This window comes from Stenotrophomonas sp. YJH_SMC_120 (assembly GCF_059368675.1).
Genome location: NZ_JCAFRY010000009.1, coordinates 113,127 through 159,829, shown reverse-complemented (window position 1 = coordinate 159,829; position 46,703 = coordinate 113,127). Strand labels below are relative to the sequence as shown.

Genomic DNA, 46,703 nt, shown 5'->3' with positions numbered 1-46,703 from the left:
TCAACGCGGTTGCCGGCCAGCGGCCGGCACTACCGTTCGGCAGTTTCCCAGGAGAAGCGTGGCAGGGCGTCCACCGCCTGTTCCAGCCGCTGCAGATGCAGCAGGTCTTCCGCGCCGTGGCCGAAGCGCTGGGCTGATGCCCCGGTAGTGCCGGCCGCTGGCCGGCATCCCTGTGTGGCGGGATCAATGCGGTTGCCGGCCAGCGGCCGGCACTACCGTTCGGCAGTTTCCCAGGGGAAGCGTGGCAGGGCGTCCACCGCCTGCTCCAGGCGCCGTGACCAGTTCTGGTGGATGTCCGCATACAACGTTGAATCCGCGCCGAGCCGCAGCTGCTGCCCGATGCGCAGTTCACCATCACGCAGCAGCGCCAGGTCGATCGGCAGGCCTACCGACAGATTGGAGCGAATGGTCGAATCCAGCGACACGATTGCCGTGCGCGCCGCGTCCTCCAGGCGTGTGGCCGGGCTGAGGATGCGGTCCAGGATGGGCTTGCCGTACTTGGACTCACCGATCTGAAGATAGGGCGTCTCCGGCGAAGCGGCGATGGCGTTGCCGAGCGGGTAGATCATGTACAGCCCGGGCCGCTCGCCCGCGATCTGGCCACCGAAAATCAGCGTCGCCTGGGTGTTGACCCCGTCATGGCCGTGCTCGCTGTGGCTGCTGTGCACCTGGCTGTCCACCAGCAGCTGGCCGACGTACTCGGCAGCTTCGAACAGATGGGTCATGTCGCGCAGGTTGGGCGTGCGCCGTTCACCGGCGTCGCGCCCCAGGCGTGACACCAGCAGCTGGGTGGTGGCCAGGTTGCCAGCCGCCATCAGCACGTAGGCTGCCTGGCCGGGGTACTCGAACACGTGCAGCTTGCGGTGCACGCGCACATCGTCCAGCGAGGCATTGGTCCGGGTGTCGGCAGCGAAGACCAGGCCTTCGTCCACCTCGATTCCAACGCAATAGGTCATGTCGGTGCCCTATCATGTGCGTCCCGGATTGTAGGCAGGCCGCCGTGACGACGGCATGTCCACGCCCCCTCAAGTGCCGTCACCTGAACCGCATGACCACCGTGCTCCTGAGCCTGGGCAGCAACGTCCAGCCCCGCCGCTACCTCCACGCCGCGGTGACGGCCCTGCGCGAGCGCTTTGGCGCACTGCAGGTGTCACCCGCCTACCGTACTGCCGCGGTCGGCTTCGATGGCCCGGCCTTCCTCAACAATGCGGTGGCGATCGAGACCGATCTGCCGCTGCAGGAACTGGACGACTGGCTGCATGCGCTGGAAGACGCGCATGGCCGCGATCGCAGCGGGCCGCGCTTCTCCGACCGGACCCTGGACATCGACGTGGTGTTCTACGGCGACCTGGTGGTGGAAGGCCCCGGCCACCTGCGCATTCCGCGCCCGGAACTGAAGCATGCCTTCGTGCTGAAGCCGCTGGCGGACATCGCGCCGGGCTTCATCGACCCGGTCAGCGGGCAGGACCTGGCCACGCTGTGGCGGGCGCACGCGCAGTTTGGCGAAGCGTTCGAGGTGGTGGACCTGGAATGATGGCGGTTGCCGGCCAGCGGCCGGCACTACCTCAACTGACCGTGCGCCCACCATCCACGCGCAGGGTGTGGCCGGTGACGAAGCTGGCTTCGGCCACCAGCCAGTAGACCGCTTCGGCGATCTCCTCGACCGTGCCGATCCGTGCCAGCGGCGTGCGCGCCAGCAACGCCTCGCGGGCGAAATCGTCCTTGCCCTGCTCCGGCCACAGGATCGCACCCGGGGCCACCGCATTGACCCGCACCTTCGGTGCCAGCTCCAGCGCCAGCGCGCGGGTGGCCATCTCCAGCGCGGCCTTGGCCATGGTGTAGGCGATGTGGTCGCGCATCGGGTCGGTGCCATGCAGGTCGGTCAGGTTGACGATGCAGCCCTGCTGGCGGCGCAGGTAGGGCGCCGCCGCCTGTGACAGCAGCAGCGGCGCGCGTGCATTGACCGCATACAGCTCGTCCATTGCCTCGGCGGTGACCTGGCCGAGCGGGGTGGGGAAGAAGTTGGAGGCGTTGTTGACCAGCGCGTCCAGTCGGCCGAAGTGGGTGACCGCCTGTTCCACCAGGTCGGCCAGGGCGTCGGCGTCACGCAGGTCGGCCTGCAGGGCCAGCACGCTGCCCGGGCGCACGTTGTCGAAATCGAACGCGGCCTGCTGCAGCTCGGCGCTGGATGTATTGGCGTGCAGCACCACCGACCAGCCACAGGCGTGGAACTGGCGGGCGATGGCCGCACCGATCCGGCGCGCGCTGCCGGTGATCAGGACCACGGGGTGGGTATCGCTCATCGAGGGTCCTCCAAGGCTCGGCTATCCTGTGCACCATTGTCACCGCATTCGAAGACGCCATGCAGCCCACCTTCCCCCTGCCCGAAGCCGATGCCCTGGCCCATAGCGACCAGCTGGCGGCCGCCCTGCGCGCCGAGATCCTTGCGCAGGGCGGGGCGATGCCGTTCTCGCGCTTCATGGAGCTCTGCCTGTATACCCCCGGCTGGGGCTATTACAGCGCCGGCGCCAGCAAGTTCGGTGGCAGTGGCGACTTCACCACCGCGCCCGAGCTCGGCAGCCTGTTCGCCGGCAGCGTGGCCAATGCGCTGGCGCCGGTGTTTGCCCAGCTGGGTGCGCAGGCGCGGATGCTGGAACTGGGCGGCGGTACCGGCGCCTTTGCCGAGGCGGTGCTGCTGCGCCTGGCCGAGCTGGATGCGCTGCCGTCGCGCTACGCCATCCTGGAACCCAGTGCCGATCTGCGCGAGCGCCAGCAGCAGCGCTTGCAGCAGAACCTGCCGGCCGAGCTGGCCGCGCGCGTGGACTGGGTCGACCGCCCGTTCGAGGAGGACTGGGAAGGCGTGGTGTTCGCCAACGAGGTGATCGACGCGCTGCCGACCCCGCGCTTCCTGATCCGGGATGGCGAGGTCTACGAGGAAACCGTCGAGCTGGACGCCGAGGGCAACTTCATCCGTGGCGCGCAGCCGGCCGACATCCTGCTCAACGGTGCGGTGCGCCATATCGAGCGCTACCTGGAAAAGCCTTTCGCCGAGGGCTACCGTTCTGAAGTGCTGCCGCAGCTGCCGTACTGGCTGCAGGCGGTGGCCGGTGGCATGCAGCGTGGTGCGATGCTGTTCGTCGACTACGGCTACAGTCGCAGCGAGTTCTACCAGCACGACCGCGACGATGGCACCGTGCGTGCGTTCTACCGCCACCACGTGCACAACGACGTGCACCGCTGGCCGGGGTTGCAGGACATCACCGCGTCGGTGGATTTCACCGCGATGGCCGAGGCCGGCATGCACGGCGGATTCGAGCTGGCCGGCTACTGCAGCCAGGCCAGCTTCCTGCTCGGTAATGGCCTGGACCAGGTGCTGCTGCTGGCCGAGGAACGCACCGATGAGGTCGGCCGCATCCAGCTGCGCGACCAGGTGAAGAAGCTGACCCTGCCGACCGAGATGGGCGAGCGCTTCCAGGCCATCGGCCTGCAGCGTGGCGTCGACTTCGAACCGGCCTTCGAGCTGGGTGACCTGAGCTGGCGCCTGTGAGCGAGGTGTTGCCGGCGATCAAGCCGCTGCGGCGGCCGCGGTTGTGGGCCGGGCTGTGGGCGGCGGCAGTACTGCTGGTGATCGTGGTCTGCCTGATTCCACCGCCGCCGATTCCGTTGCCGGAAAACAGCGACAAGGGCGAGCACTTCCTCGCCTACTTCATCCTGGCCGGCAGCGCGGTGCAGCTGTTCCGTCGGGGCCGCCCGCTGCTGTGGGTGGGCGTGGGCCTGGTGTTGATGGGCATCGGCATCGAATTTGCCCAGGGTGCGCTGACCAGCAACCGCATGGCCGACCCGATGGATGCCATCGCCAACACGGTCGGTGTGCTCGCCGGCATGGCCACCGCACTGACCCCGCTGCGCGACCTGCTGCTGCGCTGGCGCGGGTAAAGGCGTGCCAACCCAGGTTGGCACCTACCCGTAGATCCGCGCCATGCGTGGATGCTCTGCCCGAGGTGCCGACCAAGGCCGGCACCCACCTGGACAGGCCTGCCGTCATTTCCCCAGGGTCACCTCATCCAGCACCCACATCGCCGGGCGCGTGTCGCCGGTGAAGTTGACGCACAGGTCACCGCTGCCCTGCGTCCCCTTCGGCAGCGCCGCACGCAGGGTCACGAAGCCATCGGCATCCGGCTTGGCCGGCAACGGCACTTCCGCGAGCACCTTGCCGCTGCAGTCGCCACGACGCACCTGCATCTCGCCGTGCGCGCGCTTGGCCTTCTCGAAGCGACGCTTGGATTCATCGTGGGCAAGCTGGAAGTAGTACGGAATACGCCCCGCGCGGACTTCCAGGCTGCCGATGCCGTCCAGCTGTGCCTGCGGCCAGCGCCAGCACGGCTGGAAGATGTCCACGTTGAACACCGCACGGTTGCCTTCGCGTGGGCCATCGTCTTCCAGGCGCAGCACCAGGCCCTTCTTGCCCACGCAGCTGAGCAGCTCATCGCTGCGGCGGCTGAGCAGCGACTGTGCGGTGAAGGTGGCAATGGTCGGTTTCGCCGCCAGCATCTGGCCCTGGTAGAACGCGGCAGCCTGCACGGTGGTTGGCAGTTTTCCGGTCAGCGGCTGCTGGTACAGCGGTGACTGCGCGCTCACCGGTTGCCCATCGGTGCTGTAGCGCACTTCATAGCCCAGCGGATTGGCCAGCGACACCGTCACCGTGTTGTCCGCACGATTGTCGGTGTAGGCCACGCCCACTTCGAACGGGGTCTGCGCATAGGCCAGGCCCCAGGCACGGTAGCGCTGCAACTGGGACGGCAGGCGCGCGAGGAAATCGCGGAAATCGCGATGTTCCGGCGTGCTCCAGCCGGTCTCGGCCACGGCGGCCAGGCGTGGGAACAGGTTGTGCTGCAGGCGTGCGTAGCTGCGTGTGTGCTCGGTGAACATGTTGGCCTGCAGGCCGAGGATGTGCCCGCGCTTGTCAGCGGCCAGCTCGGCCGGCACCGGCTCGAAGTTGTACAGCTTGCCGAGGTTGACCTGGGTCGGGCGGCCGGGCGGTTCGTTCGGCGACGCCGTCTGCAGGTAATCCAGATAGAGGTAGCCGACCGGCGACATGATCACGTCATGGCCGGCGCTGGCCGCAGCCAGTCCGCCTTCGGTGCCCTGCCAGGACATCACCGTGGCCTGCGGCGGCAGCCCGCCTTCGAGGATCTCATCCCAGCCGATCAGGCGCCGGTCGTGCTCCTCCAGGAAGGTCTCCAGGCGCTTGATGATGTGGCTCTGCATGGCCATTTCATCCTTGATGCCCAGCGCACGCATACGCTGCTGCACCTGCTTCGACGCTTCCCACTGGTCCTTCACTGCTTCGTCGCCACCGACGTGCACGTACTTGGCCGGGAACAGGTCGATCACTTCTTCCAGCACGTTTTCCAAGAAGGTGACGGTGCTGTCTTCAGTGTTGAACAGGTTGGGGAACACGCCCCATTCGCTGATCGGCTTCAACGGCGTATCGATGGTGCCCAGCTCCGGATACGCAGCAATCGCGGCAGTCGCGTGGCCTGGGACATCGATTTCCGGGATCACCTGGATATGCAGCTTCGCCGCATAGTCGATCACGTCGCGAATCTGGTCCTGCGTGTAGAAGCCGCAATACGGATGCTCCTTGCCAGTGACCGGATCGATGCCACCGTCGCCGGCCGGCAGGCGGCAGCTGCCCACGTCGGTCAGCTTCGGGTAGCGCTTGATCTCCATGCGCCAGCCCTGGTCGTCGGTGAGGTGCCAGTGGAAGGTGTTGAGCTTGTGCGCGGCCATCGCGTCGAGCACGCGCTTGATCTCGTCCAGGCTCTGGAAGTGACGTGCGGAATCGAGCATGAAACCGCGCCAGCTGAAGCGTGGCGCGTCCTGGATCTGCACCGCCGGCAGCACGCCATTGCTGCCGCCGGTGGCGAGCTGGGCGAGGGTGGTCGCGCCGTAGAACAGGCCGGTTTCGTTGCCGGCCTGGATCAGCACGCCCTGCGCGGTGCTCTCCAGCGTGTAGCTTTCGCCACTGTCGCGGAAGGTGGGCACGATCTGGAAGCGGATGCTGCCCGACGTGCCTGCCGCCTTGCCCCTGGCTCTTGCAAGGCGCGGACCACCGCTGCGGGCCAGCAGATCGGCGAACTGGCTGGCGACGCGCTGCGCGGCTTCGCCTTCGGCCTGCAGCACGGTGTCGGCGCGGACGGTGATGCCGCTGCCTTGGCCGCGCTGCACGGTGGCCGGGGCGGGAATCAGCATCAGGCTGCCGGCGCGCAGCAGGGGGCCGGGTGCTTCAGTGGCGGGCGTGGGGTCGGCGGCAAGTGCCGGCAGTGCCGGCAACAGGGCGAGCAGGCTGCCCAGCAGCGCTGCGCTGCGCATCCGGGCGCGGGAAGGCTTGACCATCGGTACGACTCCTTGGATCGGTGCGATGAACGCTATACATGAAAAACGCCGGGCCCGGAATGACCCAGGCCCGGCGTGCGTGCACGACTCGGCGATGTTGCCGCCGCTGGATCAGTACTTGAAGCGGAAGTTGAGGTAGTACTGGCGACCGTTGCTGTAGAACGAGGTCGGGATGGCCGCGGTCTGGTAGTACTTGTAGGTCGGGTTGTTGAGGTTGAGCGCATCGAAGCTGATGCTCAGCCAGTCGGTGGCCTTGTAGCTCAGCGACGCCGACAGGGTGCCGAAGTCATCCTGGTAGTACGGGTTGGCGCCGGACAGGCCGATCAGGAACGACGAACGGCGGGTGTAGCTGACGCGTGCACCGAAGGTATCGTTTTCGAAGTAGGCACCGACGTTGTAGGTGTTCTTCGAAGTACCCAGCAGGTTGTCGCTGCCATCGGCCCAGGTGTGGTCGGTGCTGCCATCGGCGTAGGTGTAGTTGGCATTGACACCGAAATACTCGCCGATCGGCTGCTCATAGGCCACTTCGATACCGCGCACCTTGCCGTCGGCATTGCGCGGGCGGGAGATGTTGTATTCCTCGAGACGGTTGGTCAGCTCGCTGAACAGCATTTCCTTCTCGGTGCTGAAGGCGACGTAGTCCTTCAGGCGCATCGAGTAGGCACCGATCGACAACATGCCGCGCGGCATGAAGTACCACTCCAGGTTGGCGTCGAAGTTGGTCGACACCACCGGCTTCAACTTCGGATTGCCGCCACCGCCGGTCCGGTTCAGGTCCGAACCGTACGACGAGGCACCCAGTGCCGAGAAGTCCGGCAGGGTCTGGGTCTGCGAGGCGGCCACGCGCAGCACCAGGTCGTCACGCAGGTCGTACTTGAAGTTGGCGCTCGGCAGCACCCGGTTGTGCTTGTTCTCGAAAGCTTCGCGGGTCCACGCGCCGAACAGGCTGCTAACGTCCGGCACGGTCGAGCCGGTGGCGGCGGCGTAGGTATCGATATCCTGCTTGATGTTGACGTAGCGCAGGCCGACATTGCCGCTCCAGCGGTCGCCGCTGAAGTTGCCCTGTACGTAGGCAGCGAAGTTCTTCTCGGACACCGTCCACTCGGCGCCGTAGTTGTGGCGGCCGGTCGGGCCGTCATTGCCGGACAGCCAGGTGGAGTTGTTGGTCACTGCTTCCTTCAGTGCGCCCGGGGTGAAGTACCACAGGTCACGCGGGAAGCTGCCACCGATGCCGTTGGCGAACCCACCGGGGAAGTTGGCGGTGGCGCCGTTCTTCAGCGCATTCCAGATCGCGCCCGGGGTTGCGCCTTCCGGCGACTTGGCCTCGCGCTTGTGGTCGCCGAAGCGGGCGCCGAAATCAATCGAGTTCAGTACGCCAGCGTCGGCGAAGTACTGGTTGAAATCGAGCGTGGCCCACTTTTCCTTGTCGATCGCGGTGACCTGCTGGTTGCCCCAGGTGCCGAAGTCGGTCACGCCGCTCGGGCCGATGTTGCCACCGACGTTCCAGTCGATCGGCGAGCCGTTGCCGTGGGTTGCCCAGGTGGCGCCACCACCACGGGCCAGGTTGACTTCGGCGATGTACTGGCGCGGCGTTTCGCCGGTGCCCTTGGTGCTGCCAGCCTGGAACTTCATGCCCAGGTTGTCGCTGATCTGCCAATCGGCATCGAAGGTGATGTAGTTGGTCTTGGCCTTCGACTCGCGGTAGATCATGTCGTACACCGCGTAGTCGCGGTCGGCCTGGCCGGCGAAGGTGGCGTTGGACAGTACGCCATCCTTGATGACGTAACCCGGATTCGGGGCCTGGCCCGGAATCAGGATCTTGTTGCCATTGGCATCTTCAACGGTGCGGTCGTTGAGGATGCGGCCACCCCACAGCATGAAGTTGCGGTTGTAGTTGTTCGCCTTCAGTTCCGAGCTGAAGCCTTCCAGGCCCAGGGTCAGGTTGTCCATCGGCTTGAACTGCAGCGACACCAGGCCGCCCTTGCGCTCGCGGGTCTGTTCGAACAGGGTCGAGCCGAGCAGGCCCGGCGCGTATACGCCGGCCAGGTCCGGGTTGGACTTGGCCACGGTGCCATTCGGATCGATCTGGAAGAAGCCGCCCGGGATTTCCTGCGCTTCGCGGCGCAGCTCGCGCTTCTGGCTGAAGGCCTGCACCATCACGCCGAAGTTGCCTTCGTCGTTCTTGTAGTTGAACAGTGCCGACAGCTGCGGGTCGTTGGACTTGGCCTGGTCCGAACGCACCATGCCGATGGAGCCTTCCGCAGTGAGCTGCTTGGAGAATTCCAGCGGCTTGCGGGTGAGGATGTTGACGGTACCGGTGGTGCCGCCGTCCTGCAGCTTGGCCTGCGAGGACTTGTTCACTTCCACCGAGCGCACCAGTTCCGACGGCAGCAACGAGTAGCTGACGCTGCGGCCGACGTTGTTGCCCTGGCTGAGCACGAACCAGTCGGCGGTGCCGACGGTGTGGCCGTTGATCAGCGTCTGGGTCAGGCTCGGGCTGGTACCACGCAGGCTGACACGGTCGGCTTCGTCGAAGCCGCCTTCGTCGGCGCTGGACGAGCTGATGTTCACGCCCGGCAGGCGCTGCAGGGTGTCGGCGACGTTGTGCGCGGGCAGCTTGCCCACGTCTTCGGCGGTGACCACTTCCACGCGCGCATTGGCTTCGCGCTTGGTGTCCAGCGATTTTTCCATCGACCCACGGATGCCGGTGACCTGCACGGTATCCAGGTCGGTGGCGGTCTGGGCGGCCTGCTGCGCATGTGCACTGAAGGCGATGCAGCTGACGATGGCGGCCGAAAGCAGGGTCTTGCGGGTGTTCATGATGTCTCTCCTCATCACTCGATTGGATGCCGGCGGCGGTGTTCGATTACGGTTGCGATGACATGCGCGGGGCGGCGGCGAAGTCCCGTGCGTTGGCGTGCCACGTACTGCGTGCTGCGATTGCGTTGAAGCCTGTTGCGGTGTCAGGCGGCCGACTGCTGCTGCAGGTACCAGCTGGCAGCGCCGACCACGCCCAGCTGGCCGTGCTCGACCACCTTCACCGGGATGCGTGCCAGCGCTTCGCCCATCGGCCCCTTCTGCAGGTAGCGTTCGACGAAGGTACTGGCGTGCAGGTACTCGCGGATCTGCGGCAGGATGCCGCCGGCCAGGTAGACGCCACCGTGGGCGCCGTAGAACAGCGCCATGTCGCCGATGGTGCTGCCGAGCAGGCCGCAGAACACATCCAGCGCCTGGCGCGCATGTGCATCGCTGTCGGCCATGGCCGCAGCGGTGACCGCGTCGGGGCTGGCCAGGGTCGGCACCTGGCCCTGCAGCGCGCATACCGCGCGGTACAGGTTCATCAGGCCCGGGCCGGAGATCGCATGTTCGATCGACACGTGCGCGCGGTCGCGCTGCATGTGGCGGACGATGGCCATTTCCAGTTCGGTGCTGGCGGCCAGGGTCGGCTGGCCGGCTTCGGTCGGGAGCACCACCGGGCCGTGCGCGGTGGGGATCCACAGTGCGGCGCCGAGGCCGGTACCGGGGCCGACCACCAGGGTCGGGCCGCGGGCGGCGGTTTCCGGTCCGCACAGGTGCAGCACGCCACTGGCGTCAACCTGCGCGGCGGCATAGGCCACGGCTTCGAAGTCGTTGACGATGAAGACCCGCTGCAGGCCGACGTCGGCTTCCACCTGGCGCGCCGACAGCGGCCACGGCAGGTTGGCGGTGATCACCGTGCCGTCCTCGCGGGCGTAGCCGGCACTGGCGACCACGCAGTGCGTGGGCCGCGGGCCTTCGCCGAGGAAGTCGGACAGGATCGCGCTGAGGCCTGCATGGTCGGCGTTGCGGTACTTGCGGTACTCCAGCACCTGCACCGGATGGGCGGCATCACCGCTGGCCTGGACCCGGGCCACGCGCACATGGGTGCCACCGACGTCGGCGGCCAGGAACGAGGGCGCGATTCGGGACAGGACATGGGCCGGGGCGGGGTGGCTGGCGGTCACGCGGGCTCCTGCTGCAGGTGGGGCCGTCCCCAAGGTTCGAGGGCGGCGATTGGGGCGGAGTCTGTAACCGCGCTGACAACGATGTCAACGAGTTCGTGACACTTTCGTTGCTGCGTCGCAACGAATGCGGCGTGCAGTAAACGTTTACATCGCGTGAGCATGGGTTTCACGTTGGAACCGTTGCTGCACGGGACTCAAGGGCTGCGGCGCATTCAGCACGATCCGCTGCCATCGGGTTGCGCAGTGCAGCATGAGGCTCACGCGGCCTCGCGGGGAAGTTGACAAACCGCGGTTGTCCATCGAAAGAATGTGACAACGTTGTTCCCAGCCACTCTCCGACGCCGCGTTCTGCGGCCGTCGCCGCAGGAGCCCTCCTGATGTCCGCCGTCCCCGCTGCAAGCGTGCGCCCGAACGTGGCCACCTCCATCGCCATCGTCGGCGTGCTGTTCTTCCTGATCGGCTTCTTCACCTGGCTCAACGGCCCGCTGATCACCTTCGTCAAGCTCGCCTTCGAACTCAGCGAGGTCGGCGCCTTCCTGGTGCTGATGGTGTTCTACCTGTCCTACTTCTTCCTGGCCCTGCCGTCATCGTGGATCCTGCGCCGCACCGGCATGAAGAAGGGCCTGAGCCTGAGCCTGCTGGTGATGGCCGGGGGCGCCGCGCTGTTCGGCGAATTCGCCACCCAGCGCTGGTATCCGGGCGCGCTCGGCGGCCTGTTCGTGATCGGCAGCGGCCTGGCCCTGCTGCAGACCGCGATCAACCCCTACATCTCCATCCTTGGGCCCATCGAGACGGCGGCACGCCGCATCGCGTTGATGGGCATCTGCAACAAGATCGCCGGCATGCTCGCGCCGGTGCTGATCGGTACCGTGGTGCTGCATGGCATCGGTGATCTGTCGGCCACGGTGGCCGCTGCCGATGAAGCGACCAAGGCGCAGCTGCTCAACGAATTCGCCGCCAAGATCCATGTGCCGTACCTGGCCATGGCCGGCCTGCTGGTGCTGCTGGCGGTGGCCGTGCTGTTCTCGCCGCTGCCGGAAATCAAGTCGTCCGAAGCCAATGCCACGCCGGTTGCGGCCGGTGCCGCCGAGCGTCGCAGCATCTTCCAGTTCCCGCATCTGTGGCTGGGCGTGCTGTGCCTGTTCGTCTACGTGGGCGTGGAGGTGATGGCCGGCGATGCCATCGGTACCTACGGCCACGGCTTCGACCTGCCGCTGGACCAGACCAAGATGTTCACCTCGCTTACCCTGGGCGCAATGCTGGTCGGTTACGTGGTCGGCCTGCTGCTGATCCCCAAGGTTGTCTCGCAGTCGCGCTACCTGACCATTTCGGCGGTGCTGGGCGTGGTGTTCTGCCTTGGCGCCTGGGCCACCCACGGCTATGTGTCGGTAGCCTTCGTGGCCCTGCTGGGCTTTGCCAACGCCATGATGTGGCCGGCCATCTTCCCGCTGGCGATCCGTGGCCTGGGCCGCTTCACCGAAACCGGCTCGGCCCTGCTGGTGATGGGCATCGCCGGTGGCGCGATCATTCCGCAGCTGTTCGCCGTGCTCAAGCAGCACATCGACTTCCAGCTGGTGTTCGTGCTGCTGATGGTGCCGTGCTACCTGTACATCCTGTTCTATTCGGTGATCGGGCATCGCGCCGGCCTGCCGCAGGACAAGGCCTGATCGGCGATGATGGACGGCAGCCAACCCCAGGGAAAACCCATGCGCAGAGCGACCATCAAGGACGTTGCGGAGAAAGCCAAGGTCTCGCTGAAGACGGTCTCGCGCGTGATCAACAACGAGCCCTCGGTGATGCAGGCCACCCGCGCGCGAGTGCTGCGTGCCATCGCCGAGCTCGACTACGAACCCGATCCGTCCGCGCGCAACCTGCGCAGCGGCACCACCTTCGTGATCGGGCTGGTCTACGACAACCCGAACCCATACCACATCATCGGCGTGCAGAACGGCGTGCTCGCCGCCTGCCGCGAGACCGGGTTCGGGCTGCAGATCCATCCCTGCGATTCCAGCTCGCCGCTGCTGGCCGATGAACTGGCCGACTGGGTGCAGCGTTCGCGCCTGGCCGGGCTGGTGCTGACCGCACCGATGTCCGAGCGCCGCGACCTGATCCAGGCGCTGACCGCGCGCGGCATCAAGCTGGTGCGCATCATCGCCGCCACCGAAGACCCGGCCGATGGCGCATGTGTGTTCGTGGACGACCGCGAGGCCGCCTACGAGATCACCGAGCACCTGATCCAGCTGGGCCACCAGCGCATCGGCTTCCTATGGGGCGGCAGCTCGCACCGCTCCTCTGGCGAACGCTATGCCGGTTACGAAGCCGCGCTGAAGGACTACGGCATGACCGTGGACAAGCATCTGGTGGTGCAGGGCGACTACACCTTCGATGACGGTTTCCGCGGTGCGCGCCGCCTGCTGGCGCTGCGCGAGCCACCCACCGCCATCTTCGGTTCCAACGATGAAATCGCCGCCGGGGTACTGGCAGCCGCAAAGTCGGCCGGCATGAACGTGCCGTACGACCTGTCCATCGCCGGTTTCGAGGACAGCCCGTTCTCGCGCCAGTCGTGGCCGCCGCTGACCACGGCCAAGCAGGCCACCGAAGACATCGCCCGCCACGCCGCGCGCCTGCTGATCGCGCAGCTGCGCAGCGATGCCTACGACGACGCGCCGGCGCCGCTGCACAACCAGGGCTTCGTGCCGCAGCTGGTGGTGCGTGGTTCGACCGCGCCGATGCGCCCCGCCGGCGCACGCCCCCTTCCTTCCGATCCTGCCTGAGCCTGCCATGTCGCTGTCAGACCCCACGTCCACCCTGATGTTCGCCGAGGCCGCTGAAGCGGCCGACGTGGTCGCGCGCCAGTTCTCGCGCAACCACGCCACCATGGAAGCCCTGGCCGCCAGCCTGCGTGCTGCACCGCCGCCGTTCGTGGTCACCTGTGCACGCGGCAGCTCCGACCACGCCGCCACCTATGGCAAGTATCTGCTGGAAACCCAGCTGGGCCTGGTGGTCGCGTCGGCCTCGCCATCGGTGGGGTCGGTCTACGCCGCACCATTGCAGCTGCGTGGCGCACTGTTCATCGTCATCTCGCAGTCGGGCAAGAGCCCGGACCTGCTGCGCAACGCCGAGGCCGCCAAGGCGGCCGGTGCGCGCGTGATCGCGCTGGTCAACGTCGAGGATTCACCGCTGGCGCAGCTGGCCGACACGGTCATTCCGCTGCACGCGGGTGCCGAAAAGAGCGTGGCGGCGACCAAGAGTTACCTGGCGTCGCTGGCCGCGCTGCTGCAGCTGGCCGCGTACTGGAAGCAGGACAGCAGCCTGCGCGCGGCGCTGGACCTGCTGCCCGACGCGCTGCGTGAGGCGTGGCAGTGCGACTGGAGCGCGGTGACCGAAGGCCTGGTCGAGGCCACCAACCTGTTCGTGCTCGGCCGTGGCCTGGGCCTGGGGGCGGGGCAGGAAGCGGCGCTGAAGTTCAAGGAAACCTGCAGCCTGCATGCCGAAGCCTACAGCTCGGCTGAAGTGAAGCATGGCCCGATGGCGCTGGTCGACCGCGGCTTCCCGGTGCTGGCCTTTGCCCAGCCGGATGAAACCGGCGCCGGCACCCGTGCCGTCGTCGAAGAATTCACCGCGCGTGGCGCACAGGTATGGATGGCCGGTGCTGGCGGCAACCTGCCGGTGGCTGCTGCGCCGCACCCGCTGTGCGCACCGCTGCTGACCGTGCAGAGCTTCTACCGCGCTATCAATGCGCTGGCGCTGCGTCGTGGCTTCAACCCGGACCTGCCGCCGCACCTGAACAAGGTGACGGAGACCGTGTAATGGCGACCGTCCTGCGCAATGCCCGCATCCTGGCGGGCGACGACTTCCGCGATGATCTGGCGCTGGTGATCGAGAACGGTCGCATCAGCGCGCTGTTGCCCGACGCCGCACCGCAGCTCGGCCATGCCGCCGAGCAGGTGGACCTGGGTGGCGGCTGGCTGCTGCCCGGCTTCATCGATGTGCAGGTCAATGGTGGCGGTGGTGCGCTGTTCAACAACACGCCGGACGTGGCGGCACTGCGCACCATCGCGCAGGCGCACCGCCGTTTCGGCACCACGGCGATGCTGCCGACACTGATCAGTGATGACGTGGCAGTGATGCGCGAAGCGATCGCTGCGATGCGCGAGGCGATCACGCAGGGTGTACCAGGCGTGATCGGCATCCACCTGGAAGGCCCGTACATCGCACCGGCGCGCAAGGGCACGCACGATGCCAGCAAGTTCCGCGTGCCGGACGAAGAAGAAATCGCGCTGGCGGCATCGCTGGACAACGGTGTGACCGTGCTGACGCTGGCGCCGGAGCGCGTGCCGCTGGAGACCATCCGTGCGCTGGTCGAGCGTGGCGTGATCGTTGCGGCCGGGCACACCGCAGGTACCTACGAAGCGATCCGTGCCGGCCTGGATGCCGGTGTGCGTGGCTTCACCCACCTGTACAACGCGATGTCGCCGCTGCAGGGCCGTGAGCCCGGTGCGGTGGGCGCCGCATTGGAGGACCGCGACAGCTGGATCGGCATCATCGTTGATGGCGTTCACGTGCACCCGGCCAGCCTGCGCGTGGCGCTGGCGGCCAAGCCGCGAGGCCGCCTGCTGCTGGTGACCGATGCGATGCCGCCGGTCGGTGCCGACGATCCCAGCTACGTGCTGTACGGCGAAACCATTACCGCTGTCGACGGCGTGGTGCGCAATGCTGCCGGTTCGCTGGCCGGCTCGGCGCTGGACATGGCCACCGCGGTGCGCAACACCGTGCAGCTGCTTGGCCAGCCGCTGGCCGAAGCGGCGCGCATGGCATCGACGTACCCAGCGCAGTTCCTCAATGTCGATGATCGCCTGGGCCACATCGCCGAGGGCTACCAGGCCGACCTGGTGCTGCTGGACGACGCCCTGCAGGTACGGGGTACCTGGATTGCCGGACAGTACGAGGCCGCCTGATGAACAGTTCGCCGCCACGCCGGCTGGGCTCGATCGATGCCCTGCGCGGCATCACCGTGGCGGCGATGCTGCTGGTCAACAATCCGGGCGACTGGAGTGCGGTGTTCGCGCCGCTGCGTCACTCGGAATGGCATGGCTGCACGCCCACCGACCTGGTGTTCCCGTTCTTCCTGTTCCTGGTGGGCGTGTCAATGGCCTTCAGCGTGGCACCGCGCGCGCAGGATGCGGCGGCGCGACCCGCGTTGGCGCGCGGCGTGCTGGAGCGCGCGCTGCGCATCCTGGTGGCCGGTGCGCTGCTGCATCTGCTGATCTGGTGGGCACTGGATACGCATCACTTCCGCATCTGGGGCGTGCTGCAACGCATCGCGGTGTGTGCGGCGTTGGTGGGCGTACTGGCGGTCTACGCGCGACCACGCGTGCAGGTGGGCGCTTTGATCGCGCTGCTGGTGGGGTACACCGTGTTGCTGCTGGGCATCGGCGACCTGGCGCCGTGGACCAACCCGGCCAGCCGCCTGGATACCGCGCTGTTCGCACCGTGGATCTACCAGTGGCATGCCGATACCGGACTGGGCCATGACCCGGAAGGATTGCTGAGCACGCTGGGGGCGCTGGCCAGTACCGTGCTCGGCCTGCTTGCCGGTGGCCTGCTGCGCAACGGGCGTTCGGCGGCATTGGCAGGGCTGGGCGTGGCGGCCGCTGTGCTGGGCCTGCTGCTGGCCGTGGTTCTGCCGTTGAACAAGCAGCTGTGGACGCCCAGCTACGTGCTGTGGACCGGCGGCCTGGCCGCGCTGGCGCTGTGGCTGGGCCACGTGCTGATCGACCAGAAGGGTTGGCCGGCACTCGGCCGGCGCTTCGGGGTCAATGCGATCACCGCGTACCTGGGGGCATCGGTGATGTCGGTGGTGCTGATGGCCACCGGGATCTGGGGGTGGATCTGGCAGCAGCTGGCCACCGCGATGCCGCAGGCGCTGGAGCTGGCGTCGATGCTGCAGGCGCTGGTGTTCGTCGCACTGTGGTGGGGCGTGGCGTGGTGGCTGGATAAGCGGAAGATCTACCTGAAGATCTGACCCCATCCGCCAACGGCATCCAGGCATGACGTAGATTTACCAGGTGCCATGAGCGAATCGATTGGCGATGCAGGATCAGTAGATCCACGCCATGCATGGATGCTTTGCGCGTGATTCCGGATGCCGGAAAAAAATGAACGATTTCAGCCACATCACATCGGCGTGAGGGCTGGGCGATTTCACATCTGAACTGTGATTTCCCGCACGCAAGTTCACCTATCGAAATGGTTCACCACACGGCAGACTGCAAGCGCCGTGCCGCACATACGCAGTTCCTGATTGCCCGCCCAGGAGTGCCCCATGTACCGTGCCGTTCCGCGTGCGTTCCGTCCGCGCCGCCTTGCTGTTTCCGTGTTGCAGGCCCTCGCCGTTCCCTCCCTGCTTCTGACGACCGCCAGCGTTGCCTGGGCCGGCTGCAACAGCCCGGCACCGACTGCCGGCCAGACGGTCACCTGTGATACCAACGCGCCGAATCCGCAGACCACTCCCGTTACCGCAAATGGTGCGGCCGGCATCACCGTCAATGTCGCCGCCGGTGCACAGCTGCAGCAGAGTGGTGGTGGATCGGCCATCGCGCTGGTCGGCGCCGGTGGTCACCTGCTGTCAAACCAGGGCGCGATCAGTTCGGTCGGCGGTGTAACCGTGCAGCTTGGGGGTGGCAGCCGCGTCGACAACACCGGCAGCATCAGCACCGGCAACAACACCGCCCTGCAGTTCGTCGGTGCGGGCGACAGCGTGCTGGTCAATCGAGGAGCGATCAGCGGGCGCACCGGCGTACAGTTCGATGCGGGCAATGATCGCCTCGAGATGCAGAGCGGCAGCATCACCGGCGGCGTCCTGCAGGGCGATGGCAATGATGTGCTGCTGCTCAGCGATGGCACGATCGACAGCGTCGACCAGGGCGGCGGCGATGACCAGATGACCGTCACCGGCGGCGCCGTCACCGGCGTGGTGGCGCAGGGCAGTGGCCGCGATGATTTCATCATGAGTGGCGGCACCATCGGCGCGCTGCAGCAGGGCGACAACATCGATACCTTCCGCATGAGCGGTGGCCGCATCATCGGCGCGTTCGAGGATGGCGACCAGGCCTGGATGACCGCTGGCCGCATCGGCCGCGTCAACATGAAGCTGGACAAGAACCTGTGGGACCAGTCTGGCGGTACGGTTGACGGCAACGTGGTGACCGGCTTCGACACCGATACCATCATCATCTCGGGCACGGCCTACATCGGCGGCAACATCAGTGTCAGTGGCGGCAACGACAGCGTGACCATCACCGACGGCACCGTGCGCGGGCAGGTGCTGCTCAGTACCGGCAGCGACACCTTCAACTGGAGTGGCGGTGGCATCGTCTACGGCGCGATCGACATGGGGCCGGACAACGATGTGGCCAACCTCAGCAGCCTCAACCAGGGCAACCTCGGTGCGGTGCCGCTGTTCGACGGCGGCAGTGGCATCGACCAGCTCAACTTCAACAACGTCAAGACCACGGGCGTGGGCCGCTTCCAGAACTGGGAGGCGATCAGCTTGGCCAACAGCACCGAGCTGACCTTTGATGGCGATCTGGTGCTGGGCGACAGCGGAACCGGCACCGGCACGCTCACGGTGGATGACACCAGCACCGTCTACGCGGGCAGTGGCAGCCATGCCGTCCGTCCGTTCAACAGTGGTGCACTGGTGGAGATGGTCAATGCCGGGCGCATCGACCTGACCGGTACTGGCGCCGGCGACGTGTTCACCGTGCGTGGCAACTACCGCGGTGACGGTGGTGGTCTGTACCTGCGCACCGTTCTGGGGGCGGATAATTCAACCAGCGACCGCCTGGTGATCGATGGTGGTGCCGTCACCGGCACGACCGGCATCGGCGTGCTCAATGCCGGCGGCAGCGGCGCTGCCACGTTGGCCGATGGCATCCTGGTGGTGCAGGCCTTGAATGGTGGCCGCACCGCGCCGGGCGCGTTTTCGCTGTTCGCACCGGTCGCGGCCGGTGCCTACGAGTACTTCCTGTTCAAGGGGGGTGTCAGTGCCGGTACCAGCGAGAACTGGTACCTGCGCTCGACCCTGGTGGCCGGCCCGGCACCAGCGCCAAACGGAAGCGGTATCAATGGCGTGCCGCCGCCGCCGACGCCGACGCCGCCCGTCGCACCACCGCCACCGATCACCCCGGCACCGCCGCCGCCGCCCGAAGGCGCCACCGATCCAGACCTGACTGCCGGCGAGACCGCACCACCGCCGCCGCCACCGGAACCGGCGCCTGTGGCGCCGCCCAGTGATCCCGCGGTGCCGGACGTGCCGGTGGCCGGCGGTGCGCTACCCGGAACCGGTACGCCGCCGACGCCGGGCGCACGCCCCGCCGAAGGCGCGGTGGTGCCGCTGTACCGCGTCGAGACTGCCACCTATGCCGTGGTGCCGCCGCTGCTGCGCGAGACCTCGCTGGCCAGCCTGGGTACCTTCCACGAGCGGCAGGGCGAGCAGCGCCTGCTGTACAACCAGGGTGCGTTCCGCACCGCCTGGGGCCGTCTGGTGGGGCAGAGCAGCGAGATCCACTGGAAGGGCGATGCGCAGCCGGGCTTCGATGGCGATGTGATGGGCCTGCAGGCCGGTCTGGATGTGTGGGCTGCTGCCTCTGACAACCACCGCAACCAGATCGGCGTGTTCGTCGGCCGCACCCGCGCGCAGGGCAAGACCACCGGCCTGGCACTGGGCTGGGAGAACGTGCAGGTAGGCCAGAACCGCCTGGACGACAAGCACGTGGGCCTGTACTGGACCTTCACCGGCAGCAGTGGCGGCTACATCGACGCCGTGGCGATGCAGAGCCGCTACGACGGCCGCGTACGTTCCTCGCGCGGGCTCGGCTTCGGGATCAAGGGTGATGGCACCAGCGTGTCGGTGGAGGCGGGCAAACCGCTGCTGCACTTCGGTCAGTCCGCATGGTGGCTGGAACCGCAGGTGCAGGTGATCTGGCAACGCACCTCGCTGGACGACCGCCGCGATGAGGTGTCGAGCGTACGCTTCGACAACGACAACGCCTGGACCGGCCGCGTCGGCCTGCGCCTTGCCGGCGACTATCAGCTGGCCGACAACGGCTGGCAGCCGTACTTCAAGCTCAACTACTGGCATGGCCGTTCCGGCGAAGACCGCGTCGGCTTCGACAACGACACGATCATCAATTCGCAGCGCTCGCGTACACTGGAGGCCGGCGTCGGTGTGGTCGGGCGCTTCAACCGCACCATCAGTGCGTACGCGGTGGCCGACTACACCCGTGAACTGGGTGGCGACCGCAACGAGAAGCGCCGCATCATCGAAGGCAACATCGGCCTGCGCGCGTACTGGTAGCGCGCGGTACGGGTGTCATGACCCGCTCTGGTAGGTGCCGACCTTGGTCGGCACGAATCCCACCGATGCCATGACCTCCGCGCAGCCGAGCAACGGCTCGGCTCTACAGCAGCGGTGCGCACGCATCCGGTTCCACCAGCGCGCTGGCATGATCGGCCAACACCACCATTGCGTGCAGCAGGCCTTCCTCCACCTGCGGCGGACACTGCGCCTGCGCATCGTCCGTCTCGCGCGCCGACTGTGCAGCCAGCAGTACCCCGCCGCACGCAGACAACGCCGCCAGGCAACGCGTCGCCTCGGCCAGTTCCCGACCGCGCCCCTCGCTGAGTTGCCGCTTGCGCCACGCCTGGCCGTCGGCTGCGTGGCTGTGAGCGATGCCGCGCAACCGCGCGAAGAATGCGGAGGGCGGCGCCTGTTCGTTGGCTTCGGCGAGTGCATCTTCCAACGCTTCGGCGGCGGTAGTGGGCAGCTGCAGGCCGGGCAGTGCAGCGCCGAGCAATGCCTGCAGGCGTGGATAGGTGGGGTGGGGCGTGTTCATGGCGGCAACCTCACGAGGCAAGGCCACCTGCGGCGTGCAAGGTGGCGGGCGGTGCGGGTTGGCGTGCCGGTCAAAATCGAAACGAAAAAAGGCCGACGGATCACGAGGATCCCCACGCACCGCCCGCCATGGGCAAGCCGGTGCATTGTCGCGATTGCCGCTGAGGCGGCAACTCGATCGTTTCGATGTTTGATTCAGGACGCCAATCCCGGCCAGCGCAGGAGGCGCCGACGGAGGCAACCTTCTCGCGTTCTACGTGGCAATGACATGGGCAAAGTTGCAATTTACTGATCGCGTGCACGCTGTCTTGCTGCAACCCGCGGCGGGGCCAGATACGACAGTTCGCGCATGGCGAAAGCCATCACCTGCGGGCTATGCTGTGCGCCTGCCTCAACGACAAGGAAACGTCACATGCAGGTTCGCAAGGGAGTGCGTCGCATTGGTGCGCTGGTGATCGCGCTGGTGGTTGCCAACGCCATGGCCGATACGCCCAAGGCAATCGAAGTGCCCTCGCCGGAGGCGGAGGCCGAGATCCTCAATCTGCTTGAACGCCAGGCGCTGTATCGCGATCGGGTGGACTGGGCCGCCACCCGCGTACGCCTGCAATCGGCGCAGGGCGACCCCGCGCAACGGCTGGCCGTTCTGCGCGAAGCCATTGCGGTCAGCACGGGCAATCATGGCGGATGGACGACGACCCAGCGCCAGAGCGAATCCCTTGCGCGCGCGCAGCAGGCCGGCGCCGCCGCCGTGGACCGGGCCAAGGCGGCCGATGCGGTGGATATGCGCATCGGCTGGGTGGTCATCGAGGGCTATGCCTCCACGCCGGGCGCGACGCCGCAGGAAAAATTCCGCCAGGACATCCAGCGTGCCGCGCGGTGGCAGCAGGTCATCCGCAGCAAGGACGACGGCGCGCGCTGTGGCTGGATCGTCGACCTGCGTGACAACAGCGGTGGCAACATGTGGCCGATGCTGCTGGGCATGGCACCGCTGCTGCGCACCTCGGTAGTGAACAACGAAGATGTGGGGTCGTTCGAAACCGCACAGGGGCCTGAGCGCTGGACGTTGACCGCGACCGCCGTGCAGCGTGCAGGCAAGTCGGTGCTTGACTTCGGCCAGTCCGGCTATGTGCTGCGGCAGCCCGGCGCGCCGGTGGCGGTGCTGTTCGGGCCGCGCACCGGCAGTTCGGGCGAGGCCTCGGTGCTGGCGTGGCGAGGTCGTCCGCAGACGCGGAGTTTCGGTCAGCCCACTGCGGGTGTCTCCACTGGCAATGTCGTGCAGACGCTTGCCGATGGCAGTCGCCTGCTGCTGACCACCACCGTGATGCGCGACCGCAATGATCGTGGTGATGGCTTGAAGATCGAGCCCGACCAGCGTATCGAAGGTGATGCCGCCACTTTGGCCGCCGCCCAAGCCTGGCTGCTGGCCCAACCCGCCTGCCAGGGCCGCTGATCCATGATCCTGATCGGCCAGCAGGAGCGGGTTGTGGTGGTCGGCCCGACCGAAGCCCACCACTGCCTGCGCTGCCAGACGGAAACCGAGTTCGCGCCCCGGCTGCGCTACAGGATGGCGCGCATCGACCTGCTGTTCGGTTTCACCTACCAGCGTCGCTACGAGCTGGCCTGCACCCGGTGCGAGCACGGCTGGGTGCTGGATACCGAGACCATGGACCAGCAGCTGGGCGGGGTGCCGATCCCGTGGCGGCACCGCTTCGGCCTGCCGTTGATGCTGGTCGGCGTGGCCGGGCTGGCCGCGCTGGGCTGGCTGTGGCGGCATGGATTCCTCGGTTGAGGAGCGGGCCTGTTAAAGTCTGCCCTGCAACCACGTACCGGAACCGACCATGGACCACGACACCCCGTTCGAACCCCTCAACGACCTCGAGGTGCGCCTGCTGCAGGCCCAGGACGGCACGCTGACCGCATCGCAGTTCCTCGATGGCCTGCTGACCTCGACGGCGTTCGTGCTGCTGGACAAGGCCATCGGCGAAGACGGTGCCTGGGACGAGAGCATCTCGCCGCTGGTGCTGACCAGCGAGAGCGGCGAGCCGATGTTCGCGGTGTTCACTGCGCCCGAGCGCGCTGGCCTGTGGCATGAGCAGCTGCCGCAGTTCGCCCACGCCATGCCGATCGCGGTGCACGCGCTGCTGGCCGGGATCGGCGACGGCGTCGGCCTGGTGCTGAACCCCGGCCTGGACGTGGGCATGGAGATGATTCCCGATGCCGTGGCCCAGCTGAAGCAGCGGGCGGCGGCGATCACCCGCGGGATGGCGCATTGAAGCCAGCGGTATAGGGTTGCCGGCCAGCGGCCGGCACTACCCATGGAAGTCGGTGCGCGGCCGCCACGGCGGTTGCGGATCAGCGGGCGGCGGCGATGGCTTTTACGCGCGCCTTGGCCAACGCTTCACCGATGGCCGGGCCCTTCAGATGGGTGGTATCCAGGTCCCGCGCCTGTACTGACAGTGCCGCCTGGTGCAGGCGCTTGAGCGTTTCGCCCTGCGGGTAGTCGGCGTCCTCGAAGCCGAGCCGGCCGCGTTTGTCGGCCTCGCAGCACAGTGCGATGCGGGCCACGCGCTCCGGCCGGCGCAGCGCATCACAGCGGCCCAGTAGTTCCAACACGGTGGCATCGCGGAGTTCGTCGATGCGGTGCACGTTCAAGTGCTCCCGGCAGACCGCTTCGGCCAGCTGCTGGTGCTCGGCAGGAATCTTCAACCGCGCGCACAGTGCCTTCAGGGGTTTGATGCCGCGCTGTTCGTGCATGATGTGGCGCGGCCACTCCTCCGGCGGGGTCAGGCCCTTGCCGAGATCGTGGGTAAGCGCGGCAAAGCCGACCAGGTCATCGCCGGGGGCCAGCTTCGCCGCCATGTCGCTGACCATTTCCTGGTGAATGCCGGTATCGACTTCCGGGTGGAATTCGGCACGCTGCGGCACACCATACAGTGCTTCGAGCTCGGGCAGGATCGGGCCCAGTGCATGTGCATCGTGCAGCGTGCGCAGGAAGGCGGAGGGCTGCTCACTGACCAGCGCCTTGCGCAGTTCCTGCCACACTCGCTCCGGCACCAGTGCATCCAGTTCGCCACTGGCGGCGATCTCGCGCATCAGCGCCATGGTCTCTTCGGCGACGGTAAAGCCCAGCGGCGCGAAGCGCGCCATGAAGCGCGCCGCGCGCAGCACGCGCAACGGATCTTCCACGAACGCAGGGCCGACATGGCGCAGCACGCGCTGCTCGATATCACGCACGCCGCCGTAAGGATCGACCAGCGCCCCGCTGTCTTCGTCGCAGGCAATCGCGTTGATGGTGAAGTCGCGGCGCTGCAGGTCTTCTTCCAGCGTCACTCCCGGGTCGGCATCTACCACAAAGCCGCGATAGCCGCGGCCGGATTTGCGTTCGGTGCGCGCCAGTGCGTACTCCTCACCGGTCTTTGGATGCAGGAATACCGGGAAATCGCGGCCGACCGCGGTGTAGCCCTGCGCTTCCATCTGCGCGGGCGTGGCGCCAACCACCACCCAGTCATGGTCGCCGGCGGGGCGCTGCAGCAGGCGGTCGCGTACGGCGCCGCCGACAAGATAGATCTTCATGGCTGGAATCATCGCATGCCCGGCGCAGATGCACCGGTAGTGCCGGCCGCTGGCCGGCAACGGCAGTCACCCCGAAGCTGCCGGCCAGCGGCCGGCACTACCGATACAGCGGCCAGCCTGATCCAGGCCAGCAGGCTCATCGTTTCACTCCTGGGCGTGGATACCGGGGAATGCCGGCCAGCGGCCGGCACTACCGCAGTGCGATCAATCCCCGCCCTGCTCGGCGTTGGCGGCGCAGCTGAAGTTCTTGCGCTTGTCCACCAGGCGGCCCATCAGGCGGTCGCTCAGCGGCAGCGCATCACCATTGAGGCGCCAGTCGTAGATCACGCTGAAGGCCAGCACGCGCGCCACGTACTCGCGGGTTTCCTTGTAGCTGATGGTCTCGATCCACAGGTCCGGGTCAAAGCCCGGGCGCTGGCTCTGCCAGCGCGCGGTCGGGGTCGGGCCGGCGTTGTAGGCGGCGATGGTCACGTACGGCAGGCCGTCGTACTTGTTCATCAGCTGGCGCAGGTAGGCGGTGCCGATGGCGATGTTGGTGTCCGGGTCGTAGAGGCTGTCGGCGCCGCCGTAGCCGGTCAGGCCGATCGACTTGGCCACACCGGCACCGGTGGCCGGCAGCACCTGCATCAGGCCCATGGCGTTTGCAGGCGAGCGCGCACGCGGGGTGAACGTGCTCTCGGCGCGGATTTCCGCCGCCACCCAGGCCGGATCGATCGCGTTGCGTGCCGATTCGCGGCGGATGGTGGCGTCGTGGTGCAGCGGGAAGCGCAGGTCGTACAGGCGCTGTTCCTGCGGCTGCTTGCCGAGCGCGAACACGGCGCGGTCGAACCAGCCGTTGTCCTGCGCGACGCGTACCGCGAGGCGGCGCTGGGTATCATCGAAGCGCGACAGCGCGCTGTTCCATTCGGCCACAGCCCAGCCGGTGCGGTCGATCTGGTACAGCGCCATCGCGCGCTGGATGGCCGGGTCGCGCGCGATCACCGCCTGTGCCTGCGCGCTGTCGTTCGGCTTCCAGGGGCACAGGGTATAGCCCTGCTGCAGCTTGTCGGCAGCCAGGAAACCGTGGAAGGTCGGTGCGCGCGCCGCATCGCGGAACAACGGCTGCGCCTGCTGGGCCTGGCCGGTCTTCTCCAGCATGCGGCCTTCGAAGTAGCGCCAGCGCGGGTCGCTGCGCTGCTTGCTGGCCATCTTGCGGATCGCGGTCAGTGCCGCCGGCCAGTCACCGCGCGACATCGCCTCGCGCACGCGCCATTCGTGCAGGCGTTCGTCATACGCCGATTCCGGCACTGCGTTGAGGCGGCGTGCCGAATCGGGCAGGTAGGAAGCCACCGTCCACAGCGCGATCTGGTACAGCACCTGGCCCTGCTGCTCGGCACTCAGGCCGAGCGCCTGGGCGTACTGCGGCAACTGCTGTTCGGTGGCGGCCGGGTCGGCCTTGGCCAGCTTGGCCAGGCCGTCGGTGGCGATGCGCCGGCTGCGCTCGTTGCGCGGCCAGTTCAACGCGCTGGCATTGGGCTTGTCGACGAAGGCGGCGTAGCTGTTGGCCTGCGCCAGGTCCGCGGCGGGCAGGCCGCGTGCGGCGCTGCGCATCACGGCCGGCTGCTGGGCGTCGGCGGCGGCATCGATACGCTCCCAGCGCAGGGCGTCGCTCAGGCCGCCTTGTGCCTGCAGCACTGCGAATACCGCGTCGCAGCCGTCCGGCAGCGACTTGCCGTTCTTGCGCCACAGGTCCTGTGCCTCGCTGATCCACTGCGGATCGACCTTGCCGGTCACCTGGCGCGCGGTCAGCTGCGCGCAGCGCAGGCCTGCGTTGTCGGTGGGCGCCCAGTTGGCGAGCAGGGTGGGCCAGTCCTGGCGGCGTGCGACCGAGGGCAACCACACGCTGCGGAACGTGTTGGCCACGGCCTGGCCGTCATAGCGCTTGAGGAAGGCCTGCGCCTGCGCGGTATCGACGGTGTCGATGTTGCGGCGCAGGTTGGCGTACTCCAGCCAGCCGTAAGCCGGATGGCGGCTGAGTGCGGCGGCCTGGCCGGGATCGAACTGGCCGCGTTCGGCGGCAGCGATCGCGGCCTTCAGCTGCGCGTTCTGGGCGTCGAGGGACTGGGCATTGGCGCAGCCGATCAGCAGCGTGGTGGCCAAGGGCAGCAGGGACAGGGTGGTCGAGGAGCGTCGGGTCATGGCGCCCAGCATAGCGGGGGCTGGCTGAATTCAGTTTCGCATTGTGTGCACGCCGGGCGTTGGCAACGACAGCTGAATGAACCCGTACAGGCCACTGCCGCAGGTGACGGAAGGCGACGTACTGTCGGCCTTGGGCGAACGGCCCGGCTGCACGGAGCGGCACATGGCGTTCAGTAGCGCAGGAAGAAGCGGCCCGCTGGCGGACATCAATGTCACGCCACTGGTGGATGTGATGCTGGTGCTGTTGATCATCTTCATCGTGACCGCGCCGATCGTGGCCCGGCCGATTGCCGTGCAGCTGCCACAGGCCACCGATCGCACGATCGATCGCCCCGAACCGCCACCGCCGATCGAGCTGCGCCTGGACGCTGGCAACCAGCTCAGCTGGAATGGCCAGCCGATGGCGATCAGTGAGCTGCAGGCGCGCCTGCAGGCACAGGCGGGCGAACATGCGGGCAACCTGCCGGAGCTGCGCATCGCCACCGATCCGTCGGCCGAGTACGAAGGCATGGCGCGGATCCTGGCCGCCGCCGAGGCTACCGGCATAGAGCGCATCGCCTTCGTGCGATAGCGTATCTAAACCGCCGCTCAGGGGGAGATTGCGACATGAGCGGCGGATGAGGGTGTCAGTATTGCTGGCAGTAGACTGTGCGACCATCCCAACTGCACGAGATGCGGCTGCTGCTTCCGCGCTGGACGGGGACTCCATACATCTGTGCGGATCTGACCCAGTTGTCCAGGTCGCCATGCTGGCCGAAATAGTATTGTCCGGCGTACGAAGGGGCGGAGATCGGGTCGGCGATGGATTCGTCAGGAACCTTGTTGCCTGTGCTGTCGCGACTTTCGCCCTTCTGATACTTCGCTTCGGCAACGTTGTCCGGTGTTACTCGATAAAGCGTCTTCGATCCGTCACGCCATGTGATCATTATTGTTATGGATCCGCCACCTTTGAGGCCTGCCCAGTTCAGGGCCGCTTGTTGAATCGAGAGCGCAATGCTGTTCCAGGTTGGGCTTCCCGTATTGGCTCCTGCCAGTTCTGTGGCTAGATACTGGCCAAGTCGGGTTCGCAGTGTGGCTGAGGCGACGATGTCAAAGGTATTGGAGGACTTGTAAGACTCGGGGAACCTCACTCCATTGGAGTTTCCAGGATTGTCTGGATGCAGCACGACCACTGATCCGCCTCCTGCCATCGCGTGGGCCCCTTCAGGTGGCCCTCGAAAGGCTGAGGTCGCATCCAGAATCCGTAGGAAAGCCATTTGAATCTGTGCGGGAACCGGTGTCGAAAGTGCGCGCCACTTTCTGATCTCGCGATCATATTCAACTTCGAAGGCGCTCAGTCGGGCTTTTTCGAAGTCCATTACAACCGCCAACCCGGAGCCTGACATCAGGGCTGCATCTTTGGGAGAGGCACAGTTGTTGCATTCAATCAGGCCCCCCGCTCTCGATTCGCTTGCAGGGAACAGAAGCAATGCCGTGACAATCGCGACATGGATCATGACGGTGATTGTTTTCACAATTGAGCCTCATGAGAATGACTGGGGCTCTCAGTCTCACCTTGGTTGGCCTCGGAAATTCGTTTGACGGGCAGTTTTCAAACTATTCCTAAATGTTGTCTGAATTTGCTTCGTAGATTAAAGTTAGTCGATGCATGTGGCTCTGTCATCGAGATGGCAGGAGCCGAAAGAGCAGCCATTGAGTGCCTCACGTTCGCACGGTGATCCCGGCGATCTGCAGTCCGTCATTGCAAGAGCTCCTCCATACGGGTTACTCACCATCTTGGTATGAGTTCCAGCTCGAAAGCGATCTGATCGACACCGTCGACCGACGGCAACGGCGATCATCATGCTGCCGATGGCGCAGGCGCATTGTCGTTGGACGGATCGGCAAGAGCACTTGCCCAATTGCGGGAAAGCCGGGAAACCGCTGTCGCACCCGGCATCAACGACGCGCGGCGAACAGTATCGTCCGGTCTTCATGTATAGCGATCTGACGCAAATGACCGTCATTTGCGTCAATTCCGCGTGAAAGAGTGCCGGTCATCACGCCGTGATTTTTACCACTTGTTTACAAAGGAGACGCTGCCGCCATGCAGGGGGGAGCGCGGCAGCCCATGTCCCGACATTCCTTTGGAGAGAGAGCGAATGATTCACCTGCATCACCGCCCGTTGGCGGTTGCCGTTGCGCTGTGCGTGACGGCCCTGGCACCGTTGGGTGCCGCTGCGCAATCCACCACCAACCTCGATGCGGTGGAAGTCACCGGTACCCGCATCAAGCGCGCTGAAGTCGAAGGCCAGGTGCCGATCCAGACATTGACGCGCGGTGACATCGAACGCACCGGCCTGACCTCGATCGGCGAAGTGCTGCAGCAGCTCACCGGTTCCGGTTCGGCGCTCAACGCCAAGTTCAACTCGTCCGGCAACTTCGGTTTCCCGCCCGATGGCAGTGGCGTGGGTGCCGGCTCGGCGCAGGTCGATCTGCGCCACCTGGGGGCCAAGCGCGTGCTGGTGCTGGTCGATGGCATCCGCTGGGTCAATGAGTCGTCCGCCTCCGGCGTCGGCTCGGCTACCGATCTCAATACCATTCCGCTGGCCATCGTCGAGCGCATCGAGGTGCTGGAAGATGGCGCGTCGTCGCTGTACGGCTCCGATGCCATTGCCGGCGTGGTCAACATCATCACCCGCCGTGACTTCGATGGTGCGCAGGTGACGCTGAACTACGGCGAGTACAGCAAGGGCGACGGCACGCAGAAGGGCGTGGACCTGGCCTGGGGCAAGAGTGGCGACCGCTTCAGCCTGTTCCTGGGCGCCAGCTGGACCAAGCAGGATCCGGTATTTGCCAAGGACCGCGAGCAGTCGCGCTTCCCGATTCCCGGCACCGGCCTGGCGTTCGGCAGCGGTGGCATTCCGCAGGGCCGTTTCATGTTCACCGACCCGAACACCGGTGCGGTGCAGAACATCGTGCCCAATACCGGCGTGAGCAATCCGCGTTACGACGGCAGCGCCGGCTGCAGCCGCACGGATGACTACCACTGCTTCACCACCGCCGACCGCTTCAACTTCGCCGAATACAACATGGTGCTGACGCCGTCGGAGCGCAAAGGCCTGTTCGGTCAGTTCCGCTTCGACATCACCGACAACGTGCAGTGGTACGTCAAGGCACTGGGCAACCGTCGTGAGTCGACCAACCAGGCCGGCCCGGAGCCGCTGTTCTTCGGCCCCGATGGCGCCACCGGCAATCCGCTGGCCGACAACATCGTGGTCTCGCGCCTGAATCCGTACAACCCGTTCGGCTTCGATCTGGTTTCCGGCGACAACATGAGCCTGATCGGTCGTCGCCCGGTGGAAGGCGGTGCGCGCGTGTTCAAGCAGAAAGTGGACACCACTTACTTCGCCACCGGCCTGGTCGGTGATTTCCATGCCGCCGACCGCAGCTGGTACTGGGACGTCAACGGCATGTACAGCAAGAACAAGGCCGAACAGACCAACTACGGCAGCTATGACATCTACAAGGTGAACATGGCGCTGGGCGATCCGTCCGTCTGTGCGGCCACGCCGGGCTGCGTGCCGTTGAACATCTTCGGCGGCGTCGGTTCGATCACCCCGGACATGCTGAAGTGGATCCAGCCGGTGGTGCGCGACCGCAGCCAGAACGAACTGAGCCTGTTCACCGCCAACCTGTCCAGCGAGCTGTTCTCGCTGCCGGCCGGTCCGGTATCCTTCGCCACCGGCTTCGAGTACCGCAAGTACAAGGGCTCCTACCAGCCCGATCCGCTGACGGTGATCGGCCACTACAACGGCGTGCCGTCGCAGCCGACCTCCGGTTCCTACGACGTCAACGAGGCCTACCTGGAGTTGAGCGTGCCGATCTTCGCCGATTCCTCGTTCGGCAAGAAGCTGGACCTGAGCCTGGCCGGCCGCTATTCGGACTACTCCACCTTCGGTGGCGAGTTCACGCCCAAGTACGGCCTGCGCTGGCAGGTGACCGATGACTTCGTTCTGCGCACCACCTACGCCGAGGGCTTCCGCGCACCGTCGATCGGTGAACTGTACGGCTCGGCGGCGCGTGCCGACCTGCAGCTGTTCGACCCGTGCTCGGTGGGTCTGGGCGGCACTCCGCCACGTGGCAGCGCCGCCAACTGTGCCGCGCTGGGCGTGCCGGCCGGCTTCCAGCAGGCCAACTCGCAGATCTCGGTGACCACCGGCGGCAACCGCGAGCTGGAGCCGGAACGCTCGCGCAGCTTCAGCGCCGGCTTCGTGTGGAGCCCGTGGTTCGGCAACAATGCGTCGTGGTCGGAGCGCTTCGATGTGGAGGTGACCTTCTACCGCCATGCCATCGATGGTGCGATCCAGGCGATCAACGCACAGACCCAGCTGGACCTGTGCGTGGATACGCTGGACCCGATCTACTGCGATGGCATCACCCGTGCCAGCACCGGTGCGGTCAGCAGCTTCAACAACCGCCTGACCAACCTGGGGTCGATCAAGACCGACGGCTGGGACGTGGATCTGTTCTGGACCCTGCCGCAGACCTCCATCGGCCAGTTCAAGCTGGCGTGGAAGAACACCTTCGTCGGCCGTTACGAGGCCACCGGCGCGGCCGGGCAGAAGCAGCCGCAGAAGCCGGGCGTGGAAGTGGCCGACAGCTCGATTCCGGAGTGGACCAGCAATGCCAGCATCGGCTGGACGATGGACCGCTGGAGCGCCAACTGGACGGTGCGGCACATCTCCGAGCTGACCGAGAACTGTGGCGATGCCGCGGCCTTCCCGGTGTGCAGCAACCAGGCAGCGGGCACCAACACGCTGTCGGCCACCACCTTCCACGACGTGCAGGTGGGCTACAAGATCGACTGGATGAAGGGGTTGCAGCTGACCGCCGGCCTGAACAACGTGTTCGACAAGGATCCGCCGATCTGCCTGTCGTGCTCGTTGAACGGCTACGACGCTTCGACCTACGACATCCCGCGTGGCCGCTACTGGTACCTGCGCGCGGATCTGCGGTTCTGATGTGAGAGCGGCGCCGGGCTCAGCCCGGCGCCGTTGCAGCGTCGAGCCATGCTCGACTGTCCTGGATGATCGAGTCGAGCATGGCTCGACGCTATAACGCCGGTTGGATCAGAACGACCAGGTGAACGTCAGCGAGCCGTTGCGGCCATCGCCATACGCACCGTAGCCGTTGATCTGCGACAGGTACTTCTTGTCCAGCAGGTTGTTGAGGTTGGCCTGCACGCTGAACTCCGGCGAGATGCGGTAGCGCACGAAGGCGCTGACCAGTGCATAGCCACTCTGCTCGATGCGGCCGTAGGCAGGCACCGCGTAGTAGATGCGGTTCTGCCAGTTGGCACCGCCACCGACGGTCAGTTCCTGCAGCGACTGCGGGGTGTAGCTGGTGAAAAGCTTCAGGGCGGTCTGCGGCAGGTTGGTGTTGATGTCGGCGTCGTTGATGTCCTTGGCCACGTAGCGCGAGGCGCCGAAGGTGGCATTCCAGCCCGGTGCCAGTTCACCGTTCACCTCGAACTCGAAGCCACGGCTGACGGTGCCGCGTGCGGCGATCGAGGCGAACTCACCCGGGCGGCCGATGATCGGCTCGCTGGTGACCTGGGAGACGTTGTCCTGCTCGATGCGGAACACCGCCAGCGAGGCATTCAGGCGGTTGTCGAACCAAGCCCCCTTGACGCCGACCTCGTAGCTCTTGCCGTCGACCGGGTCGAGATAACGGTCGTTGCGGTCGCGGGCGGTCTGCGGCTGGAAGATCTCGGTGTAGCTGGCGTACGCGGAGTAGGTGTCGTTGATGTCATACACCAGGCCGGCGTACGGGGTGGTCACCTTGTGTTCGCGGTCGTCGTTCTCGCCTTCGCTCTTCCAGTCGGTGTAGCGGGCGCCGATGATCAGCTTCAACGGATCGGCCAGTGACAGGCGTACGGCGGCGTAACCGGCCTTCTGGGTGATGGTGCCCTGGCTGGCCAGTGCCAGCGGGTTCCAGTTCGGCTCGCTGATGTTGCCGGTCCAGTGCAGGTAGCTGGTGAACGGGTCCCAGGTCTTGCCGGCGCCACCGACCTGGTAGTCGCCGTAGTTGGCATAGTCGCGCTTGTTGTAGCTCAGTCCGGCCATGAACTGGTGCTCGCGGCCGAACAGCTGGAACGGACCGTCAACGTAGCCATCAACACCGGTGACTTCGCGCTCGGTGTTGTAGAAACCCGCGGAAGGCGAGATGCCCGTGCCGTTGGTTCTGTCGAAGTTCGACGCGCCCGTGGTCCAGTCGTTGTATGCCGGGTAGAACAGCTTGTCGTCGGCCTTGGTCTCATCGTGCGTGGCACCGACCTTGAACTTCCAGCCATTGCTGAAGGCGTGCTGCAGGGTGGCGAACGCGCGCTTGCTGGTGGTGTCCCAGTAGGTCCAGTTCGGGCTGGCGTTGAACGATTCGTCATAGCCGGTGCGCGAGCCATCGGAGTACAGCATCGGGAAGCCGCCCCAGGTCGCGCCGTTGGCGCGCTTCTGCTGGTAGTCGTAGCCCGCGCTCAGCTGGGTGTCCGGGGTCAGGTCGGCGTCGATGACCGCATAGCCCAGCGTCTTGCGCTGGTTGTAGCGATCCATCTGGCCGTCGGTGTCCAGGTAGCTGCCGATCACGCGGCCGCGCACGGTGCCGCTGGCGTTCAGCGCACTGCCCACGTCCACGGTGGTGCGGGTGCGGCCCCAGTTGCCGACGTTCACCGAGACGCTGCCGTTCAGTTCGGCGCTGTCGGCATGCTTGCGCACCAGGTTCACCGACGCGGACGGATTGCCGGCACCACTGAGCAGGCCGGTGGCACCACGCACCACTTCCACGCGGTCGTACAGCGCCAGGTCCAGGCCGGAATCACCGTAGCTCCAGTTCTGCACCATCTGCGTCGGCAGGCCATCGAACTGGTAGGCATCGATGTAGAAACCGCGTGCGTAGAACTCGGTGCGTTCGCTGTCGGACTGGGTGCTGGTCACGCCGGTGGTGTTGGCCAGCACGTCGATGATGTCGTCCAGGTTCTGATCTTCGATGCGCTGGTGGCTGATGATGCTGATCGACTGCGGGATCTCGCGCGGGGCCAGGTCGAAGCGGGTACCGGCCGAGGTGCGGCGCACCGAATAGCCTTCGGCGCGTTCACCCTTCACCACCACCTTGTCGAGGTTGGTCGGATCGGCGGCGGTTTCGGCGAAGGCGGCCGGGGCCACGGCGCAGAGAACGGCGAGCACGGCAACGGACAGCCGTTGTGGCTGCGGCGTACGGAAGACGGAACGGGTCATGGGGGTCCTGGACGAGCACGCGCGCCCGGCCGGCATCCAGAGGCGAGGCGCTACGGGTGGGAAACGGACGGGCAGGCCGTCCTGGCACCACCGGAAACGAAAGAAATGGTAATACGAACTATTCCTATTTACAAATCATGAACAGATCGGTCTGCGGGTGCGCAGTGGCAGTCAGCGCAGCAATGGCAGCGGGTCGCGCGCGCCGTCGGTGCCGTAGACGCCCCAGTGCAGGTGCGGCGGCGTGCCCTTGGCGTTGCCGCTGTCGCCGACATGGCCGAGCAGATCGCCGGGTTGCACCACCTGGCCGCGTGCCAGGCCGTCGGCCCAGTCCTCCAGATGCGCGTAGTAGTAGCGTTCGCGCCCAGGCCCGATCACCCAGACCTGACGCCCGCCGAGCCCGCGTTCGCTGACATCCGCGACGACACCGGCCGTGGCGCTGCGCACTGGGGTGCCGCGTTTGGCGAAGATGTCGATGCCGGCGTGGGAGCGGTCACGGCCACGTGGCGCGCCGAAGGTATCGGCGATCTGGCGTGGCCGCACGCCGTCCACCGGCACCGGTAGTTGCGTGGCCGGCGGCATCCGCGAGAGCGCCCACAGCATCTTCGGTGCGACCGCCCATGGGCTGTTCCACAGCGTCATCGCCGCGACGAGCGCAATGGCCAGCCACAGGCCACGCAGCAACCAGCGGCGAAGGCGGTGGGCGTGGGAGGACGGTGTATTCATGGCTCGACGCTACAGAACCGGTGTCAGCGGGACCTCGAAACTCCGCTTCAACGTGCCCAGCGCCACCGAGGTGCGGAAGCGCTCGATGTTGTCATCGCCGCCGAACAACCGCTCGGTGATGGCCTCGTACTCTTCCATCGACGCCGCCGAAAGCAGCAGCAGGAAATCGCCATCGCCGGTGATGGAGTAGCACTGCTGCACCGCAGGGTCGTCCTGCACGCGGCGCCTGAACGGCGCCACGCGGTCGCACTGCTCGCTGACCACGCGCACCTCGACGATGATGGTCAGCGGCCGACCGATCTTGGCTGCGGCGACCACCGCCACGTTGGCCGCGATCACGCCACTGTCCTGCAGGCGCTTGATGCGCCGTTGCACGGCCGGGGTGGACAGGTGCACGGACTCGGCGATTTCGCGCTGCGGCAGGGTGTTGTCCCGCTGCAGGAGGTCGAGGATGGCGCGGTCGAAACTGTCGAGCACGGGAGCGATGGCCATGGCGAGCAGAAGTTGCACGAACAGGCTGTCAATTGAGCCAAGTGCTCGGCGCCGACGCAATAGACTTTGCGGATGCAGACCTCACGACTTGCGCCGATGTTGCCGGCGCTGGCGGTGCTCGGCTCGGTCACCTCGCTGGCCATCGGCACTTCCTACGCAAAACACCTGTTCCCGCTGATCGGTGCGCAGGGCACCAGCGCGCTGCGCGTGGGCTTTTCAGCGCTGTTGCTGCTGCTGTTCTGGCGGCCATGGCGCTGGAAGACCAGCCGCGTGGATGCGATCACCATCCTGCGCTACGGGCTCACTCTGGGGCTGATGAACCTGCTGTTCTACATGGCCCTGCGCACGATTCCCTTCGGCATCGCGGTGGCCATCGAGTTCACCGGGCCGCTGACGGTGGCGATGCTGTCATCACGACGCCCGATCGATTTCCTCTGGGTAGGCTGCGCGGCGGTGGGGCTGCTGTTGCTCCTGCCGATCGGCGGTGGCCCCGCGCTGGACCCGGCCGGCGTGCTGTACGCGATGGGCGCTGCGGCCTGCTGGGGCCTGTACATCGTGTTCGGCAAGCGTGCCGGTCATCTGCATGCCGGGCACTCGGTCTCGCTGGGGCTGCTGGCGGCCTCGCTGGTGGTGGTACCGGTGGGCGTGGTGCATGCCGGTGCCGCGCTGCTCGACCCGAAGATCCTGGCGGCGGGCCTGCTGGTGGCACTGGTGTCCAGCGCGATCCCGATGTCGCTGGAAATGATGGCGCTCAAGCGCCTGCCGAAGGAGACCTTCGGCATCCTGATCAGCATGGAGCCGGCGGTGGCCGCGCTGTGGGCGATGCTGTTGCTGCACGAGCACCTGCACGGGCTGCAGTGGCTGGCGATCGGCTGCACGGTGTTGGCCTCGGTGGGCAGCACGATGACCGCGCGGCGGTTGAAGGCACCCGTCACCGCCTGAAAAAAAGGGGACGGAGGGGATTAAGTCGTTTATGCCCCGATTTAGGGGGCGCCGGGCGGCGCCCGGCGCAGAGCGTGCGGACCAACGGTCCGCACCTACCGTAACGGCGAGTCAGCGCAGGGCGTCGGCCGGGACGTCGATCTGCATCGCCAGGGCGAGGTGATCGGAGAACGCGGCCGGTACGGCTTCCACGGTGCGGGTCTGCAGGCCGCTGCTGACCAGGATGTGGTCGATGGCGCGGTCCGGGCGCCAGCTGGGGAAGGTGGGCACGATGCAGCCCGGGGGCTGCAGCCGGGTCTTCTGGTACAGCACCTGCATTTCCGGGCGCTCGGCCAGGCAGTTGAAGTCGCCCATCAGTACTGCGTTGGGGTGGTCGGACAACAGCTCGGCGATGAAGCCCAGCTGCGACATCCGCGATCCCGCGCCCAGCGACAGATGGGCCACCGCCACCGCCAGGCCATCGGCGCCGTCGCCGAACTTGGCCAGCAGCACGCCGCGCCCACCGATGCGGCCGGGCAGGGCGTGATCCTGCACTTCAACCGGTTCCAGCTTGCTCAACAGGCCGTTGGCGCTGGAGGCGACCCCACCCATGCGCCGGTTCGGCTGGTGGCTCCAGTAATTGAAGCCGGCGCGCTGGGCCAAATAGTGGGTCTGGTTGGTGAAGCCCGAGCGCAGGCTGCCCGGGTCGGCCTCCTGCAGGCCGACGATGTCATGGTCGCGCGCCAAGGTGGCGATCGCGTCAAGGCTGCTGCGCTTGCGACCCGCCGGCAGCGCATGTGACCAGCTGCGGGTCACATAGTCGCTGTAGCGGCGGGTACTTGAGCCGGCCTGGATGTTGGCCGTCAGCAAGCGCAGGGTCCGTGTACGGGGGGAATTCACGGCCGGGAAACGCTTCTCTTGGATCAGTGAGCCTGGGCCGCACCGCGTTCGCGGGCGATCAGGTGGTCGGCGATGCGCAGCATGTCCGGGAAGCTCTTGCCCTTCACCAGGTACTTGCCGTTGACGATGATCGACGGGGTGCCGCTGATCTGGCTGCGCTGCGCGAACTGCTTGGCCGAGTTGGTCTTGGCATTCACCGCGAAGCTGCCCATGGTGGCGGCGAACTGCTTCGGATCCACGCCGTAGGCACCGTAGAACTTGGCGATGTCTTCCACCGAATCACGGCCGCGCTCGCCCTTCAGGGTCTTCTGCGAGTGGATGGCGGCGTACAACGCTTCGTGGGTCTTCTCCTGCACGCCCAGGGTCTGCGCGGCGTAGAAGGCACGGGCGTAGTCATCCCAGGTGCCGCCGAACATGGCCGGCACGTAGACGAAGTTCACGTCGCTCGGCAGGCCGGCCTTCCACGGGCCGACCAGCGGCTGGAATGCGGCGCAGGCCGGGCAGACGTAGCCGAAGATCTCGGTCACTTCGATCTTACCGGTGGCCGGCTGGAACGGCTGGCCGTTCGGGATCACCTGGTAGTCGGCACCTTCCACCGGGGCCGGGCCGGTCAGTGCGGCGGTGGTCGGGGCCGGTGCGGTGGCCGGAGCCGCTTCGGCCGGGGCTTTCTGGCCTTCAGCGGCAGCCGGCGCGGCGCCTTCGCTGCCCGCCGCCGGCGCAGCAGCCGGTTCGGCGGTGGCTGCCGGGGCTGCAGCCGGTTCGGCCGGGGCCGCGGTGGTGTTGGTGCTGCCGTCATCAGCCTTGCAGGCAGCCAGGATCGGCAGCAGCGCTGCGAGGGCGAGGGCGTAACGGATCTTCATGGAAACGTCTCCAGCATCTGGAATGGTGGGGCCGGCGCCAGGCGCCGGCCAGAGGGAAATGATGACATGCGGCGGCGACAGCGCCGTGTCGGTGGTGGGTGTTGGTTCAGCGGCCGCGGGCAGCGCGGGCCTGGGCGATCAGCGCCGAGGCGATGCGCAGCTGGTCGTCGAAGCTGTTACCACGCACCAGGTACTGGCCGTTGATGATCAGCGCCGGGGTCCCCGGGATCCTGGTGCGCTGGGCGAACGCGCGCGCGGCATCGACCTTCTTCTGTACGGCGTCGCCGCGCAGGGCCTGCAGGTAACGGTCCGGGGTCACGCCATACGCCTTGTAGAAGGTGGCGAGCTCATCGGCCGAGACGTTCTGCATCGGCAGCGATCCCTGCTCGTGCAGGGCCTTGAACACGGCAGCGTGGCTGCGCTTGGCCACGCCGACCTCGTCGGCGGCGTAGTAGGCCAGTGCCCAGGCATCCCAGGCGCCACCGAAGGCAGCCGGGACCGGGGTGAAGCGCACGTCGGCCGGCAGCTTGGCCGCCCAGGCTTCCAGCTGCGGTTCGAAGTGGGCGCAATGCGGGCAGGTGTAGCCGAAGACCTCGACCACCTCGATCTTGCCGGCCAGCGGCTGGAACGGGCCCGGCTGGGCGATGCGCTCGTAGTCTTTGCCCTCGACCAGCGGGGCATTGGCGGGGGTAGCGGCGCAGGCTGCCAGCGGCAGCAGCACCAGCACGGACAACAGCAGGCGGGAAATCAACCTCATCGACACGCATCTCCGTTGAAAAAAGCAACGCCGGCGCGGTCGCCGGCGTGAAGGAAACATACCGCAGGCGCGGGCCGTGGTGGCGGCCCGGGCCGACCAGTGGTGGTCAGGGGGCGGCAGCCGGTTGCGCCGACGGGGGGGCAGTGGCCACATCGTCGGCCTTGTTGTGCAGGCCCTGCAGGTAGCTCGACAGCGCCTGCACCTCCTGCTCGCTCAGCTTCTGCGCGACGGTCGCCATGATCTGGAAGTGGGCCTTGTCGGTCTCGTTGGTCTGGCCGGCCTGGTATTCCTGCAGGCGGCGCGCGACATAGCTGGCGTGCTGACCACCGATGTGCGGATAGGCCGGACCCGGATTACCGGCACCGCTGGGGCCGTGGCACGCCATGCAGGCCGGCAGGCCGCGCTTGGCGTCGCCGCCACGGTACAGCTGCTGGCCGATCTCGTAGAACTTCATGCCCTTGTAAGGGCCGTCAGCGACTGCCGTGTCATCGGCGATGCCGGCGGTGGCCTTCTGCGTGGCGAAGAACGCGCCGATATCGCGCATGTCCTGCGGAGTGAGGTTCTGCACGAACGGCACCATCGCCACCGCCGCGCCGGAACTGCGCTGCCCATTGGCGATCAGGGCCATCTGCTGGGCGACGTAGCGTTCGCTCTGGCCGGCGATGGACGGGTACATCTCCACCGTGGAATTGCCGTCGGCGCCATGGCAGGCCGCGCAGGCCGAGGCCTTGGTCTGGCCGGCCTTGGCATCGCCCCAGTGGGTCTTGCTGAAATCCACCTCCAGCGAGGCGGTGTTGATCGGCCCGTTGTCGGGCAGCGGGGTCAACGTGGTCTGCGCGAACGCAGCAGCGGCAACGACTACAGCAGTGGCAAGGGCGGATACGGCAAGAACGCGAGCGTGGCGCATGCTGAAGCTCCGTATGGACCGGGCCGGGCGGTGGCCGCCGGCATCGCCCGGATTATCAACGCCGTTTCCGCGCACGGTCAACGCAGCAGTGCAGCAAAATGCCCGCAGAGGCCGCCGGCACGGGCGCGCGGCGCCGCAACATGCGATCCTAGGCACATGTCATTGCTCATCGAACGCGCCCGTTACCACCTTTCGGCCCACAACGTGCGGCAGCTGCCGCCCGACGAAGGGGCCGAAGTGGCCTTCGCCGGCCGCTCCAACGCCGGCAAGTCCAGTGCGCTCAACGCGCTGACCCGCCAGAACGCCCTGGCCCGTGTCTCCAAGACCCCTGGCCGTACCCAGCAGCTGGTGTTCTTCCAGGTCACCCCGGAAGCGCATCTGGTCGACCTGCCAGGTTATGGCTATGCAAAGGTGCCGCTGGACCTGCAGGCGCACTGGCAGGCCTTCATCGACAAGTATTTCCGCACCCGCGAAGCCCTGAAGGGGCTGGTGGTGGTGATGGACATCCGCCATCCGCTGAAGGACTACGACCGGCAGATGCTGTCCTACGCCGTGCAGCGCGGCCTGCCGGCGCACGCCCTGTTGACCAAGGCCGACAAGCTCAGCCGCAGCCAGCAGATGCAGTCCCTGCAGAAGGTGCGCAAGGAACTGCAATCGGCCTACGGCGACAGCGTCAGCGTGCAGGTGTTCTCCGGCGAAGACCGTACCGGCGTGGACGAAGCCCGCGGCGTGATCGGCGGCTGGCTGGGGCTGGAGTAAGGCATTTCCGGTCGCCCGGCTGGCAGCCGGGCGCTACCCGATCGGTGGGTGCCGACCTTGGTCGGCACACCCTCACAACGGCGAATACTCCGCCGGCACCCACGCATAGGCCTTGCCCTCGCCACGCACATGGCCCAGGCCTGGGAAGGGCAGGTGCGCACCGGCTACCCACCAGCCGTTGGCGGTGGCCTGCTGCAGCAGCCCGCGACGGCTGGCGATGGCCGCTGTGCGGTCCGAATCGGCCTCGAATGCCGCCTCCGGGTGCGCGAACTGCACCGCATGGAAGTGCAGCACATCACCCCATACCAGCAGTGACTGGCCCTGGCTGTCGAACCGGTAAGAGACATGGCCGGGCGTATGGCCATGGGTGTCCATCGCCACCGCGCCGCCGGGCAGGGCGTCGCCGGGGCTGAAGGTGCGCAGGTGGCCGCTGGCCTGGTATGGCGCGACCGCATTGCGTGCCAGCGGGAAGGCGAAGCGCACGCCCTTCGGCGCGGTGGCCTCGCTGGCTGGGTTGAGCCAGTAATCGGCATCCGCCTTGGACAGCCACACCGTGGCATTGGGATAGGCCGGCTTGCCCTGCGCGTCGAGTACGCCGCACAGGTGGTCCGGATGGGCGTGGGTCAGCAGTACCTCATCCACCTCGGCCGGGTCCACGCCGGAGGCGCTCAGATTGCCCAGCACCTGGCCCAGGCCGGGGCCGAAGCACTGCGCGGTGCCGGTGTCGACCAGGGTCAGGTGGTTGCCCTGGCGGATCAGGAACGCATTGATCGCGGTCTGCAGGCCCTTCTTGTCTTCCGGCACGTAACGGCCTTCCAGCAGGCGGCTGACCAGCGTCGGCGGCACGTCCACCACTTCCTGCCGGCCGAGCGCGACCACGCCGTCGAACAGGGCGGTGACCTGCAGCGCACCGATGCGCTGGTGATAGACACCAGGGACCTGCTGGGTGGGGGCGGGCGAAGTGGCCTCGGCCAGCGCGACCAGCGGCAGGGACGACAGGGCCAGCAGCAGGGCGCCGCGCAGCGGGAGGGGACGCAGGGTCATGGCGGTTCTCGGTGGATGACGGGCGGTTCCGTTGTGCCCAGAGTGCCGTGGCCGGTGTGTGCACGGCGCTCAAACCACTGCGCGGAATGCTCAGGGAAGGGGTGTTGTCTGCAGGGCTGCGCCCTGCACCCGCTACGAGCCAGGGCAACGGCCGAAGCAACAGCAACAGCGACAGCGGGCTATCCGTGGGATGGCGGGGTGGGTCCGGTTGCGGGAGACGCCGTAAACCCGTCCATGGGGGCTTGGCCGCGGCATCCATGCCGCGGACACTCCCGCAACCGGACCCGCCCCGCCTTCGACAGATCTCCGCGATCTGTCAGCTCGTGGGGTCAGATCCGTTTTCCGCAGGAAAACGGATCTGACCCCAGAGTTTCATTCGATATCTGACAGATGTGTCGACCAAGGTCGACACCTACCAACAGCCGCGCGGAACAAAGCCGCAGTTGCCAACAGCCGAGTGAACCTGTCGAAGGCGGGGCGGTGTGGGTGGGCAGGACCGTTGGCGCCATGGATGGCGCCATCGAGCCCCCAGGGACGGGTTTACGGCGTGTCCTGCCCACCCACACCGCCCCGCCATCCCACGGAATGCACGCTGTTGCTGTTGCTCCGGCTCTTGCTCTCGCTTCGGCGGGTGCAGGGCGCAGCCCTGCCGAACCCCCTCAAATGTCTGTGGGAGCCAGTCCGTACTGCTCGGCGAAGCGCTTGCTGAAACTCGCCGCAGACCGGTAGCCCGCGCGCGCTGCCACGGTCTTCAACGGCAGGTCCGTGGTGTAGAGCAGCTGCATGCCATGCGCCAGCCGCGCCTCGGTGAGCAGCTGGCGCAGGCTGGTGTCTTCGGCGGCAAGACGGCGGCGCAGTGTCGCGCCGCTCAACGCGAACTGTTCTTCCACATCGCGCGATTGCCAGTCGCGGGCCGGTTCGGCGGCGATGCGGTCGCGGATCTGTTCGCCCAGGCTCGGTGCCTGCGGCAGCAGCAGGTTGCCGTGGCCCTGCCGGCACAAGGTCAGTACCAGCGAGGCCAGGGCCAGCCGCGCTTCGCTGTAACGACCGTCCTGCAGCGATTGCCGCCACTGGCGCAGCACCGCGCCATGATCGATCAACGGCAGTCGCGCCATCGCCTGGCCTGGCGCGGGAAGCTCCTCGCTCCACAGCGTGCGTGCGGCCGCCAGCACTTCGGCACACAGCGGCACGATGGCACTGAGGTAGCGGCCACTGCGTGGGTCGGGGGTGTTGACCACATCGATGCGGCAGCGCTGGGTCAGCAGCAGGATGTCGCCGGGGATGAACTCCAGCGACTGGTGCGCGGTACGCACCTGCTTGCGGCCTTCCAGCAGGATCGCGAACTGCGGTTGCGGAATCTCCACCGAGCTGGCGCCATGTTCGCGCCGAGCGGTGATGCACGCATAACCTTCGGCGCGTGCGCAGCCGGCCAGGCTGGCCATCTCGGCCAGCAGTGCGGTAACTGGCGGCAGCATGCCGGTCATGTCACCTGGGCGCCGAACAGGCGACCGACGCCTGCAGCGGCGGCCATTGCCAGTGCACCCCAGAACATCACCCGCATTGCGCCGCGTACCGGCGGGGCGCCGCCGGCCTGGGCTGCCACCGCGCCGGTCAGGCACAGGCCAAGCAGGGTACTGGCCGTGGTCATCAGTGCGACCTTGTCGACCGGCGCCAGCAGGGCGGTCAGCACTGGCAGCGCCGCACCGCAGGTGAACGCACCGGCCGAGGCCAGCGCTGCCTGCAGCGGGCGGGCGCGCAGGGTATCGGTGATGCCCAGTTCGTCGCGGGCGTGGGCACCCAGCGCATCGTGGGCGGTGAGCTGTTCGGCCACCTGCCGCGCCAGCGCAGGCTCCAGGCCGCGGTGGCGGTAGATCGCGGCCAGCTCCTCCAGTTCGCTGTGCGGATCGTCGCGCAGCTCGCGCTTTTCCATCGCCAGATCGGCCTCTTCGGTGTCGGCCTGGGTCTGCACCGAGACATATTCGCCCGCCGCCATCGACATCGCGCCGGCCACGGTACCTGCCACGCCGGTGGCCAGGATGGTCGCAGCCGAGGCGCCGCTGGCGGCCACGCCGACCACCAGGCCAGCCACCGAGACGATGCCATCGTTGGCGCCCAGCACGGCGGCTCGCAGCCAGCCGACGCGCTCGGAGCGATGCAGTTCGGGGTGTCGTGAATGGCGGCTCATGGCTCTGAGTGTACGAGGGTCAAGAGGGCGTCGGTAGGATGCTGAAACCCGTCACCGTCGCATGACGCAACGGGGTGCCACGCTATAGTGCGCCCTTGCGATGGAAGGCCGCGAGCCCCACATCCCCCGCCACCGTCCAGCGAGCCTTTCCCTTGTCGAGCCCCAGCCACGTCGCCGATACCCCCATTACCGACCGCTCGCAGCTGGTGGAGGTGATCGCCTCCGGCGAGAAGCCCCGCGCGCAGTGGCGCATCGGCACCGAGCACGAGAAGTTCGGGTTCCGCCTGGATGACCTGCGCCCGCCGACCTTCGAAGGCGAGCGCGGCATCGAAGCGCTGCTCAACGGCTTGGTCCGCTTCGGCTGGGAGCCGGTGCAGGAGAACGGCAACACGATCGCCCTGCTGCGCGATGGCGCCTCGGTGACGCTGGAACCGGCCGGTCAGCTGGAACTGTCCGGCGCGGCGCTGGAGACCATCCACCAGACCTGCGTGGAGACCGGCACCCACCTCAACGAAGTGGCACAGGTGGCCGGCGAACTGCAGCTGGGTTTCCTCGGCATGGGCTTCCAGCCGAAGTGGAAGCGCGACGAAATGCCCTGGATGCCCAAGGGCCGCTACAAGATCATGCGTTCGTACATGCCCAAGGTCGGTTCGCTCGGCCTGGACATGATGACCCGCACCTGCACGGTACAGGTGAACCTGGACTACGCCACCGAAGCGGACATGGTGAAGAAGTTCCGCGTATCGCTGGCGCTGCAGCCGATCGCCACCGCGCTGTTCGCCGATTCGCCGTTCACCGAAGGCAAGCCCAACGGCTACCTGAGCTACCGCTCGCACATCTGGACCGACACCGACGCTGACCGCACCGGCATGCTCGACTTCGTGTTCGAGGGTGGCTTCGGTTACGAGCGCTATGTCGATTACCTGCTCGACGTGCCGATGTACTTCTCCTACCGCGATGGCATCTACCACGACGCCAGCGGGCAGAGTTTCCGCGACTTCCTGCAGGGCAAGCTGCCGGTGCTGCCGGGCGCGTTGCCGACGCTGCGCGACTGGTCGGACCACATGACCACTGCGTTCCCGGAAGTGCGCCTGAAGAAGTACCTGGAAATGCGCGGCGCCGATGGTGGTCCGTGGAGCCGCCTGTGTGCGCTGCCGGCGTTCTGGGTCGGCCTGCTGTACGACGACGCTGCGCTGGACGCTGCGTGGGACCTGGTGCGTGACTTCACCCTGGCCGAGCGCCATGCACTGCGCGACGGCGTGCCGAAGCATGCGATGAGCCTGCCGTTCCGCAATGGCACGGTGCGCGACCTGGCCCGCGAAGCCGTGAGGATTTCCGTCGAAGGCCTCAAGCGCCGCGCGGCGCGCAATGCCGACGGCCAGGACGAGAGCAAGTTCCTGGACGTGCTGCAGGAGATCGTCGAATCCGGGCTGACCCCGGCCGAGCGCAAGCTGGCGCTGTTCCATGGCCGCTGGCACGGCGACGTCGATCCGGTGTTCCGCGAATTCGCGTACTGATCGCCATGCGGGGGTGCCGGCCAGCGGCCGGCACTACCAGAAGAAAAACCCCGGCATTGCCGGGGTTTTTCATTTCCACATCTGCGTTGGATCAGGCGGCGTCCTTCATCGTCGCCATGTCGATCACGAAGCGGTAGCGTACATCGTTCTTCGCCATGCGTTCCCAGGCTTCGTTGACGTTCTTGATGTCGATCATCTCCACATCGCTGACGATGCCGTGCTCGGCACAGAAGTCCATCATTTCCTGGGTTTCAGCCATGCCGCCAATCGCCGAGCCGGTCAGGTGCTTGCGGCCGAAGATCACGCTGCCACCGGTCAACGGCGGGTCCAGTTCGGTCAGCACGCCGACCAGGCACATGGTGGCTTCACGCTTGAGCAGGCCCATGTACGGGTTGGTGTCATGGCCAACAGGGATGGTGTTGAGCAGGAAGTCGAAGCTGCCCGCGTGCGCCTTCATCTGCGCGGCATCGCGCGAGACCAGCACCTCATCGGCGCCCAGGCGCTTGGCGTCGGCACCCTTTTCCGGCGTGGTGGTGATCATCACCACGTGTGCGCCGAGTGCCTTGGCGAACTTCACGCCCATGTGGCCGAGGCCACCGAGGCCGATCACGCCGACCTTCTGGCCCGGGCCGACCTTCCAGTGGCGCAGCGGCGACCAGGTGGTGATGCCGGCGCACAGCAGCGGGGCGGCGGCCTTCAGGTCGAGGGTGTCTGACACCTTCACCACGAAGCGCTGTTCGACCACCACGTGGTCGGAATAGCCGCCGTAGGTCGGCGCGCCGCTTTCGCGTTCACGGCCGTTGTAGGTCCAGGTCGCGCCCTCTGCGCAGTACTGCTCCAGGTCGTGCTCGCAGGCATCGCAGTGGCGGCAGGAGTCGACCATGCAGCCGACGCCGGCGTGGTCGCCGACCTTGAAGCGGGTGACGTTGCTGCCGACCTCGGTCACACGGCCGATGATCTCGTGGCCCGGCACCATCGGGTAGATCGAGCCACCCCAGTCGTCGCGGGCCTGGTGCAGGTCGGAGTGGCAGATGCCGCTGTAGAGGATCTCGATGCGCACATCGTCCGGGCCGACCGCGCGGCGTTCGAACTCGAAGGGCACCAGCGGGTCGGTATGGGAATGGGCGGCGTAACCACGGGCGAGGGACATGGGGAATCCTTGGCAGGGTTTGTCGAAAGGCGTTTTACAATACGCCCCGTACCCAGCCGCAAGAAGCACGGATATCGGCATGATTCATCAAGTGAAACTGCACAATCATGGCCACTGACAATCTCACCCACCTGGCCGCGTTCGCGGCGGTCGCCCGTCACCGCAGCTTCCGCCGTGCCGGCGCCGAGCTGGCGCTGTCGACCTCGGCGGTGAGTTATGCGATCCGCGCGCTGGAGGAACGGTTGGGCGTGGGCCTGTTCCATCGCACCACCCGCAGCGTGGCCCTGACCGAGGCCGGGCAGCGCCTGCTGGAACGCCTGCAGCCCGCGCTGGGCCAGGTGAATGACGCGCTGGAGGAGATGAACCAGTTCCGCGCCGCACCGGCGGGCCTGCTGCGTATCAATGCTACCCGCGCCGCAGTGCCGACCCAGTTGGGGCCACGGCTGGCGCGCTTCCTGCACGCCCATCCCGACGTGCGGGTGGAGCTGACCGAGAACGATGGCCTGGTCGATATCGTTGCCGAAGGCTACGACGCCGGCGTGCGCCTGCACGAGTTCGTGCCCGAGGACATGGTGGCGGTGCCGATGGGGCCACCGCTGCGCGGGCTGATTGTCGGCTCGCCGGACTACCTGCGGCGACACCCGGCACCACAGCATCCGCGGGACCTGGCGGCACACGAATGCATCCGCTTCCGCTTCGCCAGCGGGCATCTCTACAAGTGGCAGTTCGAGCGTAGCGGGCAAGCGCTGGAGATCGATGTGCCGGGCCGGCTCACGTTGAGTGAGCAGGGCACCGTCGTGGGTGCAGTGCTTGATGGCATCGGCCTGGCCTACGTGCTGGAAGACACGGCGCGGCCGTATATCGAATCCGGCCAGATGGTGGCAGTGCTGGAAGACTGGAGCGAACCGTTCGCCGGCTTCGCGCTGTACTACCCGAAGCAGCGGCAGATGCCCGGTGCGTTGCGCGCGTTCGTGGACATGCTGCGCGAGCGAGTTGCTGCAGGAGTGCCGACCAACGGTCGGCACCCACCGGGGCAGGCCATTGCCGACCAACGAATCGGGATCGGCCGGTAGATCCACGCCACGCGTGGATGGGGCAACCTTACGGCGCCTGCAACACCGGCGCCAAGAACGCCACGCAGTCGCGCAGGTGCACGTCCACCGGCGCATCCTCGGCCACCACACCG

Annotated in this window: 38 protein-coding genes and 1 pseudogene (1 of these 39 only partly in view); 18 read left to right on the top strand and 21 right to left on the bottom strand. The window is 66.9% G+C overall.

The annotated features are described in order from the left end of the window. Positions 1 to 212: 212 nt before the first annotated feature. Positions 213 to 956, bottom strand: a complete 744-nt coding sequence (locus AC5P60_RS12975; RefSeq protein ID WP_012481280.1) for a proteasome-type protease — start codon at positions 954 to 956, stop codon at positions 213 to 215. A 92-nt stretch (positions 957 to 1,048) separates the two neighbouring features. Here AC5P60_RS12975 and folK point away from each other — a divergent pair, with 92 nt between their 5' ends. Next, complete coding sequence (folK, locus tag AC5P60_RS12970) at positions 1,049 to 1,534, top strand: 2-amino-4-hydroxy-6-hydroxymethyldihydropteridine diphosphokinase (protein ID WP_012481279.1); 486 nt, start codon at positions 1,049 to 1,051, stop codon at positions 1,532 to 1,534. 31 nt (positions 1,535 to 1,565) lie between these two features. Here folK and AC5P60_RS12965 read toward each other — a convergent pair whose 3' ends face one another. Beyond that, positions 1,566 to 2,303, bottom strand: a complete 738-nt coding sequence (locus AC5P60_RS12965; protein WP_005411052.1) for a pteridine reductase — start codon at positions 2,301 to 2,303, stop codon at positions 1,566 to 1,568. 59 nt (positions 2,304 to 2,362) lie between these two features. Here AC5P60_RS12965 and AC5P60_RS12960 point away from each other — a divergent pair, with 59 nt between their 5' ends. Together AC5P60_RS12960 and AC5P60_RS12955 are read left to right on the top strand one after the other, a co-directional pair. Then, the gene (locus tag AC5P60_RS12960) at positions 2,363 to 3,547 is read left to right on the top strand and encodes a class I SAM-dependent methyltransferase (protein ID WP_033835245.1); all 1,185 of its coding nucleotides are present in this window, start codon (positions 2,363 to 2,365) and stop codon (positions 3,545 to 3,547) included. Further along, a complete protein-coding gene (locus AC5P60_RS12955; protein WP_049402429.1) occupies positions 3,544 to 3,936 on the top strand; it encodes a VanZ family protein in 393 nt (130 codons plus the stop codon). Before AC5P60_RS12960 ends, AC5P60_RS12955 begins: the two co-directional genes overlap by 4 nt. A 105-nt stretch (positions 3,937 to 4,041) precedes the next feature. On the opposite strand, the gene AC5P60_RS12950 is transcribed toward AC5P60_RS12955, so the two are convergent. The 3 genes from AC5P60_RS12950 to AC5P60_RS12940 form a co-directional block, all read right to left on the bottom strand. After that, positions 4,042 to 6,399 (bottom strand): beta-N-acetylhexosaminidase, encoded by a 2,358-nt coding sequence (locus AC5P60_RS12950; RefSeq protein ID WP_495201753.1) that lies wholly within the window; start codon positions 6,397 to 6,399, stop codon positions 4,042 to 4,044. Between the two features lie 111 nt (positions 6,400 to 6,510). Next, positions 6,511 to 9,219 (bottom strand): TonB-dependent receptor, encoded by a 2,709-nt coding sequence (locus AC5P60_RS12945; protein WP_005414491.1) that lies wholly within the window; start codon positions 9,217 to 9,219, stop codon positions 6,511 to 6,513. A gap of 143 nt (positions 9,220 to 9,362) precedes the next feature. Next, complete coding sequence (locus AC5P60_RS12940) at positions 9,363 to 10,382, bottom strand: glucokinase family protein (protein ID WP_049402426.1); 1,020 nt, start codon at positions 10,380 to 10,382, stop codon at positions 9,363 to 9,365. A gap of 377 nt (positions 10,383 to 10,759) precedes the next feature. Between AC5P60_RS12940 and AC5P60_RS12935 the strand changes: the two genes are divergently transcribed. From AC5P60_RS12935 to AC5P60_RS12910, 6 genes are all read left to right on the top strand, one after another. After that, the gene (locus AC5P60_RS12935) at positions 10,760 to 12,049 is read left to right on the top strand and encodes a sugar MFS transporter (protein ID WP_483693632.1); all 1,290 of its coding nucleotides are present in this window, start codon (positions 10,760 to 10,762) and stop codon (positions 12,047 to 12,049) included. 39 nt (positions 12,050 to 12,088) lie between these two features. Next, positions 12,089 to 13,156 carry a LacI family DNA-binding transcriptional regulator gene (locus AC5P60_RS12930; RefSeq protein ID WP_005411045.1) on the top strand — a complete coding sequence of 356 codons (1,068 nt, stop codon included), beginning with the start codon at positions 12,089 to 12,091 and terminating at the stop codon, positions 13,154 to 13,156. Positions 13,157 to 13,163: 7 nt separating this feature from the next. Next, a complete protein-coding gene (locus AC5P60_RS12925; protein ID WP_495201752.1) occupies positions 13,164 to 14,192 on the top strand; it encodes an SIS domain-containing protein in 1,029 nt (342 codons plus the stop codon). Continuing rightward, positions 14,192 to 15,340 (top strand): N-acetylglucosamine-6-phosphate deacetylase, encoded by a 1,149-nt coding sequence (nagA, locus tag AC5P60_RS12920; protein WP_005414488.1) that lies wholly within the window; start codon positions 14,192 to 14,194, stop codon positions 15,338 to 15,340. Before AC5P60_RS12925 ends, nagA begins: the two co-directional genes overlap by 1 nt. Further along, entirely contained in the window at positions 15,340 to 16,407 is a 1,068-nt protein-coding gene (locus AC5P60_RS12915; RefSeq protein WP_483693631.1) for an acyltransferase family protein, read from the top strand. Before nagA ends, AC5P60_RS12915 begins: the two co-directional genes overlap by 1 nt. A gap of 300 nt (positions 16,408 to 16,707) precedes the next feature. Continuing rightward, a complete protein-coding gene (locus AC5P60_RS12910; RefSeq protein WP_483693630.1) occupies positions 16,708 to 19,743 on the top strand; it encodes an autotransporter family protein in 3,036 nt (1,011 codons plus the stop codon). 103 nt (positions 19,744 to 19,846) lie between these two features. On the opposite strand, the gene AC5P60_RS12905 is transcribed toward AC5P60_RS12910, so the two are convergent. Further along, on the bottom strand, positions 19,847 to 20,281 hold the full coding sequence (locus AC5P60_RS12905) for a hypothetical protein (protein ID WP_242899466.1): 435 nt from the start codon (positions 20,279 to 20,281) through the stop codon (positions 19,847 to 19,849). Positions 20,282 to 20,692: 411 nt separating this feature from the next. Here AC5P60_RS12905 and AC5P60_RS12900 point away from each other — a divergent pair, with 411 nt between their 5' ends. From AC5P60_RS12900 to AC5P60_RS12890, 3 genes are read left to right on the top strand one after another with little or no spacing between them, the layout of a single operon-like run. Beyond that, a complete protein-coding gene (locus AC5P60_RS12900; RefSeq protein WP_483693629.1) occupies positions 20,693 to 21,730 on the top strand; it encodes a S41 family peptidase in 1,038 nt (345 codons plus the stop codon). Positions 21,731 to 21,733: 3 nt separating this feature from the next. Next, positions 21,734 to 22,069: a hypothetical protein gene (locus tag AC5P60_RS12895; protein WP_005411036.1), complete on the top strand. Its 336-nt coding sequence runs from the start codon at positions 21,734 to 21,736 to the stop codon at positions 22,067 to 22,069. Positions 22,070 to 22,118: 49 nt separating this feature from the next. Then, entirely contained in the window at positions 22,119 to 22,553 is a 435-nt protein-coding gene (locus AC5P60_RS12890) for an SseB family protein (protein ID WP_005411035.1), read from the top strand. Between the two features lie 79 nt (positions 22,554 to 22,632). Here the strand turns inward: AC5P60_RS12890 and AC5P60_RS12885 are convergent, their stop codons facing one another. Together AC5P60_RS12885 and AC5P60_RS12880 are read right to left on the bottom strand one after the other, a co-directional pair. Further along, positions 22,633 to 23,853, bottom strand: coding sequence for a multifunctional CCA addition/repair protein (locus AC5P60_RS12885; protein ID WP_049396476.1), 1,221 nt, complete (start codon positions 23,851 to 23,853; stop codon positions 22,633 to 22,635). 204 nt (positions 23,854 to 24,057) lie between these two features. Beyond that, the gene (locus AC5P60_RS12880; protein WP_483693628.1) at positions 24,058 to 26,043 is read right to left on the bottom strand and encodes a transglycosylase SLT domain-containing protein; all 1,986 of its coding nucleotides are present in this window, start codon (positions 26,041 to 26,043) and stop codon (positions 24,058 to 24,060) included. A 151-nt stretch (positions 26,044 to 26,194) separates the two neighbouring features. On the opposite strand from AC5P60_RS12880, the gene AC5P60_RS12875 reads away from it, so the two are divergent. Continuing rightward, on the top strand, positions 26,195 to 26,602 hold the full coding sequence (locus tag AC5P60_RS12875) for an ExbD/TolR family protein (RefSeq protein ID WP_088470300.1): 408 nt from the start codon (positions 26,195 to 26,197) through the stop codon (positions 26,600 to 26,602). Between the two features lie 55 nt (positions 26,603 to 26,657). On the opposite strand, the gene AC5P60_RS12870 is transcribed toward AC5P60_RS12875, so the two are convergent. Continuing rightward, on the bottom strand, positions 26,658 to 27,545 hold the full coding sequence (locus tag AC5P60_RS12870) for a hypothetical protein (protein WP_141097836.1): 888 nt from the start codon (positions 27,543 to 27,545) through the stop codon (positions 26,658 to 26,660). A 627-nt stretch (positions 27,546 to 28,172) separates the two neighbouring features. Between AC5P60_RS12870 and AC5P60_RS12865 the strand changes: the two genes are divergently transcribed. Beyond that, positions 28,173 to 31,034 (top strand): TonB-dependent receptor plug domain-containing protein, encoded by a 2,862-nt coding sequence (locus AC5P60_RS12865; RefSeq protein ID WP_483693626.1) that lies wholly within the window; start codon positions 28,173 to 28,175, stop codon positions 31,032 to 31,034. Positions 31,035 to 31,142: 108 nt separating this feature from the next. On the opposite strand, the gene fhuE is transcribed toward AC5P60_RS12865, so the two are convergent. The 3 genes from fhuE to AC5P60_RS12850 form a co-directional block, all read right to left on the bottom strand. Further along, positions 31,143 to 33,302 (bottom strand): ferric-rhodotorulic acid/ferric-coprogen receptor FhuE, encoded by a 2,160-nt coding sequence (gene fhuE / locus AC5P60_RS12860; protein WP_483693625.1) that lies wholly within the window; start codon positions 33,300 to 33,302, stop codon positions 31,143 to 31,145. A 171-nt stretch (positions 33,303 to 33,473) separates the two neighbouring features. Next, entirely contained in the window at positions 33,474 to 34,025 is a 552-nt protein-coding gene (locus tag AC5P60_RS12855; protein ID WP_033835231.1) for a M23 family metallopeptidase, read from the bottom strand. Positions 34,026 to 34,034: 9 nt separating this feature from the next. After that, positions 34,035 to 34,517 (bottom strand): Lrp/AsnC family transcriptional regulator, encoded by a 483-nt coding sequence (locus AC5P60_RS12850; protein WP_242899612.1) that lies wholly within the window; start codon positions 34,515 to 34,517, stop codon positions 34,035 to 34,037. Between the two features lie 72 nt (positions 34,518 to 34,589). Between AC5P60_RS12850 and AC5P60_RS12845 the strand changes: the two genes are divergently transcribed. Continuing rightward, positions 34,590 to 35,459 (top strand): EamA family transporter, encoded by an 870-nt coding sequence (locus AC5P60_RS12845; RefSeq protein ID WP_012481254.1) that lies wholly within the window; start codon positions 34,590 to 34,592, stop codon positions 35,457 to 35,459. 111 nt (positions 35,460 to 35,570) lie between these two features. Here the strand turns inward: AC5P60_RS12845 and AC5P60_RS12840 are convergent, their stop codons facing one another. The 4 genes from AC5P60_RS12840 to AC5P60_RS12825 all read right to left on the bottom strand — a co-directional run bounded on the left by AC5P60_RS12840 (position 35,571) and on the right by AC5P60_RS12825 (position 38,862). Beyond that, positions 35,571 to 36,308 (bottom strand): endonuclease/exonuclease/phosphatase family protein, encoded by a 738-nt coding sequence (locus AC5P60_RS12840; protein ID WP_005411026.1) that lies wholly within the window; start codon positions 36,306 to 36,308, stop codon positions 35,571 to 35,573. A gap of 53 nt (positions 36,309 to 36,361) precedes the next feature. Next, on the bottom strand, positions 36,362 to 37,198 hold the full coding sequence (locus AC5P60_RS12835; RefSeq protein ID WP_483693624.1) for a thiol:disulfide interchange protein DsbA/DsbL: 837 nt from the start codon (positions 37,196 to 37,198) through the stop codon (positions 36,362 to 36,364). Between the two features lie 106 nt (positions 37,199 to 37,304). Further along, positions 37,305 to 37,955, bottom strand: coding sequence for a thiol:disulfide interchange protein DsbA/DsbL (locus AC5P60_RS12830; protein ID WP_005411024.1), 651 nt, complete (start codon positions 37,953 to 37,955; stop codon positions 37,305 to 37,307). Positions 37,956 to 38,061: 106 nt separating this feature from the next. Then, on the bottom strand, positions 38,062 to 38,862 hold the full coding sequence (locus tag AC5P60_RS12825; RefSeq protein ID WP_033835228.1) for a c-type cytochrome: 801 nt from the start codon (positions 38,860 to 38,862) through the stop codon (positions 38,062 to 38,064). 156 nt (positions 38,863 to 39,018) lie between these two features. Here AC5P60_RS12825 and yihA point away from each other — a divergent pair, with 156 nt between their 5' ends. Then, entirely contained in the window at positions 39,019 to 39,621 is a 603-nt protein-coding gene (gene yihA / locus AC5P60_RS12820; RefSeq protein ID WP_005411022.1) for a ribosome biogenesis GTP-binding protein YihA/YsxC, read from the top strand. 72 nt (positions 39,622 to 39,693) lie between these two features. On the opposite strand, the gene AC5P60_RS12815 is transcribed toward yihA, so the two are convergent. The 3 genes from AC5P60_RS12815 to AC5P60_RS12805 all read right to left on the bottom strand — a co-directional run bounded on the left by AC5P60_RS12815 (position 39,694) and on the right by AC5P60_RS12805 (position 42,850). Then, positions 39,694 to 40,665: an MBL fold metallo-hydrolase gene (locus AC5P60_RS12815; RefSeq protein WP_483693622.1), complete on the bottom strand. Its 972-nt coding sequence runs from the start codon at positions 40,663 to 40,665 to the stop codon at positions 39,694 to 39,696. A 659-nt stretch (positions 40,666 to 41,324) separates the two neighbouring features. Beyond that, positions 41,325 to 42,149 (bottom strand): helix-turn-helix transcriptional regulator, encoded by an 825-nt coding sequence (locus AC5P60_RS12810; protein ID WP_005411020.1) that lies wholly within the window; start codon positions 42,147 to 42,149, stop codon positions 41,325 to 41,327. Continuing rightward, entirely contained in the window at positions 42,146 to 42,850 is a 705-nt protein-coding gene (locus AC5P60_RS12805; RefSeq protein WP_033835225.1) for a VIT1/CCC1 transporter family protein, read from the bottom strand. Before AC5P60_RS12805 ends, AC5P60_RS12810 begins: the two co-directional genes overlap by 4 nt. Positions 42,851 to 43,002: 152 nt before the next feature. Here AC5P60_RS12805 and AC5P60_RS12800 point away from each other — a divergent pair, with 152 nt between their 5' ends. Beyond that, positions 43,003 to 44,367: a glutamate--cysteine ligase gene (locus tag AC5P60_RS12800; protein WP_033835224.1), complete on the top strand. Its 1,365-nt coding sequence runs from the start codon at positions 43,003 to 43,005 to the stop codon at positions 44,365 to 44,367. A 91-nt stretch (positions 44,368 to 44,458) separates the two neighbouring features. On the opposite strand, the gene AC5P60_RS12795 is transcribed toward AC5P60_RS12800, so the two are convergent. Next, entirely contained in the window at positions 44,459 to 45,517 is a 1,059-nt protein-coding gene (locus tag AC5P60_RS12795) for an NAD(P)-dependent alcohol dehydrogenase (RefSeq protein WP_012481247.1), read from the bottom strand. 107 nt (positions 45,518 to 45,624) lie between these two features. Here AC5P60_RS12795 and AC5P60_RS12790 point away from each other — a divergent pair. After that, positions 45,625 to 46,506: pseudogene (locus tag AC5P60_RS12790) on the top strand (LysR family transcriptional regulator); the annotation flags it as partial. A gap of 112 nt (positions 46,507 to 46,618) precedes the next feature. Here AC5P60_RS12790 and AC5P60_RS12785 read toward each other — a convergent pair. Beyond that, positions 46,619 to 46,703: the final stretch of a TetR/AcrR family transcriptional regulator gene (locus AC5P60_RS12785; protein ID WP_024956057.1), read on the bottom strand. The gene runs 578 nt beyond the window's last position; the window shows 85 of its 663 coding nt (coding positions 579–663); the start codon falls outside the window, past its right edge; its stop codon occupies positions 46,619 to 46,621.

Excerpts from the sequence above, each read along its gene's own strand:
- AC5P60_RS12975 (WP_012481280.1), bottom strand. The coding sequence starts at position 956 with ATGACCTATTGCGTTGGAATCGAGGTGGACGAAGGCCTGGTCTTCGCT.
- folK (WP_012481279.1), top strand. The coding sequence starts at position 1,049 with ATGACCACCGTGCTCCTGAGCCTGGGCAGCAACGTCCAGCCCCGCCGC.
- AC5P60_RS12965 (WP_005411052.1), bottom strand. The coding sequence starts at position 2,303 with ATGAGCGATACCCACCCCGTGGTCCTGATCACCGGCAGCGCGCGCCGG.
- AC5P60_RS12960 (WP_033835245.1), top strand. The coding sequence starts at position 2,363 with ATGCAGCCCACCTTCCCCCTGCCCGAAGCCGATGCCCTGGCCCATAGC.
- AC5P60_RS12950 (WP_495201753.1), bottom strand. The coding sequence starts at position 6,399 with ATGGTCAAGCCTTCCCGCGCCCGGATGCGCAGCGCAGCGCTGCTGGGC.
- AC5P60_RS12945 (WP_005414491.1), bottom strand. The coding sequence starts at position 9,219 with ATGAACACCCGCAAGACCCTGCTTTCGGCCGCCATCGTCAGCTGCATC.
- AC5P60_RS12935 (WP_483693632.1), top strand. The coding sequence starts at position 10,760 with ATGTCCGCCGTCCCCGCTGCAAGCGTGCGCCCGAACGTGGCCACCTCC.
- AC5P60_RS12930 (WP_005411045.1), top strand. The coding sequence starts at position 12,089 with ATGCGCAGAGCGACCATCAAGGACGTTGCGGAGAAAGCCAAGGTCTCG.
- AC5P60_RS12925 (WP_495201752.1), top strand. The coding sequence starts at position 13,164 with ATGTCGCTGTCAGACCCCACGTCCACCCTGATGTTCGCCGAGGCCGCT.
- nagA (WP_005414488.1), top strand. The coding sequence starts at position 14,192 with ATGGCGACCGTCCTGCGCAATGCCCGCATCCTGGCGGGCGACGACTTC.
- AC5P60_RS12915 (WP_483693631.1), top strand. The coding sequence starts at position 15,340 with ATGAACAGTTCGCCGCCACGCCGGCTGGGCTCGATCGATGCCCTGCGC.
- AC5P60_RS12910 (WP_483693630.1), top strand. The coding sequence starts at position 16,708 with ATGTACCGTGCCGTTCCGCGTGCGTTCCGTCCGCGCCGCCTTGCTGTT.
- AC5P60_RS12905 (WP_242899466.1), bottom strand. The coding sequence starts at position 20,281 with ATGAACACGCCCCACCCCACCTATCCACGCCTGCAGGCATTGCTCGGC.
- AC5P60_RS12900 (WP_483693629.1), top strand. The coding sequence starts at position 20,693 with ATGCAGGTTCGCAAGGGAGTGCGTCGCATTGGTGCGCTGGTGATCGCG.
- AC5P60_RS12895 (WP_005411036.1), top strand. The coding sequence starts at position 21,734 with ATGATCCTGATCGGCCAGCAGGAGCGGGTTGTGGTGGTCGGCCCGACC.
- AC5P60_RS12890 (WP_005411035.1), top strand. The coding sequence starts at position 22,119 with ATGGACCACGACACCCCGTTCGAACCCCTCAACGACCTCGAGGTGCGC.
- AC5P60_RS12885 (WP_049396476.1), bottom strand. The coding sequence starts at position 23,853 with ATGAAGATCTATCTTGTCGGCGGCGCCGTACGCGACCGCCTGCTGCAG.
- AC5P60_RS12880 (WP_483693628.1), bottom strand. The coding sequence starts at position 26,043 with ATGCTGGGCGCCATGACCCGACGCTCCTCGACCACCCTGTCCCTGCTG.
- AC5P60_RS12875 (WP_088470300.1), top strand. The coding sequence starts at position 26,195 with ATGGCGTTCAGTAGCGCAGGAAGAAGCGGCCCGCTGGCGGACATCAAT.
- AC5P60_RS12865 (WP_483693626.1), top strand. The coding sequence starts at position 28,173 with ATGATTCACCTGCATCACCGCCCGTTGGCGGTTGCCGTTGCGCTGTGC.
- fhuE (WP_483693625.1), bottom strand. The coding sequence starts at position 33,302 with ATGACCCGTTCCGTCTTCCGTACGCCGCAGCCACAACGGCTGTCCGTT.
- AC5P60_RS12855 (WP_033835231.1), bottom strand. The coding sequence starts at position 34,025 with ATGAATACACCGTCCTCCCACGCCCACCGCCTTCGCCGCTGGTTGCTG.
- AC5P60_RS12850 (WP_242899612.1), bottom strand. The coding sequence starts at position 34,517 with ATGGCCATCGCTCCCGTGCTCGACAGTTTCGACCGCGCCATCCTCGAC.
- AC5P60_RS12845 (WP_012481254.1), top strand. The coding sequence starts at position 34,590 with ATGCAGACCTCACGACTTGCGCCGATGTTGCCGGCGCTGGCGGTGCTC.
- AC5P60_RS12835 (WP_483693624.1), bottom strand. The coding sequence starts at position 37,198 with ATGAAGATCCGTTACGCCCTCGCCCTCGCAGCGCTGCTGCCGATCCTG.
- AC5P60_RS12830 (WP_005411024.1), bottom strand. The coding sequence starts at position 37,955 with ATGAGGTTGATTTCCCGCCTGCTGTTGTCCGTGCTGGTGCTGCTGCCG.
- AC5P60_RS12825 (WP_033835228.1), bottom strand. The coding sequence starts at position 38,862 with ATGCGCCACGCTCGCGTTCTTGCCGTATCCGCCCTTGCCACTGCTGTA.
- yihA (WP_005411022.1), top strand. The coding sequence starts at position 39,019 with ATGTCATTGCTCATCGAACGCGCCCGTTACCACCTTTCGGCCCACAAC.
- AC5P60_RS12815 (WP_483693622.1), bottom strand. The coding sequence starts at position 40,665 with ATGACCCTGCGTCCCCTCCCGCTGCGCGGCGCCCTGCTGCTGGCCCTG.
- AC5P60_RS12810 (WP_005411020.1), bottom strand. The coding sequence starts at position 42,149 with ATGACCGGCATGCTGCCGCCAGTTACCGCACTGCTGGCCGAGATGGCC.
- AC5P60_RS12805 (WP_033835225.1), bottom strand. The coding sequence starts at position 42,850 with ATGAGCCGCCATTCACGACACCCCGAACTGCATCGCTCCGAGCGCGTC.
- AC5P60_RS12795 (WP_012481247.1), bottom strand. The coding sequence starts at position 45,517 with ATGTCCCTCGCCCGTGGTTACGCCGCCCATTCCCATACCGACCCGCTG.